This window comes from Parabacteroides faecis, from assembly GCF_014647375.1.
GTDB classification, from domain to species: Bacteria; Bacteroidota; Bacteroidia; order Bacteroidales; family Tannerellaceae; genus Parabacteroides; species Parabacteroides faecis.
The window spans coordinates 1-57,671 of record NZ_BMPB01000009.1; the positions used below are offsets into that span (position 1 = coordinate 1).

Below are 57,671 nucleotides of genomic sequence, written 5' to 3' on the forward strand. Positions count from 1 at the left end.
AGTAGTACTAATAGCCCGAGACTTTCTTTTTCCGGAGAAAGGGTTGATATATCAGCAGGTGGTAGGTAGTAATACCTGTCATATGGCTCAAAGAAAATGAGTTACGTTAGAGTAACGTTGTCCAAAGTCAAACATCTTAAAAGGTATTAAGGTGGTTATAGCGTTGGGGATCCACCTCTTCCCATTCCGAACAGAGAAGTTAAGCCCAACCACGTCGATGGTACTGCGTAAAAGTGGGAGAGTAGATAGCCGCCGTTTTAGTAAGCGCAAGCTGAAAGGTAGAAAGGAGTTCATTCGAAAGAGTGGACTCCTTTTTTCATTTATCATGGTTTCACTTTTTATCAGAATTGAATGTTACATTGAGCATGAATTTATGAGCAGTATAGATAATACACTCCCTGCCCTCTTTTGAGAAGGGGAAGGGGGAGTGTAGATATTTAGTCAAAGGAAAGTTTTATGATTTCTCCGTAGGAAGGTACATTCTTGAAGGCTTCTTTGATGTCATATTCTCCGGCATAAACCCGTGCACAGGTTAAAACGCCTCCGTGAGCGAATATGCAGACATTCTCTAATCCACTCTCTCTTATTTCATCAAGAAATGAACTGACACGTACATATTGATCTTTTAAAGACTCCCCTTCCGGTGTTTTGGTATCGATCCAATCTGCAAACCAGGCTTCGGAACGAGGATCGGAAGATAACTCTTCCCATGACTTCATCTCCCATTCCCCGAAATTAAGTTCTTTTACCCGGTCTTCCCGGATTGCATCCGGATAACCACAGTAAGAGGCGAGACGTACGCAACGTGTAAGCGGACTGCACCAGACTTTATTGAAAGTGAGTCCGGAGAGCGATTCTTTTACTTTTTCAGCCTCTTCTTCAAAGGAAGGACGTAATGCAACATCTGTCTGTCCGTATGCGTAGCCTGCAGGAACGTCGACAGAGGTGTGTCTGATCAAGTAGATATTCATATAGTGACTTTCTAAAGTGTTGTTGTATATATAACAGTTATCCCGAGATAAAAGCTCAATTCGCAAAGTAAAAATGTGGCTCCGCAACAATCACCGGTATATCCTTGTATTTTCTTTTTCATAAGTGTAGTCAGCATATACCAGGTAGCAACCGGAAGAAGACCGGCCAGAAAATAAACGGGTTTCGGTAGCCAGCATAAAGGAACTAGCAGGCAAATCAGACTGAACAGATATTCTCCTGTCGTCATGCGGCTATAGATCGTTTTACTTTTAGCTTCTTCCTCTTTTCGGGCATAAGGGAGACGGTTGATGATCATCCCTGCCACTCCTTTGCTATAAGGATCACCCGCTAATATGGCACAACCGGCCAATTCAACAGGAAGACTGCTGAGTAATAGGTAATACAGGCCAAAATAGCAGATTAAACCGATTACTCCGTAACTACCTATGTGGGAATCTTTCATAATGGCCAATACCCGTTCCCGGTTGGTTCCTCCTCCAAATCCGTCAAAAAAATCGGCCAGTCCGTCTTCATGCAAACAGCCAGTAATCAATAATCGGGTTATCATAGCCAGGGCTACGGCAACTCCGGCTGGTAGAATAAGGGAGCTTGCATACAATACGATAACCATCAATCCGGCAGTGAACCAACCGACCAGCGCCCATCGGCTGACTATATTTTTGAAATATTCGGTGGGAACCTCTGCCAGTTTCCAGAAAGGTAGACGTGTAAAGAATATGAATGCAGCCAGTATACGTAACATATATATAAATGTTAGGAATGGAAGACCATCCGGTTAGAAATATTTAGTTACTGCAGCTTGTTGGAATGTATGCATTTCATTGATCATACGTACAGCCGAGTCGATAATCGGGTAAGCACAAACTGAACCGGAACCTTCTCCTAAACGTAATCCCAGATTTAAGACCGGTTCTGCCTGAAGTACATCCAACACCTTTCTGTGTCCGGCTTCGTCTCCGCAATGTCCGAATATGCAATAAGGAAGCATTTCCGGATATAGGCGGGAAGCTGCCAACACACAATTGGTCATTATAAAGCCATCTACGAGAATCACCATTTTGAGTTCTGCAGCCCGAAGCATTCCACCAACAGCCATGACCATTTCATAACCTCCGAAATAACCGATCACATCCAATGTACTGTTATCGCCTTTGTAGTTTTCAAGGGCTGCTTTCAATACTTTATATTTATGTTGCACCCCGATGCTGTCCAAGCCACTTCCGGCACCTACACATTCGATCAGGGGAATACCTGTGAGGCAAGTCATCCACATACTTGACGCAGCTGTATTGCCTATGCCCATTTCTCCGAAACTGATGACATTGCATCCTTCTTTATGGCAGTCAGAGACAATATCGGCTCCATACTGAAGGGCCAACTCCATTTCTTCACGGGTCATAGCGGCTTCGTGCAGGAAATTCCGGGTACCTTTCCTGATTTTCCGGTCTATCAATAGTGGTATTGCAGGAAAATCGAAATCGACCCCGCCATCGACTATTTTTATTTCAAAACCATGCTGACGAGCCAGGAAACAGACACCGGCTCCGCCATTCAGAAAGTTGTGAATCACCTGGCGGGTGACTTCCTTGGGAGATTTGCTAACGCCTTCATCGGCAATGCCGTGATCAGAGGCATATATAACATTCATCGGATGCGTTAAAGCTGGTGTAAGTGTCTGCTGGATCAGTCCGACCTGGAGAGCAATTTCTTCCAATCTGCCCAACGAACCTTTGGGTTTGGTCAGATTATTTATTTTGTCTTGTAGTGCTTCCGCAATAGCAGTATCCGGTTTTTCAATATGAAAGGTAATCATTGTTCTATTATTTTGTTATTCTTTTATTTTCATGGGTATTCCGCTTATCATCAGTACAACTTCATCGGCACGGGAGGCTATGTATTGGTTTAGCCATCCCTGCAGGTCCGTGAATTTGCGCTGTACCGGATCAGGGGAGACACCTCCTAATCCTATTTCATTGGTAACGAATATGAGATAAGCATGCTGTTCGACCAGCCGGTTGAATTCTTCTTTCAGTTCTTTGAGAGACAATTCGACATTGCTGTCGTTGTCAAAAAAGAAATTAGTACCCCACAAGGTGACACAGTCTATTACGACTACCCGCCCATTCAGGTTGTGATGGCTCAGGTATTTTTCTTCTTCGATGTTTGTCCATTCCGGACCGCGGTCGGCCTGGTGGCGGAGAACACGTTGGCGGAATTCTTCATCCCATACACGGGATGTAGCCATATAGACCGGGTTAGCGCTTAATGATAAGGCTAACTTTTGTGCATATCCGCTTTTGCCGGAACGTTGTCCTCCTGTTACCAGTACGATATGTTTGTCAGGCATCGCTTTATTCTCCTTTCGGCTTATTGCGGGCAGCAGCTCGTTTCGCTTTATTTATCGGATTGTTCTTACTCGTTTTCCGCAAACTGGCAGATTTCGGGGAAGCTGCGAGACGTTGTGCAACGGCAGCTCTTCCTAAAGATTTACCGAACTTTGGGCGCATAGCCTCTTTGAGTGCCTTTTCTTCCGTTGTCAGTTTTTCTTTTGGTTTTTCTCCGCTTTTAGCCGCCTTTCTTGCGGCTGCATATTTGTTATATTTGACATATTTACCGGGTCTTAATTTACTGCCGGAACCGGAAGATTTCTTTTTTTCGGTAGCAGGAGCATTTGTGGCAGGAGTGTTGGCCTCTACGATTTTTTCTTTTTTCTCAACTTTTGCAGTCGCTTCACCAAAGATGAGATTTTGAGTTTTTCCTGCACCCGTACGGGCATGTTCCTGTGCCTGTTTGAAATTGACCTGAATATCATCGAGCATGATGATATCCGTCTTACTTACTTTCTGTCCGACTTCGGGCAGTTTACCATTGACGGTAACCCGTCCCATTTCGATGAATTTGTCTGCTTCCCTGCGGGAGCAAAGACCTGCGTCACTAAGCAGTTTGTTTAGTCTTATTTCCATATTCGTATAATTTTTTTATTGCAATAATAATGATAGAAGACAAACAAGCAATCCCATAGCTAGTTCTGTATTGCTGTTTATTTTAGTTGCTATTAACATATCTTCTGTCGTGAAAGGCCGGTCGTTAACTCCGATATGAGGTTTTTCTACAGCCTGTCCGAAATAGTCGTGCGTTCCTCCGAAACGGCAATCCAGAATGGCAGCCAGCGCCGCTTCAGGATAACCTGAGTTCGGACTGAGATGTGCACGACCGAAGCGCGTCAGAAAATCTCTTTTATGCCAGTTGCCGGAAACCAGTAACATCAAACAGGCTGTCAGCCGGGCTGGTATATAATTGGCAACATCGTCCAGCCGGGCAGCTGCTTGTCCGAAATCCTTGTATCGCTCATTTTTGTAACCGATCATTGAATCGAGCGTATTGATCATTTTATAGGCCATCATTCCGGGCAGTCCCAGAAAGCCGAACCAGAACATCGGAGCGATCACTCCGTCACTCAGGTTCTCAGCCAATGTTTCAAGGGCGGCAGCTCTGATCTCTTGCGGGGATAAGTCGGAGGTATCGCGTCCTACGATGCGTCCTACTTGTGTGCGTCCTTCTTCCACGCTGCGGTCTACTGCTTCAAAAACAGCTTTGACTTCCGTGATCAGAGTTTTTCCAGCCAGACAATAAAAAACACCGATCCCGATGAGGATGGCATATAATTGTGTATTTATGAATATAGCCGATAAAAGCAATAAACGGGTCAGAAGATAAACACCGGCGACGAGGACCAATGTCAGTAAACCTCCTTTATAAAAGCGGTTCTCCCCTTGATTGAGTCTTTTTTCTCCGAAAGAAATGAGTTTTCCGAACCAGACGATAGGATGGGGCCAGCCTTCCGGATCGCCTAACAGACGATCTGCCAGCCATCCGCCCAGAAAAGGAATAACCCTAAGTAAATATATCGATTGAGTTGACCAGTACATATTATTTGTTTGAGATACAAAGGTAGAAAATTGTACCGTTGTTTGTTTTGTAAATTCACTAATAAATATCTACCTTTGTCTTATGCTTAGGATAATAACACATATAGAACGATTATTACTGGTACACGACTGTGTGATTGTACCGGGATTTGGTGGGTTTGTACTGCAGGCTGTTTCAGCTGTATATGATGAAAAAGAACATTTGTTCAAACCCCAACGAAAAGAAATCGTTTTTAATGTCACATTGCAGCATAACGACGGGTTGCTTTCGGAATCATATATGCAGATGTATGATGTCAATTACCGGAAAGCGCAATTGATGTTGGAAGAAGATGTGGCAGATATGAAAGTGGTTTTACAGGAAGATAAGAAATTATCTTTGGGCGTGCTAGGTTCCTTTAGCCTTGGGATGGAAGGACAAGTTATTTTTCACCCGGGAGAATCTGATGCTTTCAGTGTGGGTTCGTATGGCTTGGTTTCATTCAATTTCCCGCAACTTCAGCCTGTTTTGGCAGAGCGTGAAGAGGTTGCTTTACTTACCCGAAAGAGAAAGAAAGATATATTATATATACCGGTTAACCGGAAATTACTTCGTGTCGCTGCGGCTTCGGCAGCAGCAGTCGCTTTATTCTTGCTTGTGTCGACTCCGGTAAAGGATGTCAATCAGGCGGCCTATACAGCGAGTTTTGTTCCGACAGAGATGGTTGTGAAAAGTGCTCCTGAAATAAAGCCGGCAGAGGAAATTGCTTCGGAAGAAACGATTGCACCTGAAATCAATGAAGTGAAGACTGAGCGTAAAGTTGCTGCTGTAGCTCCGTCCCGTGAAGTGAAAAGGCAAAAGATTACCCCTGAACCGGCAATAGCTAAGCCTAATCTTAAAATGTACCACATTGTAATCGCAAGTTTTCCAACGGAAGACCAGGCTGATAAATACATAGCAGGTGTAGACCGTCAAGAATGTAAACATGTAAGTAAGGTTGTTCGTGACGGGAAGTACCGTATTTATGCGGATAAATTCGATAACCGTGAACAAGCTGAAAGCTATATGGCGACCTTGCGTATGAATGAAAAGTACAAAGATGCGTGGCTGTTCATCAGTCGCTAAATAATACTTCTTGTATTTATTTTATTTGCTACTTACTCTTTTAAATACTGAAATAAAAATACCTCCGGGAGAATTTAGAATTTCTTTCGGAGGTATTTTGTTTTTCTTCCGAATGAAACTAAAATATCTTTCGGAAGTGTTCAGGAGTTATTGTTTTTTACTCCTCTTCTTGTTTTGATTGTTTTTTCTTTTTTAAACGGCCTGCTTTTCGTAGTGCCTGGTCCAGGATGTACTGGATCTGGCCATTGGTGCTGCGGAATTCATCCGCAGCCCATTTTTCGATAGCATCCATCATCTCTGCATCAATTCGCAGAACAAAGTTTTTGGTTGCATTCTCTTTTTTGGCCATCACTCTTATATTAATATTAAAAATTTAGGATCATTGATATAATGTACCTGTGTTAATAACAGGCTGGGCTGATTCATCCGCGCAAAGAACTACCAGTAAATTGCTTACCATGGTTGCTTTCTTTTCTTCGTCGAGTTCGACAATACTGTCTTTCTCCAGTTTCTCTAATGCCAGATGAACCATACTGACTGCCCCTTCTACGATACGTTCCCGGGCTGCAATGATGGCATCAGCCTGTTGGCGGCGAAGCATAACACCCGCAATTTCAGAAGCATAAGCCAGATAATTGATACGTGCTTCCACCACTTCTATTCCGGCAAGCGTGAGACGGCTGTTCAGTTCGTCTTCGAGTCGTTGGGTTACTTCCCCTTCGTTATCGGAACGCAATGTTACTTTGTCGGTTGTTTCGTTTGTATCGTATGCATACATTCCGGCGACCTGACGTAAGGCAGCGTCACTTTGGATCTGAACGAAAGATTTGACATCTCCTGAAATATCGAAGGTCGCTTTATATGTATCTTTGATTCTCCATACCACTACAGCTCCGATCATTACCGGATTACCTACTTTGTCGTTCACTTTGATTGGCTCCAGGTTCAGGTTGAAAATACGCAGGGTCACTTTTGTTTTCAATAAAAGTGGATTTACCCAGAAAAAGCCATTCTCGATAATTGTGCCGACATATTTTCCGAAGAATGTCATGACCCGTGAATTGTTCGGCTGAATAATGATTAATCCGTAACACATGAAAATTGCACATAGTGCACCAATAATGCCTAAAACAATACTCCAGGGTTGTTTCAGTGTGAACATGAAAATGGAAGCGCCCAGTATTACCAGGATAAATAATATGGCCAGGAAACCGGAGAGCCTAATGCCGTCAAATGCTTTTTCTTGTGCTTTCATAATAATTTATATTTGATATTATTTTGATATCACAAATTAAAACAATTATCTGTATATAACCAAATAAAATATCCCTTTTTTATAAGAGGATATTTAAAATATTATTTAGCTTTGTCTACTCAAAATTTACACGATTGGAATTTCAACTAGATACGGACAACAGAGAGTTTCAGGATGCCCTGCAACTGATCACTCATACCCGTCAGTCTGTTTTCCTGACAGGGAAAGCGGGGACGGGCAAATCTACTTTTCTCAAATATATCTGTTCGCATACGAAGAAAAAACATGTTGTATTGGCCCCGACAGGTATCGCTGCTATCAATGCGGAAGGGGTGACTTTGCATTCTTTCTTTAAGCTGCCGTTTCGTCCGATGCTTCCGGATGATCCCGACCTGAGTCTGAAAGATGGTCGGATTTTCGAATTCTTTAAATATAGAAAGGAACACAGAAAGATTATTTCGGAGGTCGAACTGATTATTATCGATGAGATTTCGATGGTAAGAGCGGATATTATCGATTGTGTGGACCGTATTTTGCGTGTTTTTTCCGGGAATATGCGTTTGCCGTTTGGTGGAAAACAGCTGTTATTCGTGGGAGATGTGTTCCAGTTGGAACCGGTTGTGCCATCCGACCAGAAAGAGATATTGAGCCTGTTCTATGCCAGTCCGTTTTTCTTTTCGGCAAGAGTATTTCAGTCGATCAACCTGGTACCGATCGAATTACAGAAAGTCTATCGCCAGACCGATCCTGTTTTTATCAATATATTGGACCGGATACGGAGTAATGCTGCAAGGAAGCAGGAACTGGATATTTTAAATGCCCGTTACTTCCCTGAATTTACGCCGAATAATGAGGACATGTACATTACGCTTGCCACCCGTCGCGATCAGGTCGATTTCATCAATGAAAAAAGATTGTCGGAGCTGCCCGGTGATGAATTTATCTCTACCGGACGTATAGAGGGGGATTTTCCGGAATCCTCTTTGCCTACGCAACTGAATCTGGCGATCAAGGAACAGGCACAAGTAATCTTTATCGATAATGATCACGAACGTCGTTGGGTAAACGGTACTATCGGAATGGTTTCCGGCATTGATGAAAACGGGAATATATATGTCCTGCTGGAAAATGGGATCGAACATCTGGTCGAACCTACCTCATGGCGCAATTACAAATATAAATACAACGAAAAGGAAAAGAGAATAGAGGAAGAAATTGTCGGAACTTTTGAGCAATTGCCCATCCGCCTGGCCTGGGCGATTACTGTGCATAAAAGTCAGGGACTAACCTTCAACCGGGTCGTTGTCGATCTGACGGGAGGTGTATTTGCCGGTGGGCAGACCTATGTAGCCCTGAGCCGTAGCACATCGCTCGAGGGGCTGGTTCTGAAAAGCAGGGTGACTTCTCATGATATTTTTGTCCGTAAAGAGATCGTTCAGTTCAGTCAGATTTTTAACAGCAAGGAACTGATAGAAAAGAGTCTTCGTGAAAGTGAAGCCGAACTTTTGTATGCCCGTGCCGCGCATGATTTTAACCGTGGAAATATGAAAAATGCAGTGGAATCGTTGGCACAGGCTGTCGGAAAACGCAACGAACTCGATAAGCCGTTGGTACAGCGTCTGCTCCGTTCCAAACTTCAACGTATAAATTCGCAACAGGCGGAGATCAGGAAACTGAAGGAAGATTTGTATGCACAGCGTGAAATCCTCAAAGAATATGCCCATGAATATTATCTGATGGGGAATGAGTGTGTCACGAAAGCCAATGACCCGAATGCAGCTCTCCGCTCATTCGACAAAGCCTTGAAACTATATCCCGAATATGTGGATGCCTGGGTGCGCAAAGGCGTGACCTTATTGGATCTTGGAGAAACATACGATGCCCAGGTCGCTTTGAACGAAGCGGTCAGGTTGAGTCCTCTTTCATTCAAAGCCCGTTATAATCGCGGGAAATGTTATTTGCGTATGAAGTATTATGAGGAGGCGGTCGCCGACCTTCAAAAGGCGGTATCCATCAAACCGAAACATGCTTCTGCGCATGAATATCTGGCGGAAGCTTACCGTTTTGTCGGTGAAGAAGAACTGGCACAACAACATCAGGATATAGCAGATAGTTTGCGGGAAAATCGAAATATTTAAGAAAGTCCATAAAAATCAAACGGAATCGTAATGTTTTGGTAACATAGATTATATATCTTTGCGGCGTTATATAAAAAGTGTTTCGATTGTTTTATTTTAAATACCATCTAGTATGAAGAACTTATCTGTGTTTGTTCTTTTTCTTTTTTGTCTGACATTTGCTGTGAATGCACAGGTTACAACATCCGGGATCAGTGGTAAGGTGACGGCAGAAGGAGAACTTCTGATCGGTGCTACAGTGCAGGCCGTTCACGAACTCTCCGGTACTACTTATGGCACTGTTACTAATGCCGACGGACGTTATAGTTTACAGGGAATGCGTATCGGCGGCCCTTATACGGTAGAAGTCTCGTATGTAGGATTTCAGAAAGCCGTATATAAAAACATTACCCTTCAGTTGGGTGAAACGTATTTGTTGGATGTGAAACTGACTGAGTCGTTATCGTTGGATGAAGTCGTTGTCACTGCCTCGAAAGCTGCGTTGTTCAATTCCCAGAAAACAGGAGCGGCTCAAAACTTCAACCAATCACAAATTCTTTCGACTCCTACGGTAAATCGTAGCATTTTCGATATTACTAAAATGAATCCGATGGGAATCAATACGAGTAGCGGGATGTCGTTTGTCGGTTCAAGTAATAAATACAACTCTTTTCAAATTGACGGGACGGCGAATAATGATGTGTTCGGTTTGTCTGCCAGCGGAACAAATGGTGATCAAGCGGGGGCAAACCCAATCTCTTTGGATGCCATTGAAGAAATTCAAGTGGTAATTGCGCCGTTTGATGTCCGGCAAAGTGGATTTACCGGTGGTGGAATTAATGCGATCACGAAATCAGGTACAAATGCGTTCCATGGTTCTGTTTACGGATATTATAATAATGAGAAATTTTATGGAAAGACACCAGGAAATGCAAAGGAACGTACACGCCTGGATGATCAGTCGTCTGAGACATACGGAGTAACTTTAGGTGGTCCGATCATCAAAAATAAATTATTCTTTTTTACAAACTTTGAACGGGTAAAGGAGGTTTATCCTACAACTAACAACATTGGGACTGAAAGTTCCAAATTAGATAAAAACGAAGTGGGTCTGATTATTGATAAGATATCTCAATTAACAGGCGGTTATAACGGTGGTGGTTATGGCCCGTTGGATGTGGATACTTATTCGAATAAATTCCTGGCACGTATCGACTGGAATGCAAATGATAAAAATAAATTTACCCTCCGGTATAGCTTGCTTGATGCACGCAGTATGAATTTTTCAAACAAACCAGCCGCTGCTCGTCTGAATGATAATGGTTATTATATGAAGAATTCCACTCATTCAATTGTTGCGGAATTGAATACGCAAATAAATCCTTTGTTGGCGAATGAGTTACGTATGGGATGGACCCGTGTCAGGGATAATCGTGATCCGTTAGGACAGGCTATGCCTTATGTTAAGATTGAACAATTGTCCGGTAATACATCACTGGAATTTGGGACGGAGAGATTTTCAATGGCGAATGCTTTGAATCAGGATATTTTTACGTTGACGGATAACCTGACTAAAATGGTGGGAAACCATGCGATCACAGTGGGAACATATAATGAATTTTTTAAAATGAGCAATTTATATCTGGCAAACAATTATGGTTCCTATACTTATAGCTCATTGGACGATTTCCTCTCGGTGGGGACAGCAAATGAAGTCGCTCCCAAATATTATGATTATTCGGTTGCACGTACGGAAATAACCGGGACTGACCGATGGGCTCCAGAATTTGGTGCCGCGCAATTAGGCTTTTATGTACAGGATGAATGGAATGTAACGAATTTATTGAGATTGACTTATGGAGTGCGAATGGATATCCCTTTGTTTTTCGATAAACCGCTGGCAAATGAAGCATTTAATAATTCAGACATAGCGAAGCAATACAAAGTGGCAACTAACCAGCTGCCTTCCACTAAGGTGTTGTGGTCGCCTCGCGTGGGTTTTCGCTGGAACCCGGATGAAGACCGCAGGACTTTGGTTCGTGGAGGAATCGGTATTTTTACCGGACGTATTCCTTTCGTTTGGATATCAAATAGCTTTACAAATACCGGTATTGAAGTAAGCCGTACTTCTTTTAATTTCAGAAATATGCCTCAAATCAAACCTGATGGTTTCCATTTCAATATTGATCCGTCCAAACAATACGAATCGCCGGGCACATCGGAAGTAAATGTTGTCGATAAAGATTTCAAATATCCATCTGTTTTTCGTACCAATTTAGCTGTGGAACATACATTACCTTATGATATCCGTGTTAGTTTAGAAGGTTTGTATTCAAAAACCTTAAATAATATTTTATATGAAAATATCAATTATCAACATACCGGTAGTTTGAATAATGGAGGAGATAATCGTCCCACCTACAAACAAGTCGATGCCAATTTTACACAAATTATGTATCTGACTAATACGAATAAAGGATATACGTATAATATAACAGCCAAGGTTGAAAAGCCTTTTGATTTCGGTTTAAATGCGATGGTTGCATATTCTTACGGACAGGCAAAATCTTTAACAGATGGAAATTCTTCACAGGCATATTCAGGTTGGAAATATAATCCTGTTTATGGAGGAGATGTTGCCCCCGAGTTAAGTTGGTCTATGTTTGATGTGCGTAACCGTATAGTCGCTTCGGTTTCTTATACAAAAGAATATGCCGGACATTTTGCTACTACAGTAAGTCTGTTTTATAATGGGCAAACCGGCGGTCGCTATTCTCTGCTTTATTCCAATGATATAAATGGTGACGGTTATGGGAATGACTTGTTATATATACCGACAGACGCAGAGCGTGAGAAAATGCTCTTTACGGATATTGTATCTAACGGAAAGGTCACTTTTACCGCGGCAGAGCAAAAAGATGCTTTTGTCAAATGGATTGAAGGAAATAAAGATATCAGGGATACAAAGGGAGATCATATTAAGCGTAATCAATTGGTAATGCCGTTCGAGCATCATTTTGATTTCCATATTGCACAAAATTTCTTTATGAATGTGGCTGGTAGAAGACATACATTGCAAGTTAATTTTGATATATTGAATGTTGGGAATTTGTTCAATAAGAAATGGGGATTATATCATCAGACTTCCACAGGTTATGATCTGACTCCTGTAGCTGCTTTTGCAGGTAAAGATGGTCAGTTTACTTATCAGTTCCGTGATCCGGGTGATATGTATACGAATACGGCTATAACTTCACGCTGGCAGGCTCAGATAGGTTTACGTTATATTTTCTAACGCGTATTTTATGATTTGAATTAAATAATCGGAAGAGGTTCACTATCTTTGTGAACCTCTTTCTTTTTGAGGTGATATGATTATGAAAAGATATATAAGTTTGCTTTTAGGATGCGTGATTCTGGCCGGCATTACTTTTTCCGGTTGTTCTTCGTCAAAACATAATGACCGTTACGTCGTGGTCCTTTCTATGGATGGTTTCCGTTCCGATTATCCCGACCGTGCTTATACTCCGACATTGGATTCTCTGGCGAAAGTCGGGATACGTGCCGCTTTTCGTCCCTCGTTTCCCAGCGTTACTTTCCCTAACCATTACAGTATGGCGACCGGCTTGCATCCGGACCATCATGGTCTGATCAATAATTTCTTCTATGCTCCCGACTTGGATAGTATTTATCGCATGGCAGATCCGACACCGGGCTTTTACGGAGGTGAACCGATCTGGAATACGGCAGAGAAGCAAGGTGTGCATGCGGCTTCTTTTTTCTGGGTGGGCAGCGAGTATTCGATTCAGGGACGTCAGCCTTCTATCTGGAAGCCTTTTGATAAGCATGTTCCTTATTCGGACCGTGCCGACTCTGTGGTAGCGTGGTTACGTTTGCCGGAAGATATACGTCCTCACCTGGTTATGTGGTATATAGAGGAACCCGATGGGATCGGGCATATCTGTACACCGGATTCTTCGGCAACCTTGCATAAAGTAGAAGAACTGGACCGGGTCTTGAATCATTTCTTTAATGAAGCCCGTAAACTGGATGTTTTTGATAAAATCGATTTTATAGTCCTTTCCGATCATGGGATGGCAACCTATACGCCGGAGAAATATGTCAATCTGAACGATTATTTGCCCCGCGATAGTTTCGATTATATTTTTGACGGTGTCCCGACTTTGCTCTATCCGAAGAAAAGTTATACGGAGACAGCTTATAATATTCTAAAAAAAGTCCCGAATGTTACGGTCTGGAAGAAAAACGAAATACCGGCAGAATACGTCTATGGGAGTAATCCCCGGATAGGTGACCTGGTCGTACTTCCCCATATAGGGACCTATCTGCATTTTCGTGAAAAATCTTATCCTTATCCGGGAGCAACTCACGGCTATGATAATTTCGCACCTGAGATGGAGGCTATCTTTTATGCGGCAGGTCCGTCTTTTAAAAAGAATGTGGAATTGCCGGTAATGGCTAATGTCAATTTATATTTGATCATTTCCCGGTTGCTGGATCTGGAACCCGCACCGAATGACGGTGACAGTCTGGTGGTGAATTCATTATTCCGTTAAACAATAAAAAAAGCGATCTGGAAAAGGTCGCTTTTTATTTTTATCAAAGGGCATCTTTTAATAATTGAAATTCATCCCCGGACAAAAAGCGATCTGGCTACTGGCACTTTTGATCTGAATCTTGTTTTCGCGGGCTAGCCAACCGATTGCAGACCATAAATCAGCTTCACACAAAGAAGTTGCTTTCTTCAACTCCTCAAAACTCCAACATCCACCATCCAGCAACAGATTCCAGATGGTACCTGCGTTTAATCCAATTGTTCCTTTCGTCATGACAAACTCTCTTTTATGTTTATGGTATGACATTAAAACTGAAATAAAAGCGGAAATGATATATTCCGCCTGTTATTTTAGTGTGTTTTATAAAAAGGAGCTTCCGGCAAAAGATTTTTTTTCTAAATCGAGCCTTTGTAGATACAAGGCCTTAAAAATGATCATTGTTTGTTTACAAGAGTTTTGGGAAAAAGATTTGTTAGAAAAAGATTGCCATAAAGTATCATAGTTTCAAATTAAATCTTACATTTGCAGTATATTGAGATTGATTTAAACTTGTATTTGAAGTTTTACTCGCAATTTAGATTTGTAAAGTATATTCATTCAACTATTATTCTATTCATCCTCAATAAACAATTAACTAAATAAGTTTTTATAAATGAATCTTTACATTTCAAATTTGAGTTACAACGTCACAGACGCTGACTTAAACGATTTATTCGCAGATTATGGTGAAATCCTTTCTGCTAGAGTTATCACAGACAGAGAAACAGGCCGTTCAAGAGGATTCGGTTTTGTAGAATTAAAGGATGACGAAATGGGCCGGAAGGCTATCGAAGAATTAAACCAGGCTACTTATGATGAAAAAGTAATCAACGTAACAGAAGCACGTCCGAGAGAAGACCGTGGCGGAAGCCGTGGTGGTTTCGGTGGTGGTAACCGTGGCGGTGGTTTCGGTGGTGGCAATCGTGGCGGTGGCTACGGTGGCGGTAATCGCGGAGGCTATGGTAACAACGGTGGCGGAAGAAGATATTAATCCGAATTATAGCAAAAGTAAAAGCGGCCCTTTAGAGGCCGCTTTTTTTGTTTAATATTATTTAGGAGCATAGGCTGCAAACTTGCTTTTGTTTGATTATTCCCCATCTTTTTTGGATATTTGGGGAAAAGTTCCACTGCGATGGAAATAAAAATCCTTTACAATGTAAATGTTTGCCGAATACCTTGAAAAAAAGCCTGCCGAAGTCATTCAGCAGGCTTTTAGTAGTGCGTCCGGGGATCGAACCCGAGTTTCCGCCGTGAGAGGGCGGCGTCCTAGGCCACTAGACGAATGCACCGTTTCGTGTCTTAGTTTTCATTGTTTGACGCTGCGAAATTAATGATTATTTCTTTTCGATGTTCTCTTTATGCGGAAAAAATGAAAAGAATTTTATCATGCCCTGTCAGAATGATACAATAATCGTCCTTATACCACTAAAAGGCGTTAAAAGGAAAAGCAATTTCGTTTATTTTTCATTGTTCTTCCTGTTTATTTATTCTACCTTTGCCCCCTGTTATTGAACAATATACTATTGAACAATTACTAATACCAGTATTAAAATAACTAATATTATGGCAGAACTAAAAGAAAAACTTTTCTCAGAATTCGCTCCGGTCTCTACTGAAGAATGGATGGCGAAGATTACGGCTGACCTGAAAGGTGCCCCGTTTGAGAAAAAGCTTGTTTGGAAGACAGGCGAAGGATTTAATGTAAATCCTTTCTATCGTGCAGAAGACATCGAAGGTTTGAAGACTACCGAGTCTCTTCCCGGTGAATTCCCTTATGTTCGCGGAACAAAGAAGGATAACGATTGGAAGGTACGCCAGAACATCGAAGTAACTTGTTTCAAAGAAGCCAACGAAAAAGCGCTTGACATTCTGAACAAAGGTATTACTTCACTCGGTTTCATCATCAAAGGTGATGAAGTGAATGCCGAAAATATTGCAACATTACTGGATGGTATCTGTCCGGAAGCTGTAGAACTGAACTTCAACACTTGCAACTGCAAGGCTGAAAAGTTGATCGGCATCCTGGAATACTGTCTGAAAGGAAAAGACGTAGACCTGAACAAATGTTTCGGTTCTGTCAACTACGATCCTTTCAAGAAACCTTTGGTAAAAGGTAAAGAAAATGGAAATTGGGTGGAAGCTGCATCTGCTGTGCTCAAAGCAGGACAGGCTTTACCTGGTTATAAAGTATTAGCTGTAAACGGTTTCTACTTCAACAATGCCGGTGCTTATATCACTCAGGAACTGGGTTATTCATTGGCTTGGGGTAACGAACTGATGGCTAAACTGACTGAAGCCGGTTTCAGTGCAGACGAAGTTGCCAAGAAGATCAAATTCAATCTGGGTATCAGCTCTAACTATTTCATGGAAATAGCAAAGTTCCGTGCTGCCCGTTGGTTGTGGGCCGAGATCGTTGCTGCTTACAATCCTGCATGTAACTGTGCTTGCAAGATGAATGCACATGCTCAGACTTCCGAATGGAACATGACTGTTTACGATGCTCACGTAAACCTGTTGCGTTCTCAGACTGAAGCGATGTCTGCTGCTTTGGCCGGTGTCGATTCTATCACTGTTCGTCCGTTCGATAAGACTTATCAGACTCCGGATGATTTCTCAGAACGTATTGCACGCAACCAGCAATTGTTACTGAAAGAAGAATGTCACCTGGATAAGGTGGTCGATCCTTCTGCCGGTTCTTATTATGTAGAAGTACTGACTAACTCGTTGGCTGACGTTGCCTGGAAACTGTTCCTGGAAGTAGAAGACAAAGGCGGTTTCGGTGCTGAAGTGGCTAACGGTAACATACAGAATGCAGTAAATGCTTCTAACGTAGCCCGTAAGAAAGCGGTTGCTACCCGTCGCGAAATCCTGCTGGGTTCTAACCAGTTCCCGAACTTCACAGAAGTAGCTGCCGGTAAGATCAAAGAAACAGCATCCTGCTGTTGTGGCGGTGGTCACTCTTGTGGTGAATCAACGGTTACTCCTCTTGATTTCTCTCGTGGTGCATCTGAATTTGAAGCATTGCGTCTGGCTACGGAAAATAGCGGTAAAACTCCGAAAGTGTTTATGTTGACTATCGGTAACCTGTCTATGCGTATTGCCCGTTCACAGTTCTCAAGTAACTTCTTTGCTTGTGCAGGATACAAGGTAATTGATAACTTAGGTTTCGAAACAGTGGAAGCCGGTGTTGATGCTGCCATGAAAGCTGGTGCTCAGATCGTTGTTCTTTGTTCTAGTGATGACGAATATGCAGAATTCGCTCCTGCTGCTTACAAAGCATTGGCCGGACGTGCTGAGTTCGTTGTAGCCGGTGCTCCTGAATGTATGGAAGACCTGAAAGCTCAGGGTATCGATCAATTTATCAATGTAAAGAGCAACGTACTTGAAACATTGAAGGCTTTCAACGCAAAATTAGGAATCGCTTAAGTAGAAACAATTATGAGACCAAATTTTAAAAACATAGATATCAAGAATGCCGGTTTTGCAGCTACCAATGCTGCCGAATGGGCAAAAGCCAATGGCATTGAAGCCGATTGGAAAACACCTGAGCATATCGAGGTGAAACCTGTTTATACGAAAGATGACCTGGAAGGTATGGAGCATCTGCACTATGCTTCCGGTTTGCCTCCTTATCTGCGTGGCCCGTATAGCGGTATGTATGCTATGCGTCCCTGGACGATCCGTCAGTATGCCGGTTTCTCTACAGCAGAAGAATCAAATGCATTCTATCGTCGTAACCTGGCTTCCGGTCAGAAAGGTCTGTCTGTTGCATTCGACCTTCCGACACACCGCGGATACGATGCCGACAACGAACGTGTAGTCGGTGACGTAGGTAAAGCTGGTGTTTCCATCTGTTCACTGGAAAACATGAAAGTTCTGTTCGCTGGTATTCCTTTGAACAAGATGTCTGTTTCCATGACCATGAACGGTGGTGTTCTTCCAGTATTGGCATTCTACATCAACGCAGGTCTGGAACAGGGCGCTAAGTTGGAAGAAATGGCCGGTACGATTCAGAACGATATCCTGAAAGAGTTCATGGTGCGTAATACCTATATTTATCCGCCTGAATTCTCTATGAAGATCATTGCAGATATCTTCGAATATACATCACAGAAGATGCCGAAATTCAATTCTATCTCTATCTCCGGTTACCATATGCAGGAAGCCGGTGCTACAGCAGATATTGAAATGGCTTATACACTGTGTGACGGTATGGAATATCTTCGTGCCGGTGTGAACGCAGGTATCGATGTGGATGCATTCGCTCCGCGTCTGTCATTCTTCTGGGCTATCGGTGTGAACCACTTTATGGAAATCGCCAAGATGCGTGCTGCACGTATGTTGTGGGCGAAGATTGTGAAGAGCTTTGGCGCCAAGAACCCGAAATCACTGGCATTGCGTACTCACTGCCAGACTTCAGGATGGTCGTTGACGGAACAAGATCCGTTCAACAACGTAGGTCGTACTTGTATCGAGGCTATGGCTGCTGCACTGGGACATACACAGTCTCTGCACACCAACGCGCTGGACGAAGCTATCGCATTGCCGACAGACTTCTCTGCACGTATCGCTCGTAACACCCAGATTTATATCCAGGAAGAAACGAAGATCTGTAAGGAAATCGACCCATGGGCAGGTTCCTATTATGTAGAGTCTTTGACAAATGAACTGGTACACAAAGGTTGGGCTTTGATCCAGGAAATCGAAAGTATGGGCGGTATGGCAAAAGCTATCGAAACTGGTCTTCCGAAGATGCGTATCGAAGAAGCTGCAGCTCGTACTCAGGCTCGTATCGACTCTGGCGTTCAGACAATCGTCGGTGTTAACAAATACCGTCTGCCGAAAGAAGATCCGATCGATATCCTTGAAATCGACAATACAGCCGTTCGTAACGAACAGGTAGCAGCACTTAAGGTATTGCGTGAAAACCGCGATGAGGCAGCTGTTCAGCAGGCATTGGCCGATATCACTGAATGTGTAAAAACTAAGAAAGGCAACTTGCTGGAACTGGCTGTTAAGGCTGCCGGCCTGCGTGCATCCTTGGGAGAGATCTCGGATGCCTGCGAAGTTGTTGTAGGGCGTTATAAAGCAATCATCAGAACTATTTCAGGCGTGTATTCATCAGAAACAAAGAAAGACGCAGACTTTATCAGGGCTTGCGAGCTGACAGAAAAGTTTGCAAAAAAAGAAGGTCGTCAGCCTCGTATCATGATCGCTAAGATGGGTCAGGACGGACACGACCGTGGTGCTAAAGTTGTTGCAACTGGTTATGCAGACTGTGGTTTCGACGTGGATATGGGACCATTGTTCCAGACTCCGGCAGAAGCTGCCCGTCAGGCTGTTGAAAACGATGTTCACGTTATGGGTGTTTCTTCTCTGGCTGCCGGACACAAGACATTGATCCCGCAGGTAATTGAAGAACTGAAGAATTTAGGCCGCGAGGACATCATCGTTATTGCCGGTGGTGTAATTCCTGCACAGGATTATGACTTCCTGTATAAAGCAGGTGTTGCTGCTATCTTCGGTCCGGGTACTTCAGTGGCTAAGGCTGCTGTTCAGATCCTGGAAATCCTGATAGGAGAAGAATAATACGGTATAGTTTATTCAATAGATGCTGCGCAGTTTCCGGAAGGGGGCTGCGCAGTTTTTTGTATATAAAATGGATTTATCAATACTTTTCTTATCTTTGTCTTAGAGATATGAGATAAGAATATTATTCTGTGTTTATAGTTCGTATTAATAGATTTGTTATATATGGTCCGAAACTCACAAGACCTCAAAAATGAAACTACACTTTGGGAGCTTTTCCGGAATGGGGAAGAGAGTGCTTTTTCTGCGCTCTTTGAGTTGACATCAGATAAATTGTACAGATACGGAACAAAGTTCGTCAGTGATGAGGAACTGGTGAAAGATTGTATCCAGGAACTATTCATTAAATTGTATGAGAACCGGCAACAACTGCCGGCTTTAACCAACCCGCTGTTTTACCTGTTCAGTTCATTGAAAAATTTATTGATCGATATGATCCGCCATAACCAGCGGATGGTCTATATTTCGCCGGAAGAATTGCCATTTCATGTACAATTTGCATTTAACCAGGAGGACGAAGAAGAACCGGATGAAAATATAAAAGCCAGGTTTGAAGAAGTTCTCTGCCTGTTGTCCGACCGTCAGAAAGAAGCGATCTATTTACGTTTTCAGGCTGATATGTCGTATGAAGAAATATCCCAGTTGCTGGGTATAAATAATCAGTCAGCCCGTAACATCGTTCACAGGGCTATGGAAAAAATTCGGAATTGTCTGAATATAGATGCACTTATAGTGTTGTTTTTAAGCTCATTGAACTGATAGCTTAAATTATTTCTTATTTTTTCTCTTTTGAGTGAGTACAAAACGCGACCCATTTTCGTTTCCCTAATGAATACATAACAGACATATTGCAGGATGAATAACTCAGAAGAAAATAAAAAATGTTCGGAAGAAGATCTCCGATTATTGAAACGGAAGATCAGGGTAGTTGATGAGGGGCTTTCTTCAGAGGCTCGAACGGAATTATGGGCAAAAATAGAATCTGCCATTCACCGTCCGCGACGTGTGTCTGTTTCCTTTTCCATGTTCCTGCGTTATGCTGCTGTTGTTGCCATATTGTTTACTGCTACATATTATATATATACAAATTCATCTTCTCAGGAAGAAGTCGATTATGGCAGTATTCTTTCCAATACTCGATTGCCGGATGAAGCTTCGGAAAATGTAATGGTGATCTTGGGAGATAAGGATAAAATAGAGTTTGAAGACAAAGATGTACAGGTATCCCATGACGAACAAGGGAATATGCGTGTGAATCAGAAACAGATAGATCTGCCGGAATCGTCAGCCCGGGAATACAACCAACTGATCGTCCCACATGGGAAGACGACCCGTGTAACATTGAGCGATGGTTCCAGTATCTGGGCTAATTCAGGGACAAAACTGGTTTATCCGGCAGTTTTTGCCTCTGAAAAACGGGAGATATATGTAGAAGGCGAAATATATCTGGAGGTGGCGCGTAATGAAAAACATCCGTTTGTGGTAAAAACCGATATGATGGAAGTGAATGTGCTGGGGACATCTTTTAATGTATCTGCCTATAAAAATGACAAACAACAGTTTGTTGCATTGGCTACAGGTTCTGTAGCGGTTAAAGTCACAAATAAAAAGAATGTGACAACCATGAAGCCTAATCAGCTGTATACTTTAGAGAAGAATACGTTTGCAACTAAGGTTGAGGATGCGGATATATATGAATATATCTGTTGGAAAGACGGTTTCCTGATCTTTCGTAATGAATCGCTGACAGATGTCCTGAAGAAAATAGAACGATATTATAATGTAGTCCTGACTTTTGATCCTGCCGAGGTTAGTAAAGTGACGGTAAGCGGAAAACTGGATCTCAAGTCGGATATCAGGGAGACTTTCCGGATCATATCTATCACGGCGCCGATAGTATATGAAAAAGAGGGTGATGTCATAAAGATTAGTGTTAAACAATAAAAAACGGAATACCATGGGATAGAAGAGACATAAAAAGAAAACCGGAAAGTACTGGTCCTACTTTCCGGCTAGGTTCTAATTAAAAAAGCTTTACTAAAAACATTTTTTAATCTAAAAACATATACAAAGGTATGAAATTAATCACAAATCCCCGGAATTCTTATAAAGAATTTCGGAAAGTACTTCATATTATGAGAATTACTTTGTTACTCTTGCTGTTTGTAACATATGGGTGGGCGAATGAAGCAACGTATGCCCAGGTTACAGAAATCTATCTATCTTCAGGAAATAAAACCCTGCAAGAAGTATTCAGCGAAATCGAAGGAAAAACCGAATTTATATTCTTTTATAATGACAATGCAATCGACTTGTCTAAAAAAGTCCATGTGGAAAAGTCTCACGGCTCTATCGATGAGATCCTGGATAACTTACTGAAAGGATCCGGCGCTGATTATAAAATTGTAGACCGTCAGATCATTTTTTATAAAAGGAAACAGGATCCAGAAGTCCTGGTCGCTCAAGCAGTTGTGGAAAAAAAACATATAACGGGACTTGTATTGGATGAGCATAAGCTACCGGTTATCGGAGCCAATGTGGTGGAAAAGGGTACTACCAATGGCACCGTCACCGATCTGGATGGAAAATTTGCATTGGCGGTTCAGGATAATGCTGTTTTACTGGTTTCTTATATCGGTTATATTACGCAGGAAATCCCTATAAAAGGTAACAACCAGTTAAACATTATGCTGCAGGAAGATTCCAAAAGTCTGGATGAAGTAGTAGTTGTCGGCTATGGTACACAGAAAAAGGTGAATTTAACCGGCTCTGTCGATGTGATTACCGAAGAAGTGTTGGCAAACCGTTCGGCTCCTACCATGTCCCAGTTGATACAGGGAGCTTCGCCTAACCTGAATATCAGTATGAATAGCCTGGGAGGTGAACCCGGTGCTGCACGAACCTGGAATATACGTGGTACCGGTTCTCTGGCGGGGAATCAGTCTCCGTTGGTTCTGGTCGACGGTGTGGAAACGAATATCGATATGGTCGATCCAGAGTCAATTGAAAGTATATCGGTTCTGAAGGATGCTTCAGCTTCAGCGATATATGGTTCAAGAGCTCCTTTCGGGGTTATATTGGTAACGACTAAGAAAGGAAAAAAGAATCAGGAAATGCATATACAGTATAATAACAATCTGTCTTTTGCTTCTCCGTTGAATATTCCTCATTTCGTGGATGCATTGACCTGGGTGACAGCTTATAACCAGATACAGGCAAACTCAGGATTGGCTCCTATCTACCCGGATGCACAGGTACAGCGTGTAAAAGATTATATGGCCGGAACGTACAAGCCGGAGTATAACCTGGACAGTCCGCCTGCCAGCATCTGGAGAGGAAGATGGGAAGGTAATGCGAATTACGACTGGCCCTCGATGTATTATAAGAAATCGGCTTTCTCGCAAAAGCATAATATCAATATAGAAGGTGGAGGAGAGAAAACGCAATACTATGTTTCTGCCGGATATCTGGATCAGGGTGGTTTATATAAATGGGGCGATGATAAATATCAGCGTTATAACGTGATGGCCAATGTCACTTCGGAAATCAAGAAATGGCTGAGATTTGACTTCAGTTCCAAATATTCCCGTTCTGAGATAGACCGTCCGTTAGGTATTGTAGGACAATCTCAGGGATATATTTTACGCTCTTTCTTGTCTTTCGGGCCGTTGATGCCTATGTATAATGAAGATGGTACGATCAGTAACCCATTGGTCCGTGCTTTGCAGAGTAACGGACGTGAACGCAAGGAAAATCACGATCTGGGACTAACACTGCGTGGTGAGATCGAACCGGTAACGGGATGGAAGACCAGCATTTCATATAATTATAATTATGGAGGCAGTTCCAATATACAGAATCCCAAACCTGTACAAGTTCAGAATCCGAACGGTTCGATCGGTAATATCGGTGCTCCGGAAAGCGGTTCTGTAGAACAACTGGCTTATTCATATTATACACTTGTTAACGGAATCACTTCGTATGAGAAAACATGGAAAGATCATAATTTCAAAGTGTTGCTCGGATATGAAAGAGAGACAAGTTATTTCCGTGGTCTGTACGGTTCAAAGATGCAGTTGATCACGGAAGAGGTTCCTTCGATCAATACGGCATTGGGTAATGTGACTTTATCGGATGAGATCACTCATTGGGCGACAGAAGGTTATTTCGGACGTGTTAATTATAACTACAAGGAAAAATATCTGTTTGAATTCAGTGCACGTTATAATGGTTCTTCCCGTTTTGCGAAGAATTCGAGATGGGGCTTTTTTCCATCTGTTTCAGTCGGATATAATATATCGAAAGAAGATTTCTGGAAACCGGTGGAACCTTATGTGAATTCTCTGAAACTGCGTGGCTCATACGGCTCTTTAGGAAACCAGAATGTAGCCAACTATCTGTATCTTTCCACTGTGCCTGTAAATAGGGATTTGCCTCATATTATCGGTAATTCGTTGCCTATATATGCGACGGTTCCCGGCATTGTTCCGAGCGACTTGACCTGGGAAACTGTGACCACGTTGAATCTCGGTGCAGATGTGAACTTTCTGAATAACCGTCTCGGAGTAGTCTTTGACTGGTACAACAGGGTTACCAGCGATATGTTCGGGCCGGCGGAAAGTGTTCCTGCCGTATTGGGAACGAGTATTCCCTACAGTAATAATGCCAAGTTGTCTACCAAAGGTTTTGAATTGACTGTAAGCTGGCGCGATCATATCACTTCGGACCTGTCTTACAATGTCGCTTTCAGTTTAGGTGATAGCCGTTCAACAATCCTTAAATACAAAAATGACAGCGGACGTATCGATGACTGGTATGAAGGTAAAAAGGTGGGAGAGATCTGGGGATTTGTCACAGACGGCATTATACAATCGGAAGGCGAAGCTATGCCCGACCAGTCTAAATATTATAATACCTGGGGACCTGGTGATATGAAATATAAAGACCTGGACGGTAATAATATTCTGGATGACGGTGCAAGAACACTGGATGATCATGGGGACCTGAAGGTGATCGGTAACCATACGCCCCGTTTTAATTACGGTATTACAGCCGGTTTGACATGGAAGAATTTTGATTTCAATATGTTCTGGCAGGGAATTGGAAAACGGGATTATCTGGCTAATGCCAGTTTGAACCGATTTTTCGGAGTTGTAATAGGTGGAACACCCGGATCGGAATCTGCCTTGTTCAGCAATAGTCCGGCCTTGGACTATTGGCGTCCGGCTGACGAACAGAGTGCATTGGGGCCTAATACCAATGCTTATTTTCCGAAGCCTTATTTCACTTATGAGCTGGAGAAGAATCGCCTGCCTCAGTCGAGATACGTGCTTAATGCCAGTTATTTGCGCCTGAAAAATCTTCAATTGGGTTATACGGTCCCGAAACATATTTCAAGAAAGCTGTTTTTACAGCGAATACGTATCTATGTATCCGGAGAAAATTTGCTGACAATAACAAAATTGCCTGATTCTTTGGAACCGGAGACAACAGTCGCTTCCGATCCGACTTTAGGAGGAGGAAATAAAGAAAATGCAGGGGCTATTTATCCGATATCGAGAAACTATTCATTCGGGATTAATCTAACCTTTTAAATCTACAGAGTTATGAAACAGAATAAATTGACAATTATATTTTTCTCATTGCTGGTAGCGTTGGCTTTTATGGCATGTAATGATGATCTGTTGGAAAAACATCCGCTGGATGAGGTCTCTTCCGCCGATTTTTTCAAACAGCCGTCGGATATGCAGATTTATGTGAACCAGTTTTATACGAATGCATTATTACCTGTTTATTATGGACCGGTATTAGGTACCAAGTACCGGGGAGGAGGTGATGATTTCAATAGTGACAATATGATCATCGGTAGCCTGATAGATCCCCGTTTGATGGGTAGCCGTACGGTCGGTTATGAAGGACGTGTCCGTTGGGATTTCTCGGAAGTAAGATCTGTGAATTATTTTTTCGATAATTACCATAAATGTGAAAGCGATTTCAATAGCTATAAACAGTATGTGGGAGAGGCTTATTTTTTCCGGGCATTGATTTATTATCAGTTATTGCAGACATTCGGAGATGTTCCGGTCGTAACAAAGACACTGAATACGGATTCCCCTGAATTATATGAACCTCGTACACCCCGCAATCAGGTTGCCGATCGTATTATCCAGGATCTCGATTCAGCAGCTATCCTGATGTCCGATCTGAAAACCGACGGTGTGTCGCGTATTAATAAATGGATGGCGTTGGCTGTTCAATCCAGGGTGGCCCTGTATGAAGGAACCTGGGAGAAATATCATGCAAACGACGATTTCAAGGCACAGGAATCCGATCCGGAGAAGTACCTGAGAAAAGCGGTAGAAGCAGCAAGCCAGGTTATGAACTCCGGATTATTCGATATCTATTCGACGGGGAATCCGGATAAGGATTATAATGATTTGTTCGCTCAACGGGATTATTCGTCCAATCCGGAAGTCTTATTGTGGAAAAAGTTCTCGACGGCTTTAAATATCAATAATAATAAGAATTACCAGTTGGAATATCCTAACGATAAATCAGTAACGAAAGATCTGGCGGACGCGTATCTTTGTAAAGACGGAAAACCGATCAAAGTAAGTCCTTTTTATAAAGGAGATAATACTTTGATGGATGAAATGCAGGATCGTGATCCTCGGTTTAAACAAACTATATTTACTCCGGATGCTCCCTGGATGATCAATGAAACGAATACGGCTTTTTGGAAAGACGTATATGACCAGGTCAATACAAATACTAAGTTTAATGCTCCTTCCGGGTATGTATTGCGCAAAGGATATGATCCGAGGGTGGAATATCATAGTCTGAACTATGAAGAGACTCCCTCTGTCGTTTACCGTTATGCCGAGGTCTTATTGAACTATGCCGAGGCGAAGGCGGAACTTGGTGAACTTACGCAGAATGATATTGACATATCTATAAAAAAACTCCGCGACCGGGTAGGGATGCCGAATCTGATCATTTCCGATATCTCCTCTGATCCGGAATGGGATTTTCCCTCTCTTTCTCCCGTGATCAATGAGATCAGAAGAGAACGACGTGTGGAACTGGCTTCCGAAGGTTTCCGGTGGGATGATATTGCCCGTTGGGCTGCTGCTGAAGAGCTGATTGTAGGGAAAAGACCGAAGGGAGCTAAAGCGAATCAGTTTACGGATTTTTATCCGGTAGATGAAAAGGGATATCTCGATCCGTTCAAGGGATCGCTTCCTAACGGATATGGATTTGATCTGAAACGGGACTATCTGAATCCGATACCAGAATCTCAAATCGTATTAAATCCGAATCTGAAACAGAATCCAGGTTGGCAAACTAACTGAAATTTATAGTTGATCCATTAGGGTGATGCGCTGATATATTGAGGCGAGCTATGTGTCCGGTCTCGTAGGAAAGAGACCGGAACATAGTTCATCCGGGATTGTTATGGACTGCCAATAATAATGATTATTTAATTTTGAAAACAGAATGAAACCATGAAAACTAATCGAAGAGATTTTTTGAAAGGTATGGCTGCAGTTCCCTTTTTAGGCTATTTTGCAGTCGGTGCGAAAGGAAATATAACAACAGAACTGGAAAGGATACAGAACGATTATCTCTCTACTTTGAAAATAGACCATTTGTCTGCTCCGGAAGATAAATTAAGGCCTCCTACGGGAAATAATAATAATGTTGTCCGGTTCGGTGTGATCGGTAATGGCTGGCGTGGTGATCAGTTGTTGAACTCTTTGGGGTTTGTTTCTTCGAAATATGTAGAAGATAATACAGTAAACGGAAAATATACCAAAAGACTTCAGGATTTACTGGATGAGGAGGACCTATATGTCGATTTCGCCGGTGTATGTGATACGTTTGATGCCCATGCGAAAAGAGGATATGAAATTTCGTTGAATAAAGTACGCAGGGGAGGTGATAAAAGGGAACATAAACCGGCCAGGATATTTCCTACTTACCGGGAAATGATAGCCAGTGACGAAATAGATGCAGTAATCATTGCAACTCCTGATCATACACATGCCCGGATCGCTATAGATGCAGCAAAAGCAGGAAAGCATGTATATCTGGAAAAACCGATGACCCATACTGTCGAGGAAGCGTTGGAGTTAAGGGAAGCTATAAAATCGACTGGTGTAATTTTCCAGTTGGGGCATGAGAACCGTCAGCAGATGAGCTTTAAGATAGCTAACGAGTTATATAAGAAAGGGGCTTTGGGCGTTGTTTCAATGGTACAGACCTATACAAATAAAAACGATCGGAATGGTGCCTGGATACGAACAAGAGAGTTTGACCATTTGGGTAGCCCGGATACAATTAACTGGAAGGAGTTTCTGGGAAAAGCTCCCTGGGTTGAGTTTGATCCGAAGCGATATTTTAACTGGCAACGGTACAGTGAATATGGTACCGGAGTGACAGGGAATGACTTTACCCATAAATATGATTGCGTCAACCAAGTGTTGGAACTGGGTATACCGGATACGGTCGTAGCATTAGGCGGGCAGTATTATTATAAAGGACATGGCGATATGCCGGATCTGTTCAGCGCTATTTTTACCTATCCGGAAAGGGGGCTTACCATGACATATGACAGTACACTGAAGAGTGGTATTTATCGTCAATCTCATATTTTAGGTTCGGAAGTGACAATGGATATAGATAATGCGATTATGATGTATAAAGATACTTACTCGGAACGATACAAAGAGCATGCTATCAGTTCAGACGATCCTATGTATTATTACGAACCTTGTGCCGATGTGGATGCAATATCTTCGGCAACGGCTAAGACTTACCTGAAAAGCGGTTATGGTCCGACTTATATCGATGGGAAAGTTATCGATGCCACTTTCCTGCATCTGAAAGAATGGATCGATGCTATTCGCGGATTCGGAACTACCAGTTGTGGTATTGATGTCGGGTTCGAAGAGGCGGTCACTTTCAATCTGGCAAACCTGGCTTATGAACACCGGCGACCAGTTCATTGGGATAAGGTGAATGAGAAAGTTATAATCGAATAAACTAATTATCAATCGGTATATCATGGGAAAAGAAATAAAATATTCAACAGGCCAACTATGGGCTCTTACGTTGTTACGTGTATTGATCGGCTGGCATTTTTTATATGAAGGATTGATCAAATTTTATACTCCGGGTTGGACAGCTAAAGCTTATTTACAAAACACGACAGGTCCGTTCGCTCCTTTGTTCAGAAGCATGACCGGGTCAGAAATCGTACAGCGCTGTGTGGATTTAATGAATGAATGGGGGCTAATTCTCTTGGGACTGGGATTGTTCCTGGGAATATGTTCCAGATATTGTAAGATTTTCGGGATCGTACTACTATTATTCTATTATTTGGCTTATCCCCCGTTTGCAAGTCTGGGCGTAAATGCTCATGTAGAGGGAAGTTATTGGATCGTAAATAAGAATCTGATCGAAATGGCAGCTTTGTTCCTGCTTTGCTGGTTCCCTTCCAGCCATATTACAGGACTTGATTATTTTATCCGGCAGTTCAGATTCAAACTAAAGGCTAGCCGGGGACAGTAATTCTAAATTCAGATAAGAGATGAAGAATAAAATGCATCAATATATAAGAACCGGAATAAAGGGGGTGATAGGATTACTTTCCGTTTTCCCTTTTACGGATACGTATGGGCAATGGGGGTATACGATCGGGCAGAAAGAGATACCGTCGGTAATTATCCATTCGGATACTTCCCTCGTGAAAGTTTATCCGGGACATCCCAGGCTATATTTTCGCGATACGGATTTACCGGTTATCCGTGAACGTGTTCGTAGTGACTTCAGGCAGGAATGGAATGAATTGTTGTCTTATCTGAAAGAACAAACCTTACAATTCTCTCCGGAGGTGCTGGGGCGGGGAAGATACCTCAAGCATTGGGATATCGGACGTAATATGGCATTTGTAGCTGTGGTCACGGAAGATGAAAACTACATCCGGTGGGTAAAAGAATGGGTACGGGTGATGGTGAACGACGGTCCTGTCGGAAATGACGATGAATACCGCGGGCGATTGATGTCGCTGGCAGTAGCCTATGACTGGTTGTATCATTTTCTGACTGTCCGGGAGAAACGGACTATTGAAAAAGCAATACTGGAACATCTGGATACGAACTGGCATTTTTCGGCTTATGCGGATTATGTTGGCGGACATTCACGTTGGGGTAATTTCTCTTTGCTGACCGGATTGCTGGCCTTGGTTACGGATAAACCGGAATTAAGAGGGAAATTACTGGAGATACGTGAACACTGGGTTCGGGGATATTTTCCTGTGCAAGGATGGATCACAGAGAAAGGTGGCTATCATATGGGATGGAATTACAGTGCTCCCTATTTGTCGGGAAGAACGCACAGCGTCATGTCTAGTGCAACAAATGAATGTGTGTATTTTCCCTGGCAGGCAGAAATACCTCTTTTTTGGATATACGGACGGCAGGGGGATGGTTTGTTTGCGAATACGGGTGACGCCTACTCGGTTGATACCGACTTGCAGGATGAACAGGAATTACTGTATATTTCTGCCGGAATTTATAAAAATCCGTATGCAGCGTGGCTGGCTAAACCGACTAAAGACCCGTTCGCTCGAATCTTGTATGCTGATAAGGGTGTCAGGCCGGTTGCACCGGATGATAAAGCAACGCCATTGCCTTTGAGCCGGGATTTTGGAAATGCTGGAATTGTTATGGCACGGGACCGCTGGGATGAAGAGACAACTTTGCTTCAGTTCCGTTCTGTCCCTTTTTATTCGGCGAATCATCATCACCGGGATGAAAATACTTTCACGATCCACTATAAGTCACCCCTGGCGATTGATTCGGGAATGTATGACGAAGGGTGTGAGAACGGCGGATACGGAAGTACGCATTGGTGTAATTATTTTACCCGTACAATTGCCCATAACGGCATCATTGTATTTGATCCTGAGCAGGAATATAAGGTATACGGTCGTTCGGTATCCAATGACGGCGGTCAGCCTTACCGGGAAGAAGAACCGACTAAGCTGACGGATATCCTGCCCGGCGGACATGCCCATTTGGATGGTATCACATTGTGCCGGGAGACTGATAAATATACTTATGCCGTAGGGAATGCAACCAAAGCTTATGATACCAATAGGGTCAGTCTTGCACAGCGTGAGATCATTTACCTGCGGGAAAATACGACATCTCGTCCCTTAATTATAATTTTCGACCGTGTGGAAAGTACCAGAGAGGAGTTTGAAAAACGTTTCTTGCTCCATACGGTCCATAAACCGGAAATAACCGGAAATCGTCTGGTTGCAGAAAACGGAGGGGGGAGATTGACAAGTTTTACCCTTTATCCTGAAAATGCCAGGTTGGAACTGATAGGAGGAGAGAGTAGAGAAGCCTGGGTGAATGGTGTCAATTATCCTTTGAATAAAAATTGCTGGCCAAAGCCCCAGATACAAACGGGTGCCTGGCGATTAGAAGTATCACCTGCAACTAAGCAGATGAAAGATTATTTCTTGCATGTGTTGTTTGTCGACGATGCCGGTTCTCCGGAAATAACATCCGATAAGGCAATATTGATTAAAGAAAATGGTAGACTGGGGGCGTCCGTTGCCGGTTGGAAAATTCTGTTTTCCTTAGATGGTACGCCTGCGGTGATTGATGAACATAAATAACCAGATGAAATGAGACATCCTTTTTATTTGATTTTTATAGCTGCTTTTGCGATAGCTTTGGTGGCACAGGCAAAGAATCCTGTAAAAATAGTCACTATCGGAGGTGGAGGGGCAGCGGTTTCCGTAAATAACCGGATGAGTTATCAGCAAATGGTTGATCAGATGATAGATCATTGGCGCGGACAGTTATCGAAAGTGTTGCTACATAGTCCTGACCTTATATTATTGACAGAGGCCTGTGATCGTCCTTCCGGATTGACTACAGCTGAGCAGTTTGAATATTATAAAGTAAGAAAAGACCAGGTAAAAGATTTCCTGGCTTCGGTTGCAAAAGATAATCACTGTTATATTGCTTTTGGAACCAAAAGGGAAGAAAACGGGAATTGGTGGAATTCATGTATACTGCTCGACCGACATGGAAAAGTGGCGGGCACATATAATAAAAATTTTCCTACCATCCAGGAAATGAATGAGATCATGCCTTCTGATAAAGCAGAACTCCTGCTATGTGATTTTGGGACTGTGGCCTGCGCTGTCTGTTTCGACCTTAATTTTGATGAATTAAGGGAACGGTATGCCTGTCAAAAACCGGATATTATTTTGTTCCCATCGATGTACCACGGAGGTTTGGAACAAAGCAAGTGGGCTTATTCTTGTCAGGCTTATTTTGTTTGCGCCTATGGTTTTCTGAATGCTCCGTCGGAGATACGTAACCCCTTGGGAGAGGTGGTTGCTTCGAGTACAAACTATTATAATTATGCTGTGGCTACAGTCAACCTCGACCGTAAACTGGTACATCTCGATAATAACTGGGAGAAACTGACCTCCTTGAAAAAAAAGTACGGCGATCAGGTTTCTATCTCAGATCCCGGATGTATAGGGGCTGTGATGATCACCAGTGAGCATGATTCGATTTCGGTGGGTCAAATGATAGACGAATTTGGTATTCAGTTACTGGATGATTATTTCAATCAATCCCGTGCAGTTCGTGAACAATATATTCTTTAGACTATTGTAAATTCTCTGTTTTTATTTAAGTTTACAGACTGAATCTTAAAAGAATGATATCATGCAAACTGTAAACTGCTTTTTGCCTTATTTTGTTCCGACACAAGTCATGCCGGTTATTAACGAACTGAAAAGCACCGGTTGGGTGAATAAAATATACCTGATGACCTCAAATCCTGAGGCTGAAAAACTGACGGGCTGTGAAATCCTACTTATCGATACATTGACAAGTTCACAAACATTACATGCAATTTATAAGCATGCCGACGGACGTAATGTATTATTTTATACCAAATACAGCTTATTGAAGTTAGGACAATACGGACTTGAACGAATGATAGCGGCTTCGGAAGGAAAGAAGTGTAACATAATATATGCCGATCATTATACTATCGGTAACGGCATCCGTACGGAACATCCTCTCATCGATTATCAGCCGGGAAGTCTACGTGATGATTTTGATTTCGGTCCGTTGTTGCTGATCACTTATACTGCTCTGAAAGTATATTTTGAACGTTCCAACTCGCTGCCTGACTACAAATATGCAGGACTTTATCATTTCCGTCTGCACTCTTCCCCATCTTATGGGATTGTCCATATCAGGGAATATTTATACTCCTGTACAGAAGAGGATAATCGCAAAAGCGGCGAAAAGCAGTTTGATTATGTCGATCCTAAAAACAGGGAGGTTCAATTGGAAATGGAAAGTGCCTGTAACACCATATTGGATTTTTATGGAGCTTTGTTGCAGGGAGAACCCACGATCGTTCATTTTAAACCGGAAGGTTTTGCTTATGAAGTTTCTGTCATTATTCCGGTACGCAACCGTGTCCGTACGATTGAAGACGCGATACGTTCTGTGTTCATGCAACAAACATCCTTTAAGTTTAATCTGATTATTGTGGATAACCATTCGACGGACGGTACTACGGAGTTAATAGGTCGTTACATCGCGGACGAACGTTTGATTCACCTGATACCGGAACGGGATGACCTGGAAATCGGAGGCTGTTGGAATGAAGCTGTAGCTCATCCGGATTGTGGAAAATTCTGTGTACAACTGGATAGTGACGATGTATATAGCGGTTCTGATACTTTGCAGAAAATTGTTGATACTTTCTATAAGGAACAATGTGCAATGGTGATCGGGACTTATATGATGACGGATTTCAATATGAATGAAATTGCTCCGGGTATTATTGACCATAAAGAGTGGACTCCGGAGAACGGACGGAACAATGCTTTACGTATTAATGGATTGGGAGCTCCCCGTGCCTTTTATACTCCTCTTCTCCGGGAATTGAAAATGCCAAATGTCAGTTATGGGGAGGATTATGCGATCGGTCTGGCTATTTCGCGTACTTACCGGATAGGAAGAATCTACGATGTTCTTTATCTCTGCCGCCGGTGGGAAGATAATACGGATGCAGCTCTGGATATCCGTAAAATGAATGAGCATAATGCTTATAAGGATAGCTTGCGTACAAATGAGTTGAGGATGCGTGGCAATATATTGTAAATTCAAACGTCTAAGGATCAGAAATGGATACGATCAACCAACAAGTCAGAAAGTTATTGTCAGACCATCTTATCTTTTGGGATTTGGCACGTATAAATTATGCCGCATTGGAGAAGGTGCAGACCCGGAATTTGAAAGTGAATGGGTATGAGGTGGCTCTCCAGTTCAACCCGGAACGTATCCGGTCGTCCGGAGCTAAGATAGATAAGCAGTCATTAGCGGCACGTCCCTGTTTCTTATGTGAGAAAAATCGTCCGGGAAACCAGCAATGGGTGGATTTCGGAGAAGAATATCAGATCATAATCAATCCATATCCGATTTTTAAAGAGCACTTGACCATTCCGATACAATCCCATCAAAAGCAGCAGATCAAGGGACGATATGGAGATATGTTGTTGTTGGCTGAGGCATTGAGTGACTTTATTGTCTTTTATAATGGTCCTAAATGCGGGGCTTCTGCTCCTGATCATATGCATTTCCAGGCTGGGAATAAAGGGCTTTTACCTGTAGAACAAAATTGGCTACAGGCGAAAAAAGAAGAAGTACGGACTTATCGATCAGCTACTTTATATGCATTGAAGCATTTTTTGCAGCCGATGTTTGTTCTTGTTGCAGAAGAAAAAGATGATGCAGTATTCCTTTTCGAACATTTGTATGACCTGTTGGAAATCCTTCCCGGGGAATATGAACCTATGATGAACCTGCTTACATGGCATGAGGCGTGTAAATGGATCACTTGCCTGTATCCCCGGAAGAGATTACATCCTGCTTGTTATCATGCCGAAGGGGATGCGAAAATATTAATAAGTCCGGCAACGGTGGAGATGGCCGGTATCTTTATTGCTCCTTTGGAAAAAGACTATCTGAAGGTGACTGTAGAAGATCTGCAGGGGATTTTGTCTGAAGTCTGTATTTCGGAGGAAGAGATGAACGGGTTAATCCAAAAATCAAAAATATACTCATTATGAATACAAAACGAACCTCACCCTGGAGTTGGATACCTACCTTGTATTTTGCGGAAGCACTCCCTTATGTGGCGGTGATGACGATCTCAGTCATTATGTACAAACGCATGGGAATCAGTAATACGGATATCGCCCTGTATACCAGTTGGCTTTACCTGCCGTGGGTTATTAAGCCTTTTTGGAGTCCTTTCGTCGACTTATTGAAAACGAAACGCTGGTGGGTGATTACAATGCAGTTTCTGATCGGGGCAGGGCTTGCCGGGATTGCGTTTACGTTGCCGATGGACTATGCCTTTCAATTGTCGCTGGCTATCTTCTGGCTGGTAGCCTTTAGTTCGGCTACACATGATATTGCAGCGGACGGTTTTTATATGCTGGCTCTTGATCCGCATGAACAAGCTTTTTATGTGGGGATACGCAGTACCTTTTACCGGATTGCGACGATAGCAGGTCAAGGGTTGCTGGTCATGCTGGCCGGGGCTCTTGAAGTGGCTACCGGTAAGATCCCGTTGGCATGGTCGATCACTTTCCTGATCATGGCTGGTTTATTTATCGGTTTTTGTCTGTATCATAAGTATATATTGCCTGTACCAGCTTCTGATAAGGCAGCTGTCACAGTGACGGCTACCACTATTTTCAAAGAGTTCCTGGCTACATTTGTTTCTTTTTTCAAGAAGAAGCAAGCTGTAGTAGCGATCCTTTTTATGTTACTGTACCGTTTTCCCGAAGCACAACTGGTAAAATTGGTGACACCGTTCCTGATCGATCCTAGGGAAGTGGGAGGATTAGGATTGACCACCTCGGAATTAGGATTGGTCTATGGGACGATCGGTATTATCGGTCTGACCCTGGGAGGAATTATCGGAGGCATTGTTGCTTCACAGGGAGGTTTGAAGAAATGGCTGTGGCCGATGGCTTTGGCGATCACATTGCCTGACCTGGTTTTTATCTACCTGAGTACTGCATTGCCGGAAAGTCTGATCACGATCAATGTCTGTGTTTTTATCGAACAGTTCGGATATGGGTTCGGGTTTACTGCTTATATGCTTTATCTGATCTATTATTCCGAAGGGGAACATAAGACAGCACATTATGCGATATGTACGGCTTTTATGGCGTTAGGCATGATGCTTCCCGGGATGATTGCCGGATGGTTACAGGAAACACTGGGATATGTGACTTTTTTCTGGTGGGTGATGGGATGTTGTCTGATCACACTGGCGGTGACAGCTTGTCTGAAGATAGATCCGGCATTTGCCAGGAAAGAGAAAAAGAAAGAATAATTTGTAACAGAGTAAAATATGATACTGATAGCCGATAGTGGTTCAACCAAGACGGATTGGTGTATGGTAGAGAAGGGAGAATCTGTTCTCCGTTTTCAGACTCGGGGTATGAATCCGTTTTTTCAGACCGAAGAGGAAATGGGAAAGGAGATAGAAACCGGATTATTGCCAGCATTAAAAGACCTTATGCCTTCCGCCGTATATTTTTACGGGGCGGGTTGTGCTTTCCCGGAAAAGAATGAAATGATCCGGCGTTCTGTCAACCGGTATTTGTCTGCACCCGTTGAGGTCGGCAGCGATTTACTGGCGGCGGCACGTGTATTATGCGGTAGCGGACCGGGGATAGCTTGTATTCTGGGGACTGGTTCGAACTCTTGCCAGTATGATGGGAAAGAGGTTGTAAAGAATGTCTCTCCCCTGGGTTTTATCCTGGGAGATGAAGGAAGTGGTGCCGTATTGGGCAAGCTCTTGATTGGGAATGTATTAAAAGATCAGTTACCTCCAGACCTTAAAGACCTGTTTCTTACACAATATGAACTGACTCCAGCATTGATTATGGATAGTGTGTACCGGCGGCCGTTTCCCAACCGTTTTCTGGCAGGATTTTCTCCTTTTATATTGGAACATTTGGATGAACCGGCTATCTGGGAGCTGGTAACCCGTAGTTTTCTGGCATTTTTTACCCGAAATGTGAAACAATACGATTGTTTTAATCTGCCGGTTCATCTGGTAGGTTCGGTAGCCTGGTATTATCAGGATATATTAAAAGATATCGCTTTCGATCTGGGGATCCGTATTGGGACTGTTGCCCGGAGTCCGATGGAAGGATTGATTTCTTATCATGGCTGATGTATCCTTTGATATTTGGTTGATTGTCTTTATATTTGTTGCGTTTGTAATCTTATATTTAATAAATTGTCTGCATGAAAAAAGTGTTATTCTCATTCTGCTTCCTCATCGCATTGTTATGGGGTAGTTCGTTAAGGGTAGAGGCTCAGCCTGCCCGTAAATTGATTGATGTCGTGGTTTCGCCTGACCGGACTGACTGGAAATATAAGGCAAAAGAGGAGGTGACTTTTACTGTCCAGGTTTTCAGAAATGAAAATTTATTGGAAGATGTAGTTGTCGATTATGAATTGGGACCGGAATATTTCCCAGTTAAGACAGAAAAAGATGTTCTGTTGAAGAACGGAAAGACAACATTGAAGGCTTCTCTGAAAGAACCCGGATTTCTGCGTTGTAAAGTGATCGCTAAAGTGGAAGGCCGTAATTATGAAGGAATGGCAACTGTGGCTGTAGATGAAGAACGTATACAGCCGACAACTGAAGATCCGAAAGATTTCGACAGCTTCTGGAACCAGGCGATCGCCGATGCCCGTAAAATACCGTTGGATCCTAAAATGGTATTAATGCCGGAAAGATGTACTTCTACTCAAAATGTGTATCATATCAGTTTTCAGAATGAGCGGTATGGTTCCAGAATGTATGGAATACTGGTCGTTCCGAAGAAAGACGGGAAATATCCCGCTATACTTCAGGTTCCTGGGGCCGGTATACGTCCGTATGGCGGAATTAATCTGGGAGATGATGTGATTACCCTGGAGATAGGTATTCATGGTATTCCTGTGAATCTGCCGCAGGAGGTGTATAATAATCTGGCATCAGGAGCTTTGAACGGATATCCCGGGATCAATAAGAATGACCGCGATGCTCATTATTATAAGCGGGTTTATTTAGGTTGTGTAAAAGCTGTGGACTTTATTTATTCCCTGCCTGAATTTGACGGATCGACGGTAGGTGTGACAGGTGGAAGCCAGGGTGGTGCCCTCTCTATTGTAACTGCAGGATTAGAACCCCGCATTAAATTCCTGGCAGCTTTATATCCGGCCTTATGTGATTATGCGGGGTATTTGCATAACCGTGCAGGTGGCTGGCCTCACTATTACCGGAATGCACAACCCGGACCGAATGAAGTTGAGACATTGGCTTATTTCGACGTAGTTAATTTTGCCCGTCGTGTCAATGCTCCGGGATGGTATAGCTGGGGATATAATGATGTCACTTGTCCTCCTACGTCTATGTATTCTGCATATAATGTTATTCCCGGCGCAAAGGAGTTACATCTTTATCTGGAAACCGGGCACTGGACTTATCCAGAGCAGGATGCTGCCCGTTTACAATGGCTGAAAGAGATATGTAAATAAAATGTAGGTTTATGACCGGAAAACGATTCATCCGATGTTTGTGGATGCTGATGAGGTTTCCGGTCATAAATTTTGTTAGTTTTGCATCTGTTTAATATCGTGCGTAATACATATCCAATATGGCATTTACTAAAATAACAGAGCAAGATTCATACTATGACAACCTGGAATGTAAATCAGTCCGGGAGTTGTTGGAAGATATAAATACGGAAGACCAAAAGGTTGCATCGGCTGTTCAGAAAACAATACCCCAGATAGAAAAACTGGTATTGCAGATCGTACCCCGGATGAAACAGGGAGGGCGTATCTTTTATTTGGGTGCAGGAACCAGCGGACGTTTGGGAGTACTTGACGCCTCCGAAATACCTCCGACTTTCGGAATGCCTCCCACATTGGTGATCGGTCTGATAGCTGGGGGGGAGAAAGCGCTTCGCAATCCGGTAGAGAATGCTGAGGACGATGTAAACCGGGGATGGGAGGAATTGCAGGAACACCAGATTACTTCTAAAGATATAGTGATCGGGATCGCAGCTTCCGGTACAACTCCTTATGTGATTGGTGCTTTGCGAAAAGCACGTGAACATGGGATCCTGACGGCTTCTATTTCCAGTAATCCCGATTCTCCGATGGCAGCAGAAGCAGATATAGCCATTGAAATGATCGTCGGACCGGAGTTTGTGACGGGAAGTTCCCGTATGAAATCGGGGACAGGACAAAAGATGATCCTGAATATGATATCAACTTCCGTAATGATCCAATTGGGACGTGTAAAAGGAAACCGGATGATCAATATGCAACTGAGCAATCAGAAACTGGTTGACCGGGGCGTTCGTATGCTAGCTGAAGAATTAGGAATCGGCTACAATGAATCTCATAATCTGTTGCTTACATACGGTTCCGTTAAGAAAGCACTCGAAGCTTACCGTCATTAATAACAGAATATGGATTGGCATTGAAGATTCAGGATTCTTTAGTTTTATTTTGTTCGATGTATTCCATAGGGGTCATGTCAAATTCTTTTTTGAAACATCTGCTGAAATATTTGGCATCGTTGAAACCTACACGGTAAGCAACTTCAGAGATATTGCCTTTTTGCTCGAGTAATAATTTGCATGATGCTTTTAACCGGATATTCCGGATGAATTCATTCGGTGATAAATTGGTCAGAGATTTCAATTTTCTGTACAGCATCGAGTTTGAGATATTCATTTCTTCTGTAAATGCCTGTAGGTCGAACTCCGGATTTTCGATATTCTTTTCAACAGCATCAATGGCCCGGTTCAATATCTTCTCATCCATGGATGTCAATGAAACCTGGATACTTTGGGTAAGAGGCGTGCTTTTGAACTTCTGTGCCGTGAGTTCCCTGTTTTCTATAATACTGAGTAGTTGAGCTTTCAACAACTGGAAGTTAAATGGTTTAGTGATATAAGCATCCGCACTGACCTGGAATCCTTCCAGTTTATCTTCATCTGATATTTTTGCAGAAAGAAGTACGACAGGAATGTGGGAAGTGCTGATTTCCTGTTTGATCGTTCGACAGACTTCGAATCCGTTCATACCCGGCATCATAATATCACTTAATATGAGTCCTGGATTTTTACTTTGCGCGATATCGATACCCTCGGAACCGTTTGTTGTCGTATAAACAATAAATTGTGTCGCAAGTAGATTCCGGATAGACTGTAAAAGTTCTTCATTATCTTCGATGACCAGGATTGAATGTTTTTTATCAGTCTGACTTTCTTCCGATTTCTCGGGCTGGGTTGTCTCTGCACATTCTGTTGTTGCAATGTCCAGAAGGATCTCCGGAGAATGGATGCCGCTGTTATCTTCTATCTGCTCTTCCCGGTAAGCTGTTTTTTCCAGAGGAATGGAAAATGAGAATTCGGTCCATTCATTTGGAATGCTTGTTACCTGGATGGTACCGTTATGCAATTCCACCAGGCTTTTGGTGAGTGATAAGCCGATGCCATTGCCTCGTTTTTCAGAATCTTTGTAATTGATCTCATAAAAACGTTGGAATATCGAATGAATATGTTTCTCACTTATGCCAATACCGGTATTGCCAACCGTAACGGTCAGTCGTTTGTATTCGAAGTCAGAAACAGCCCCTTCCGGTGAAAGTGTGATTTTTACTTTACCGTTTATTTTGTTATACTTGAATGCATTCGATAAAAGATTGTAGATGATCTTGTCTACTTTATCTTTATCGAACCATCCGGGAATGTGTGGTTTCGGATTCTCAATGATAAGTTCTATATTTTTACTTTTTCCTAAAATCAGGAAATTATCATTGCATATCTTGGTAATAAAGGATCCTATATCTCCAAATGATACGGTTAGTTTAAGACCTCCGTTTTCGGCTTTTCTGAATTCCAGAATTTGTTCTAGCAGACGGTTCAGCCGTTGTATATTGGTTTTCATTACATTGAAGACACTGTCTTTGTTATTATATTTTAACCTTAATTCTTCAACGGAACAAGTTATCAGAGAAAGTGGCGTTAAAAGCTCGTGGCTGATATTCGTGAAAAACTTCAGTTTTTCCTGTGCAAGTTCTTCTGATTTGGCATGCTCTATTTGTTCCAGTTTGAGGGCTTCCTTTATTTCCAGTTTATATCGGAATATTCGGAAAGTAATCCATAAAATAAGACAGATTATCAAGAAATATAAGCAATAAGCCCACCAGGTAGCATAAAGTGGGGGAAGCACTTTTATATGGAGTATTTCCGGTTGTTCTTCCATAAAACTGTTTTCGTTCGTTCCCTTTACCAAAAAACGATAGGTGCCACTTCTTAAATTGGTGTAATAAGCGTAACGGTGATTAGCATCAACATAATGCCACTCTTTATCAAAACCTTCCAACATATATGCATACCGATTCTTTTCCGGATTTTTGAATGTGAGGGAAGCGAACTCAATCCCGAAATTGTAATCGTTGTTGGATAAAGTAATGGACTTCGAGTATGAGGGATGTAACTGGGGGGACAGGTTTCTCTGTTTGCTCATTGGAAGATTATCGAATGAGTTATGGAAGATTTTAAGATCCGAGATAACCGTTTTCACTTTACTCGGTGTCTCTTTTATATCCTTCGGACAGAAGGAACAAAAGCCATTGGCCATACCGAAATGAAGCTGATTATCCAGATCAGACAAAACTGTTCCCTGATTGAATGCATTATCCAGTAAACCGTCTTCTGTGGTAAATATTTTTATTTGTGCACCTTTTTCTCCTTCCGGATTGTATTGTACAAGCCCTTGGTTTGTTCCGATATATAATAGGCCATTGGATTCTGCAATGCTGAAAATTGCATCACCCGGAATTTCCTGCATACAATCGATCAGTTCAAATTTATCTGTTTCGCGATTAAGCATGCTTAATCCACCGCCTTTGGTGCCAGCCCAAAGGCGGTGTTTACTATCCTGATATATACATTTTATTTCATTACTGTTGATAGTTCCGTTTTCCTGATTGTAATTTCTGAATGTCAATCCTTTTACGCCCTGGGAAGCATCGGCTAGAAATATACCGTTATTCTTGGTCCCCAGCCACATTTGATTTTTGTAATCGTGGCAAATGGATTGAACTTCTATCATTTCACCTTGATTAAGGTTAACATACGACAATGTATCTTGTTCAGGTGTCAGTATATTAATTCCAAAATTGCTTCCAATCCATATATTCTGTGCTTCATCACAACAAATATCTTTTATTATATCTCCGGCGATCCATCCTCCCCAAAAAGGGAAATGCTGTTTTACCGAGATTATTTTATTATTCTGTAATGTGCAGGATAATAAACCGCCGTATTCGGAGCCCATCAATAATTCATCACGTAAAGGATGTTTGAATATAATTTGTATATTTCCGATTCTGTCAGGGAATTTTTTTAAGTCAGGATCATTTACACGGGAAGTTAAACGGTTGGTACGGATATTGTATTTGACTAATCCGACCTTTTCTACTCCGAGTAAAAATTCATCTTTGTTCCATTTGTAAATAGCTGTGACAGATAATGGTTGTTTGAAGTCATCGATGGAATAGAATGGGTGATTGCTGAATGGCTGTTCTTTTTCATACATTAGATAAATACCTGAATTTTGTGTAGCCATCCAGATCATACCGTTTTTCCCTTTATACAGATCGTTTATTTCGTAGTTAGTTACTGTCCGTGTTGAATCTTGAAAAGAGGATCGATAATTATCAGGAATCAACGGACAAGTAATTATGTCGAGTCCCAGGCTTGTTCCAACCAAAAGGTTTCCGTTTTTATCCTGAGTGATCGAGTGTATTAATCGTTCGTATTTGATATCTTTGTCATACCTTGTATAAAGTATTTTCAATGGATTTGTGTGGTTTTCAATCTTGAATAGATGATTTACTGTGCCAAGCCACAAATTTTTATCTTTGTCTTCATAAATGGCCCCGATTCTTCCTTCATCCCCTAAATAGGGACAGTTTATGAATTCTTCTGTGCGTGGGTCTAGGCGACACAGGCCATTTCCCCATGTTCCTATCCATATAAAACCGTCGGAATCTTCATAAAGTACGCGAATGTCATCTCCGTAAATGCTGTTCGTTTTAAGGATCTTATTCTGATAAACATAGAATGAATCTGCTTTTTCGTCATATCGATATAATCCGTTAGAGGTTCCGATCCATAAAATATTATCTCTGGTATAAAGGAAGGTCCAAACATGTTTGCCTGCTAATTTATTTCGATCTACGGTTTCCATTTTTCCAGTCTTTTTATCCAGTATATTGATACCGTTTACCGTTCCGATCCATAGTTTGTTGTTTTTGTCTTCAATTAGTGTATTGACCCAGTTGTTGTTGAGAAGTGTGGGGGATGTGTAGGTCGATTTGTACACTTTATTTGTATAACCATCATAACGGCATAGTCCGTTCGTTGTGCAAAACCACATATATCCCTCACTGTCCTGATAAATATGCGTGATCTGCTTACTCGGTAACAGCTCCTGTTTATTAATAGGCTGAATATGATATGAAGCAAGTGGGGTTGCTGATATTATAAGCGGAATAAATAGCGATAAGAATATCGAGTAAAAATTTCTTGTGGACATAATAACTCCTTTAGATGTAAAGCTTGTAAAATTGCACTATGCGAATATATACTTTTTAAGGGAATCGGGAAAATGTAATACGTTGTAAATTTATGAAAAACTGAATAAGATTGTTAGGAAAGACCGTGTTTTAAGATTTAATTGGAGTTTTGGATGATTTGTCCTCCTTTATTGAATGATTTATCCTCTTTATACAGATTAGTCTTCCTGGAATACGTATATGTGCAATGTGTTAGCTGAATAATCTTGTTTTGTCGAATAGATATGTTTTTACAATTTTTTTCTTGTTTGAATGATCTGTCTTCCTCTTTGAATAGATATTTTCTTCTTATTTTTCCAAAAATAGTGTCTTTTGCATATGTTCAACCTAAAAAAATGCTTATGACGAAAGAGTAGTACGATTGTGAAAAAAAGGTTTTGTTGTTAACCTTCTTTTATGTTATCTCAAATTTTGTTTGATAATCAAAAATTATTTCAGCCTAAATGAAAAGAAAAATTAGAATTTTTATTCTACCGCTTATAGCCCTTTGGGGGGCTTGGGGTAGTTCCTGGGCAGAGAATATGGCTATAACTGAACGGGAAAAAGATGCAGATACCAGAATTTCGATCAACCAGCAGCGTGATATTTTGGTAACAGGGGTAGTGAATGATACTTATGGAGAACCTATGGTAGGTGTGAATGTCATTGTAAAAGGAACGACTATAGGTACAATGACGAGTGCAGATGGTAGTTTCAGTGTTAAAATACCTTCTGAAAAAACAGTATTGGTTTTTTCTTTTATCGGTTACAAGACCATGGAGATTCCTTATGCCGGAAAAGATAAAATAACTGTAGTATTAGAAGATAATGCGGAAATGCTGGACGAAGTACAGATTATTGCCTATGGTACGCAAAAGAAAGTAACGGTAACGGGAGCTATTTCTTCTATTAATACAGATGAACTGCTAAAATCTCCGACATCCAGTATCGGTAATATGTTGGCGGGAGCCGTATCCGGTATTTCGACTGTACAGTATAGCGGACAACCCGGTGCTGAAGATCCGGAAATATTTGTCAGAGGAAGTGCTTCATTGGATGCTGCCCGTTCGCAGCCATTAGTTTTGGTGGACGGTGTCGAACGTTCGTTTTTTCGGATGGATCCGAATGAAATAGAAAATATTACGGTTCTGAAGGATGCTTCTGCAACGGCCGTGTTCGGTGTTCGAGGTGCGAATGGTGTTATTTTGGTCACAACACGTAGAGGAAAAGAAGGGCGTACGGAAATATCCTGGTCTTCATCTGTGGGTATCAGTGAAGCAATGCGGGTTCCGGAAGTAGTGGGGAGTTATGAACACGCTAAATACTTCAATGAAATGCAGTTGAGCGATAATCCGTCGTTAGGTCCTAACGACCTGCGGTTTTCTCCTTATGTGCTGGAAATGTTCAGGACAAATGCGGATCCTATTATGTTTCCGAATACCGACTGGCAAAAATTATTATTTAAAAATTCCTCTTTGCAAACTCAGCATAACCTGAATATTTCAGGAGGAACGAAAGATATCAAGTATTTTGTTTCCTTGGGTTATTTATTTCAGGATGGTTTGCTTAAAAAGTTTTATGAAAGTTATGATCCGAATTATAAGAATAACCGATATAATTACCGGGCGAATCTGGATATAAACGTAACTAAAACGACTACATTGAAATTAGGACTGGGAGGGCGCTTGGAAACGAGAAGAGAGCCGCCGTTTGCTGATGTTAATAATTTGTGGATACAGATTCTTCGTGTGCAACCATTTTCCAGTCCCGGTTTTGTAGACGGAAAAGCGATCCATTTGAACAATCGCTATATTCCGATGGAGATGCGTAATCTGCTGGATCAGTATTATGGAAAAGGATATACCGATTATTCACAGAATACGATGAATCTGGATATGGATCTGACACAAAAGTTAGATTTTATAACCAAAGGACTTTCTTTCAATATAAAGGGCGCTTATAATACATCTTATACCGGCAGTAAATCATGGAGAGGGTCTATGGAATTCTACATACCGGTTTACAAATCGACTTTAACGAATCCGGGACTGGCTATCGATGATCCAAGTTTCGACCATTCGATTGTCTATCAGCTGGATGGAGCAGATAATGTTTTATCTCCATCCGAAAGTTGGGGAGAAAAAACGCGTGACTGGTATGCGGAAGCCAGTTTACGTTACGATCGTACGTTCGGTGATCATAAAGTAGGAGGTCTGTTACTTTATAATATGACCAAGCAGTATTACCCCAAAGCAAATACGGATATTCCGCAAGGATATTTAGGGTTGGTGGGGCGTGCTACTTATGCCTATAAAGATCGTTATCTCGTTGACTTTAATGTCGGATATAACGGATCTGAAAATTTTGCACCAGGAAGACGATATGGCTTTTTTCCGGCAGCTTCACTTGGTTGGGTTATTACGGAAGAAAAATTTATGAAGTCTGTCGACTTTATAAGTTTTCTGAAACTAAGAGCTTCTTATGGTCTCGTTGGTAATGATATTTTGAGTGAATATAAACGATTCTTGTATTTACCGGATTCCTGGTCGGCCAGTTCGGGTGGCTATTATTTTGGTGTGAATACACCACAATCTTTTCCCGGGGCTTCCGAGTTATTATTGGGAAATCCGAATGTGACTTGGGAAAAGGCGGCCAAACAAAATTATGGTTTGGATTTAAATCTGTTTGATCAGCGTTTGAGCTTTTCATTGGATGTCTTTTTCGAAAAACGAAAAGATATTCTTATTCAGCAGAATACGGTTCCCGGATTTGTTGCGGCAGATCTGCCAGCTGTTAATTTAGGTAAAGTAAACAATCATGGATATGAAATCTCTTTGGGATGGAATGATAAAATAGGTCGTGATTTCCGCTATTGGTTGAAAGGGAACATTTCTTATTCAAAGAATGAGATTGTTTATAAAGACGAGATTCCACAAAATGAACCTTATATGTATGAGACAGGACGTTCTACCGGATTGAATTTCGGTTATGTCTTCGATCGCTTTTTCGAAGCAACGGATTTTAAAGAAGACGGTTCGACGCTGGAAGGAATTCCTGTACAATCAGGAACATTTAAACCGGGAGATATTCTATACAAAGACCTGAATGGCGATGGAGTGATAGACGGTGATGATAAAACCTATTTCGGTTATAGCGATAATCCCGAATATATTTTTGGTTTGAATATGGGATTTGAATATAAAGGTTTTGATTTTTCTATGAGTTGGACAGGAGCTACTCATGTTTCCAGATTATTTGAAGAAGACTTTACCCGTCCGTTTAATACCGGAGATGCTCCGTTAATGAAGTGGATCGCTGATGAGCGTTGGACTGAGGAGAAAGGACAAGCTTCCAAATTTCCGCGTTTGACTCAAACCAACAGAGTCCATAACTCTCAGGTGAGTGATTTCTGGGTTAGAGATGCCTCTTATCTGCGTTTGAAGAATATGGAGATCGGATACACATTAAATGCGAATCTGTTGAAAAAAATAGGTATTCAGAAACTGAGATTATTTATGAACGGATACAACTTATTTACCCTGGATCATCTTGGCTTCATAGATCCGGAATCGAAGGTCACTAATAAGAATAAGTATCCAAATACTCGTATTTACAATTTTGGGGTGAATGTTAACTTTTAACGATTGAATAGTATGAAAAGATTATTAATGCCGATAATTATAATTGCAGGATCTTTATATTTCGGGGCATGTAATGACCTAAAGATAGGAGATGATTTTTTGGAAAAAGGCCCGGGGGCAGATGTTACTCTGGATACAATTTTTTCCTCTAAACAGTTTGCTGAACGTGCTTTGGTGGCGGCGTACAAACACTTACCTTATGGGGTGATGTATAGCTGGGATGCGGCAGAAGATAAATTAGGGGTCGATCTGCTTGAATCGACGACAGATCTTTGCCAATCTTATTTAGGATGGGGGTGTGGTGCCGAACGCCATTATTATAACGGACAATACAATGCATCACTTTCCGATACTTATGATGTGATGTATGCCTATACGAAGGAGCGTAGTTGGGAAGCTATTCGTAAAGCTTATATTTTTCTGGAAAATGTGGATCGGGTTCCCGATATGACAGAATCGGAAAAAGAAGTTCGTAAAGGAGAAGCTAAAATGATTATTGCTGTGCAATATACACAAATGATGCGTCATTTTGGGGGATTACCTTTGCTGGATAGAGCCATTTATCCCGGGGATGATTATAACTACCCTCGTGAAACGATTGAAAAAACCGTCAATTTTATTGTGAATCTTTGTAATGAAGCGGCTTCGGTTCTTCCTTGGCAGACATCGGCAGAAGAAGACGGACGGTTTACGAAAGCGGCTGCACTGGGATTGAAGGTTCGTGTATTATTGTTTGCTGCCAGTCCGTTGTTTAATGACAATCAACCTTATTTGGATGGCGAAGCCAGTTCTAATTTGATGGTTTGGTATGGTAATAAATCAGAACAACGTTGGCAGGATGTAGTCGATGCCTGTAAAGAATTTGAACAGGCGAACAGTGCAGACTCCTATAAATATGAATTGGTAGAGACTGGGAATTATCGACAGGACTTCCAGGATGCATGGTATAAAAGAAGAAATGGAGAGGTACTGATCTCTACCCGTGTAGCTAATACTTGTCCGGGTATTTGGGATGGTGATTTTTATTTCATGCAATCATCCGGTTGGTATGGTTGCAGCTGTCCGACATTGAATTATATGGATATGTTTGGTAATGCTGATGGTACTCCTTTTTCTTTAGACTGGAATAATATTCCTCAGGGAGTTAATCCTTTTGAAAACAGAGATCCTCGTTTGTATGAAACATTGGTTATCAACGGAGACAAATGGCAGGGAAGAACCGCTCAGACTTATATCGGCGGATTGGAGCAGCCAACTGAAAATGATACACGTTGTCGTACGGGTTCCGTGATGCGTAAGTTCCTTCTCGAACATGACAATGCCACTTTGGCCGGATCAGTTATTCATTGGCCTTATTTACGTTTGGCTGAAATCTACTTGAGTTACGCTGAGGCATTGAATGAAGTAGGGCGTACAGGAGAGGCATATGCCTGGGTCGATAAAGTCCGCGGACGGGTAGGATTGCCGAAATTGCAACGTAATTTATCGCAGGAAGAGTTTCGTGAAATGGTTTTGAATGAACGTGCTGTTGAATTTGGCTATGAAGAAATCCGATGGTTTGACCTGGTTCGCTGGAAACGTGCCGGCGATTTTACCAAACCATTGTATGGAGTAAAGATCAGACTTCAGCCGGACGGTTCATTTAAATACGAAAAGTGGCAGTTGGCAGAACGGTATTGGAAAAACAGCTGGTCGCCGAAATGGTATTTATGTGCATTTCCACCGAATGAAATAAACAAGGGGTATGGATTGGTGCAAAATCCGGGATGGTAATTTATTTGATAAATCATAGAAGTAGATTATGAAAATAATAAGAGAAATATATGTGGCTACATTTTTGTCTGTATCCGTACTTTCTTATGCACAGGATGCTTCTACAACAATAAAAGTTGTAGATAAACAAAATAACCCGCTGATAGGTGTAAAGGTAGCTTTAAAAGATAATATGTCGAATGGTTCGTTGACGGATGAACGTGGACAAGTCTCGCTTGACGATACGCAAAAGGGTGATATTCTCATTGTCCAGGCATCGGATGGCAGCCGGAAAGATATTCAGGTGAAAGAAGGGATGAACGTAGTTGTTTTGGACGGACGTTCGAAACCGGTGAACCGCGGATTCAATTTGTCCGGTCGTAATGAAGAGAGTACGGCGGCTGTTTCTACAATTTATATGCAGTCGGCTAAAACCTCTGATATAAATCCGGCTAACTCATTGTATGGAAAACTTACCGGATTAACAAGCTTACAGGCTACAACTGTTGCCTGGAGCAGTGATCCGGAAATGTTTGTCAGAGGAACCGGAACAACCGGAACAAAGACTCCTTTGATTTTGATCGACGGGTTCGAACGCCCGTTAAGTTCTCTTTCTCAGGATGAAATAGAAAGTGTTACGGTCTTGAAAGATGCCGCATCCCAGGCATTGTACGGAGTACGGGGGGCCAACGGGGTAATATTGGTTACGACTAAGCGTGGTGAGTTTTCCGGCATGAAGGTGAAAGCCAGTTATCAGTTTGGACTGAATACGCCTTTTCGTATTCCGACTATGGCAAACGGATACCAGTATGCGCAGGCGATGAATGAAGCTTTGCAGATGGACGGACTGGCAGCCCTGTATAGTCAGTCTGATTTGGCAGCTTTTCAATCAGGAACTCAGCCGGAACTGTTCCCCAGTGTAAATTGGGCAGATGAGGTTCTGAAAAATAAAGGAACGACTCATCAGTTCAATGCCTCTTTTACAGGAGGAGGTAAGAATATACGTTATTTTGCCGCCATCAATTATATAGGTGATAACGGTTTCATGAATACCGATCACTTCAGTCCGGATTATTCCAGTCAGATGGAATGGGATAAACTGAGTGCAAGGGCTAATCTGGATATTAATGCGACGAAACTCACATTGATCAAATTGAATCTGTTGGGTATTTTATCACAACATAATCGTCCGGCAACGAACTATCCGACATTGTTCCCCATGATTTATAATGTACCGTCGGCAGCTTTTCCTATCCAAACGAGTACCGGGGTATGGGGAGGTGATAATATCCGTAAGAACCCGGTTGCAGAATCGGTAGCAACAGGTTTTTCCATAGGGAATGATCGCTCTTTATATGCCGATTTACGGATCCTGCAGGATTTATCCGTACTTACTCCCGGCCTGAGTGCAGAACTGGCGATTGCTTATGATAACCAAGCCAGTTACTGGGATAGTAAAACAAAAAATTACGTGTATGAAAGTCTGCAGCCGGTCAGGGATAATGGAGGTAACATCACAGATATAACTCGTGTACGTTATGGACAGGAGACAGATTTGTCTTTTAGTTCCAGTTTAGGGTCTCAGAGCCGTGTCACTACTTTTGAAGCAAAAGTGAATTATGAAAAGAACTGGCTGGATACGCATCAGTTGAATACTTCAGTTATTTATCATCAGGAGGAAAACTCTCCGAATGGGTTGAATCAGACATACCGTCGCCAAAGTTATATTGGAAATGCAAGTTATGCTTATAAAAATAAATATCTTGCTGATCTGGTACTGACTTATTCAGGCTCCAGTGTACTGGGTAATTCGGATAAGTATGCATTCTTCCCGGCTATTTCAGCCGGATGGGTGATTTCTTCGGAAGATTTTATGCAAAATGCAACAGCTATCAATTATTTGAAAGCCAGAGCTTCGTGGGGTATTACCGGAAGTGACAGGTTTGCGTATGATTACGATAAATATTACTTCAAAACAGGTACCAGTGCATATTATTTTGGTGATAACAATAATTCTGCATCCGGTCATGGGGAAATTCGTTTACCTAATTTAAAATTAAAGCCGGAGACAGCTTCTAAATTTAATTTCGGTATCGATATGGAGGTATTCAACCGGCTTTCTTTATCGGCTGATGTCTTTTATGAAAAACGGACGAATATCCTGGTTAATTCGGCTCCTATTTATTCTACGGTATTGGGTGTTACGACCCCGATGTTGAATGACGGCGAAGTAAAAAATTATGGATTTGAAGCGGGCTTGTCGTGGAACGACCGTATAGGTGATTTTACCTATATGCTTGCCGGTAACTTTACTTTTGCGCGTAATGAGATTGTGAATATGGACGAAGGCTATCAACCATATGATTATTTGAAAAACACAGGCAATCGTATCGGTCAGTATTATGGTCTGGAAGCCATCGGTTTCTTTAAAGATGAGACGGATGTTGCTAACAGTACCCCGCAATCATTCTCGAAAGTGGTTCCGGGCGATGTAAAATACAAAGATCAAAATAATGATGGAGTGATTGATGATTATGATAAAGTAGCTATTGGCTATAGTACGATATTGCCGGAAATAACATATGGCTTTACCATTGCTTTAGGATATAAAAATTTGAGTTTGAGGGCTGATTTCCAGGGTGTAGCTAACTATACGCTGGTAAAGGATATGGAAAGTATGTACTGGCCGCTGGTGGGCAACAGGAATGTCTCTCAGCACTATCTGGAGAATCGTTGGACACCGTCTACACCTGATGCCATGTATCCGCGTCTGACTACAAAACAGAACGATAATAACTTCAGAAACAGTTCTATCTGGACTGAAAATGGAAATTTTCTGAAGTTGAGAAATCTGGAAATAGCATACACATTGCCTAAATCATGGGCGAACAAGATCAGGCTCGAAAATATCAACTTGTTTGCCAGAGGTATGAATCTCTTTTCCGTAGATCATGTGAAAGATATGGACCCGGAGCAGATGTATGCCACTTATCCTTCTTTCAGATCATATAACATAGGATTAACTCTCGATTTTTAAAATTAGACGTATATGAATAAGTATTTATTATCAACCATATTGGCTTTTACAGTATCTCTGCCTTCTTGTGATTATCTGGATTACAGTGAGTCTTCCGGATACGGGAAGGAGGATATGTTTGTCTACTTTGACCGGGCGAAAGGTATGCTTACAACAGCGTATTCTTATCTACCGGTAGATTTTGGAAGTTTTGACGGAGCGACTCGTGCGGCTGCAACCGATGAGGCGGAGTATGCATGGAGCACTTCCAATATTATCCGGTATAATAATGGTTCCTGGAGTCCGATTCTGACGATAGACGATGTATGGGGAAACTATTATGCAGCGATCCGGACTACTAACATGTTTCTGGAGAATCATCAAAAAGATTTTGAGAATATAGAATGGAATGATGATTATGCGCTTTTAATGAAACAATATCAGTATTATCCTTATGAAGCACGTTTTTTACGTGCATTCTACTATTTTGAGTTGGCAAAGCGTTATAAAAATGTTCCTCTGATAACGGACTGTCTGGAATTGGAAGACGCGAATAAGGTGGCACCCGCAGATTTTGAAAAAGTAATCGGGTTTATTGTCAGCGAATGTAATGAGATTGCCGATAAATTACCGGTATCATACAAAGATATGCCGGGAGCTGAAACCGGCCGTATCACGCAGGGAGCCGTCATGGCTCTGAAATCGAGAGTATTGCTGTATGCAGCCAGCCCGTTATATGCGGGAGCTGTCAGTCAGGAGAAATGGGTGGAAGCGGCAAAAGCAGCTAAGCAATTGATTGACAAATCTGAATCTGAAGGGTGGTATCAATTGGTTGATGAAAGCAGCTGGAATAATTTGTCTTCAAAAGAATTGATCCTGGAAACCCGGCAGGGTAATTCCAACAATTTTGAGAAGCTGAATTTCCCGATAGGATACGAAGGGGGAAACTCGGGAACCTGCCCTTCACAAAATCTGGTGGATGCCTTTGAAATGAGTGACGGCAGCCGGTTCGACTGGAAGAATCCGGAACATGTCAGTAACATATATAATCCGGAAAAAAGAGACTCTCGTTTGTTCAAGACCGTGTTATATAATGGATCGACTTTCAAGAATGCAACGGTTGAAACATTCATCGGTGGTAAAAACGGGACTCCTATCGACGGGGCGACTCCTACTGGCTATTATTTGAAAAAGTATGTGTTGGAGTCTATTAGCCTGGATCCGAACAATACAACGACTGGCCGCCATGTCTGGGTCCTTTTCAGATATGCAGAGGTATTGCTCAATTATGCGGAAGCGTTGTATGAGGCGTATGGTAATCCGGATTATACGGATAATACATTTACTTTATCGCCTCGTGCAGCCATCGATCAGGTCAGGACGCGTGCCGGTATGCTGGGTGTTACTACGGATAACTTCCGGGAAAGGATACGGAACGAACGTCAGGTAGAACTGGCTTTCGAAGATCATCGCTTCTGGGATGTCAGAAGATGGAAGATCGCTGATCAGACGATGGATATTTATGGGGTAAAAATAGAAAAGAAAGGGAATGATTTGATTTACACTCGTCAACTCGTCGATCAGCGGACCTGGAATGACAGAATGTATTTATATCCTATTTCGAATGCTGAATTATTAAAAAATACACTATTGAATCAAAATCCGGATTGGTAAAATGATAAGTTTAGGGATGTATTAAAGTCCTGTTATCAGGGTTCCTTAACATGGACTTTTTACATCCCCTTTTGAATATTGGTTAACAAATAAATTAATTAGAGATGAAAATATGCACTTTGCTTTTGGCTTTATTGTTATGTGCCTGTAGTCCTGTTTCGCGGACATTTTATATGGATAGTCTGACGGGTGATGATAGCAACACAGGAAATTCTCCTTCAACCGCCTGGAAGAGTTTGAAAAAACTGAATGAACAGATGTTCGAACCGGGTGACCGTATCTTGTTCAAATCGGGTACGGAATACATAGGACAGTTTGAACCGAAAGGTAGTGGTAGTAAAGAAATGCCTGTCATTGTCAGTAGTTATGAAGAAGGCAAAAAGCCCGTTTTACATGGTAACGGGCTCAAGCAACACACAGTGTTGCTTGAAGGTCTCGAATATTGGGAGGTTAATAATCTGGAGATAACAAATAAAGGGGAAAAACCGGATCCGGGCAGGAACGGAGTGATTATTTATGCTTGGGATAAAGGAGATGTTCACCATATCCATTTAAAGAACCTGACTGTTCATGATGTGAATGGTAGTTGTATTAAGAATGAAGGAGCAGGAAACGGTATTTACTGGCATAACGGTGGAGAAGAAGTACCGACCCGTTTTGTCGATTTACTGATTGAGAACTGCCATATCTATCGTTGTCATCGAAATGGCATTACCGGAAATGGAAATTCAGGCCGTGATAAATGGTTCCCGAGTTTGAATGTCGTTATCCGGGGGAATCTGATCGAACAGGTTCCGGGGGATGGGATTGTCCCGATCGCTTGTGACGGTGCATTGGTCGAACATAATGTGGTGAGGGACAGTCCTGATCTGTTAAGGATTGAAGATGCCGCAGCCGGGATATGGCCGTGGAGTTGTGATAATACAATTATCCAGTTCAATGAAGTAAGCGGTCAGTTCGCCAAGTGGGATGCACAAGGATTCGATTCGGATTACAACTGTCGTAATACGCTTATCCAGTACAATTTCAGCCATGATAATGCCGGAGGTTTTGTGATGGTTTGTAATGAAGGTAACTCTTTGGGAGAGCCGTATAATATAGGTACAGAAAATACGATTATCCGCCACAATGTAAGTATTAATGACGGTTTGCGTCCGTATCCGACTCGTCCGGGTTGGTTCTCTCCGGTAATCCATATTTCCGGACCGGCTAAACAGACGGCTATTGAGGATAACGTAATCGTTATCATGAAAAAGCCTTCTCCCGATATAGATCGTTCAGTGCTCGTGATGGATAACTGGGGTGGTCCCTGGGCGGAGAATACGGTTTTCAAGCGGAATATCTTCTATGTCATGAACGATGAACTGCAATATAAGTTTGTGACAGGTAATAGCATTAATACCAAATTTGAAGGTAACACTTATTATGGCAATTTTATCGACAGGCCTGAAGATTCTTCCGCTGTTGAAAAAGAATTAGATTTACTATCCAGCTTTCCATTCCATAAGGAGTTTCCCGAATATTTGCGGGAGAAAGTGTTGGATCGATTGAAACAAAGCACCGATCAGGCTAAAATAGAATAGTCTCTAACGAAAATAGGCATTCGTTGTGATAATCCGAAAAAACTCTCTATATTTGCGGCATGCATTGTTCCTGGCCTGTATTCGCAGGAAAGGATTAAAAGGGAATCGGGTGAAAATCCCGGACAGTCCCGCTGCTGTAAGCTTCATAACGGATAAGGCAACACTCATGCCACTGACAAAAGTTGGGAAGGCGCCCGATCCGGAAGTAAGTCAGAAGACCTGCAAGGCATACTATTTCGACGGCTTCGAGGAAAGGCCGGAAGAGAACAAAAGGCAATTCTGCCTCTATATTCTTACTCCCGTTCATCCTGTCGTTGTCCTGGTGTATTTGTTTTTAATTATTTTGCCATAATAATTAGGAAAAGAGGCATGGATCGGTTTGCGGGATGAGCTCCGTGTCCGGTGCATGCTTTTCTTTTTAATGAATGAACAGTAAGGCTGGAATACTTGTTTATTATTGGAAAAGTATGTTTATTTGCAAACAGTAATTAATTAACAACAGGCAATATGAAAAAGGTTACAGGTTTAGTTTTGATTATTTTGATGGCATTCATAGCCGTACCGGCCAAGTCCCAGCTGAAGTTTGGGGTGAAAGGCGGTTTAAACATATCGTCCGTTCATCTGAATTCCGATATACTGAAAGCGGATAACGTGACAGGTTTCCAGATCGGTCCGATGATCGAAACAACGATTCCTCTGGTCGGAATAGGATTGGATGCAGCGATCCTTTATTCACAGAAAGGAGTAGATATGAAAGCGGAAGGATCGGCATCTTCAACAAGTATGAAAACAGATTATCTCGATATACCGGTAAATCTGAAATGGAAATTCGGTATTCCTCTTGTCAAAGCCTATCTTTCTGCCGGTCCGTATGTCGGTTTCCGTGTAGGAGGGGATAAAATATGGGATGTTTTAGGAGATCAGATAAAAGCGAAAAACTTTAGTGCAGGCCTTAACTTCGGTGTAGGTGCGGAACTGATCAGTCATTTACAGATCGGTGTAAATTACGGTTTGGGACTAACCGATAACTATAGTTCTGACAAATTCGACCTGAATGCCAAGAACCGCGGATGGTCTATTACTGCTGCCATTTTGTTTTGATAACAGACATAAGATATGAAGGGCCGGGCTTTAACAGTCCGGCCTTTTTTGTTACTTTTGGCATCGTAAATGAAATATGCAGATGTCATACTACCCCTGCCGCTGGAAAATAGCTATACTTATAGCATTCCTGCGGACCTGGAGGCTGCCGTAACTCCCGGTTGCCGGGTCATTGTTCATTTCGGTAAGAAACGTTATTACACAGCGATTGTCATGGATGTGCATGAGCGTAGGCCGAATACGGATTTTGAAACAAAAGAGATCTATGCCTTGCTGGATGCAAGTCCCGTGTTGCGCAGGCCGCAACTTCGTTTCTGGAAATGGATAGCCTCTTATTATTTGTGTAAACTGGGAGATGTTTATAAAGCAGCCTTACCTTCCGGGTTAAAACTGGAAAGTGAAACGGCTGTGACTTATAATGCTGATTTTGAGGCAGACGGTCCTTTGCGCCCCAATGAGCAAGCAGTACTGGATGCCTTCAAAGGTGTACTCAAATTAACTGTATCGGAACTGGAGAAAAGAACCGGATTGCGTAATGTTGTACCGGTTGTGGCTTCTTTGATGGCTCGTGGAGCTGTTGAAGTCAGCGAAGAAATGAAACGAGGGTTTGTTCCGAAAATGCAGACATTTATCCGGTTATCGCAGGAATATGCTACTGAGGAACGTTTACAGGAGGTTTTTGCCGATTTTAAGCGGGCAAAAAAACAGGAACTTTTGCTGGTTTGTTTTCTCGATTTAAGTCATGCTTTAAACCCTGCTCTGAGTAAGGAGGTTTCAAGAAAAGAATTACTGGAGCACAGTGGCTGTTCATCTGCTATATTGGAAGGTTTGCTGAAACGAGGAGTCCTGGAGAGTTATGAGAAAGAAGTCGGACGTTTGCAGGTCCCGGTATGCCGGTTGCAATCGCTTAGTTTGCTAAGTCCGGCACAGGAAAAAGCCTATAACGAGATACATGATACTTTTACTTCCAAAGAGGTTTGTTTGCTTCATGGAGTTACTTCGAGCGGAAAGACTGAAATCTATGTCCGTCTGATCGATGAGGTGTTGAAGATGGGCCGGCAGGTTTTGTATATGCTTCCGGAGATCGCTATAACGACCCAGATCACGGAGCGGTTGGCTAAGTTGTTCGGAGACAAGTTGCTGGTATATCATTCCAAATTTTCCGACAATGAACGTGTGGAGGTTTGGAATAAGCTGCTTCATGGGGGAGAACCGATGGTCGTAATGGGAGTGCGTTCCTCTCTTTTTCTTCCGTTCAAGGACCTGGGGTTGATCATTGTGGATGAGGAACATGAGAATACCTATAAACAACAAGACCCGGCACCACGTTACCATGCCCGTAATGCTGCTATCGTGTTGGCGGGGATGCACGGGGCAAAGACATTGCTGGGATCTGCCACCCCTTCGATCGACTCTTATTTCAATGCAACGACCGGTAAATATGGATTGGTAGAACTGACTTCCCGTTTTGGCGATTGCCTGATGCCGGAGATCATAACTGCCGATATAAAAGAACTGAAGCGTA

38 protein-coding genes, 1 tRNA gene, 1 rRNA gene and 1 riboswitch (1 of these 41 running past the window's edge) are annotated in these 57,671 nt (G+C 42.1%); of the genes, 29 read left to right on the forward strand and 11 right to left on the reverse strand.

Translation table 11 applies throughout. The features are described from left to right. Positions 1-147 precede the first annotated feature (147 nt). Positions 148-258, forward strand: a 5S ribosomal RNA gene (gene rrf / locus IEY67_RS14070). Positions 259-437: 179 nt separating this feature from the next. Here rrf and cobC read toward each other — a convergent pair. From cobC to cbiB, 6 genes are read right to left on the reverse strand one after another with little or no spacing between them, the layout of a single operon-like run. Continuing rightward, positions 438-971 carry an alpha-ribazole phosphatase gene (gene cobC, locus IEY67_RS14075; protein ID WP_122374956.1) on the reverse strand — a complete coding sequence of 178 codons (534 nt, stop codon included), beginning with the start codon at positions 969-971 and terminating at the stop codon, positions 438-440. An 11-nt stretch (positions 972-982) separates the two neighbouring features. Continuing rightward, on the reverse strand, positions 983-1,735 hold the full coding sequence (locus IEY67_RS14080; protein WP_183672057.1) for an adenosylcobinamide-GDP ribazoletransferase: 753 nt from the start codon (positions 1,733-1,735) through the stop codon (positions 983-985). Positions 1,736-1,768: 33 nt separating this feature from the next. Continuing rightward, the gene (cobT, locus tag IEY67_RS14085) at positions 1,769-2,806 is read right to left on the reverse strand and encodes a nicotinate-nucleotide--dimethylbenzimidazole phosphoribosyltransferase (RefSeq protein WP_183672058.1); all 1,038 of its coding nucleotides are present in this window, start codon (positions 2,804-2,806) and stop codon (positions 1,769-1,771) included. Between the two features lie 15 nt (positions 2,807-2,821). Continuing rightward, positions 2,822-3,340, reverse strand: coding sequence for a bifunctional adenosylcobinamide kinase/adenosylcobinamide-phosphate guanylyltransferase (locus IEY67_RS14090; RefSeq protein WP_183672059.1), 519 nt, complete (start codon positions 3,338-3,340; stop codon positions 2,822-2,824). A 4-nt stretch (positions 3,341-3,344) separates the two neighbouring features. Then, a complete protein-coding gene (locus IEY67_RS14095; RefSeq protein WP_122356384.1) occupies positions 3,345-3,956 on the reverse strand; it encodes a S4 domain-containing protein in 612 nt (203 codons plus the stop codon). A 15-nt stretch (positions 3,957-3,971) separates the two neighbouring features. Further along, a complete protein-coding gene (cbiB, locus tag IEY67_RS14100; protein WP_122374961.1) occupies positions 3,972-4,922 on the reverse strand; it encodes an adenosylcobinamide-phosphate synthase CbiB in 951 nt (316 codons plus the stop codon). A gap of 82 nt (positions 4,923-5,004) precedes the next feature. On the opposite strand from cbiB, the gene IEY67_RS14105 reads away from it, so the two are divergent. Then, on the forward strand, positions 5,005-6,027 hold the full coding sequence (locus tag IEY67_RS14105; RefSeq protein ID WP_183672060.1) for an HU domain-containing protein: 1,023 nt from the start codon (positions 5,005-5,007) through the stop codon (positions 6,025-6,027). Between the two features lie 157 nt (positions 6,028-6,184). Here the strand turns inward: IEY67_RS14105 and IEY67_RS14110 are convergent, their stop codons facing one another. Further along, positions 6,185-6,376 (reverse strand): type II toxin-antitoxin system antitoxin, encoded by a 192-nt coding sequence (locus tag IEY67_RS14110; protein ID WP_122356378.1) that lies wholly within the window; start codon positions 6,374-6,376, stop codon positions 6,185-6,187. Between the two features lie 30 nt (positions 6,377-6,406). Beyond that, entirely contained in the window at positions 6,407-7,282 is an 876-nt protein-coding gene (locus IEY67_RS14115) for an SPFH domain-containing protein (protein WP_122356376.1), read from the reverse strand. 134 nt (positions 7,283-7,416) lie between these two features. Between IEY67_RS14115 and IEY67_RS14120 the strand changes: the two genes are divergently transcribed. The 3 genes from IEY67_RS14120 to IEY67_RS14130 all read left to right on the forward strand — a co-directional run bounded on the left by IEY67_RS14120 (position 7,417) and on the right by IEY67_RS14130 (position 13,976). Beyond that, positions 7,417-9,420: a tetratricopeptide repeat protein gene (locus tag IEY67_RS14120; protein ID WP_122374963.1), complete on the forward strand. Its 2,004-nt coding sequence runs from the start codon at positions 7,417-7,419 to the stop codon at positions 9,418-9,420. 112 nt (positions 9,421-9,532) lie between these two features. After that, positions 9,533-12,694 carry a TonB-dependent receptor gene (locus tag IEY67_RS14125; RefSeq protein ID WP_183672061.1) on the forward strand — a complete coding sequence of 1,054 codons (3,162 nt, stop codon included), beginning with the start codon at positions 9,533-9,535 and terminating at the stop codon, positions 12,692-12,694. Positions 12,695-12,776: 82 nt separating this feature from the next. After that, positions 12,777-13,976, forward strand: a complete 1,200-nt coding sequence (locus IEY67_RS14130; RefSeq protein ID WP_183672062.1) for an alkaline phosphatase family protein — start codon at positions 12,777-12,779, stop codon at positions 13,974-13,976. A gap of 57 nt (positions 13,977-14,033) precedes the next feature. Here the strand turns inward: IEY67_RS14130 and IEY67_RS14135 are convergent, their stop codons facing one another. Then, on the reverse strand, positions 14,034-14,249 hold the full coding sequence (locus IEY67_RS14135) for a winged helix-turn-helix domain-containing protein (RefSeq protein WP_122356368.1): 216 nt from the start codon (positions 14,247-14,249) through the stop codon (positions 14,034-14,036). A gap of 379 nt (positions 14,250-14,628) precedes the next feature. On the opposite strand from IEY67_RS14135, the gene rbp reads away from it, so the two are divergent. Beyond that, the gene (gene rbp, locus IEY67_RS14140) at positions 14,629-15,006 is read left to right on the forward strand and encodes an RNA-binding regulator (RefSeq protein WP_122356366.1); all 378 of its coding nucleotides are present in this window, start codon (positions 14,629-14,631) and stop codon (positions 15,004-15,006) included. Positions 15,007-15,231: 225 nt separating this feature from the next. Here the strand turns inward: rbp and IEY67_RS14145 are convergent. Beyond that, positions 15,232-15,304, reverse strand: a tRNA-Glu gene (locus IEY67_RS14145). A 274-nt stretch (positions 15,305-15,578) separates the two neighbouring features. On the opposite strand from IEY67_RS14145, the gene mutA reads away from it, so the two are divergent. The 16 genes from mutA to murQ all read left to right on the forward strand — a co-directional run bounded on the left by mutA (position 15,579) and on the right by murQ (position 39,207). Continuing rightward, positions 15,579-17,441, forward strand: a complete 1,863-nt coding sequence (gene mutA, locus IEY67_RS14150) for a methylmalonyl-CoA mutase small subunit (protein WP_122374965.1) — start codon at positions 15,579-15,581, stop codon at positions 17,439-17,441. 12 nt (positions 17,442-17,453) lie between these two features. Beyond that, complete coding sequence (gene scpA / locus IEY67_RS14155) at positions 17,454-19,604, forward strand: methylmalonyl-CoA mutase (protein WP_183672063.1); 2,151 nt, start codon at positions 17,454-17,456, stop codon at positions 19,602-19,604. 165 nt (positions 19,605-19,769) lie between these two features. Further along, entirely contained in the window at positions 19,770-20,363 is a 594-nt protein-coding gene (locus tag IEY67_RS14160) for an RNA polymerase sigma factor (RefSeq protein WP_122374967.1), read from the forward strand. Positions 20,364-20,459: 96 nt separating this feature from the next. Next, the gene (locus IEY67_RS14165; protein WP_183672064.1) at positions 20,460-21,548 is read left to right on the forward strand and encodes a FecR family protein; all 1,089 of its coding nucleotides are present in this window, start codon (positions 20,460-20,462) and stop codon (positions 21,546-21,548) included. 191 nt (positions 21,549-21,739) lie between these two features. Continuing rightward, on the forward strand, positions 21,740-25,198 hold the full coding sequence (locus IEY67_RS14170) for a TonB-dependent receptor (protein ID WP_229801074.1): 3,459 nt from the start codon (positions 21,740-21,742) through the stop codon (positions 25,196-25,198). A gap of 12 nt (positions 25,199-25,210) precedes the next feature. Continuing rightward, positions 25,211-26,956: a RagB/SusD family nutrient uptake outer membrane protein gene (locus IEY67_RS14175; protein WP_183672066.1), complete on the forward strand. Its 1,746-nt coding sequence runs from the start codon at positions 25,211-25,213 to the stop codon at positions 26,954-26,956. Between the two features lie 153 nt (positions 26,957-27,109). Further along, entirely contained in the window at positions 27,110-28,648 is a 1,539-nt protein-coding gene (locus IEY67_RS14180; protein ID WP_122374971.1) for a Gfo/Idh/MocA family protein, read from the forward strand. A gap of 22 nt (positions 28,649-28,670) precedes the next feature. Next, positions 28,671-29,177: a DoxX family membrane protein gene (locus IEY67_RS14185; protein ID WP_183672067.1), complete on the forward strand. Its 507-nt coding sequence runs from the start codon at positions 28,671-28,673 to the stop codon at positions 29,175-29,177. Between the two features lie 19 nt (positions 29,178-29,196). Next, positions 29,197-31,296 (forward strand): heparinase II/III domain-containing protein, encoded by a 2,100-nt coding sequence (locus tag IEY67_RS14190; RefSeq protein ID WP_183672068.1) that lies wholly within the window; start codon positions 29,197-29,199, stop codon positions 31,294-31,296. Between the two features lie 9 nt (positions 31,297-31,305). After that, entirely contained in the window at positions 31,306-32,304 is a 999-nt protein-coding gene (locus tag IEY67_RS14195; RefSeq protein ID WP_122374974.1) for a carbon-nitrogen hydrolase family protein, read from the forward strand. Positions 32,305-32,365: 61 nt separating this feature from the next. Next, a complete protein-coding gene (locus IEY67_RS14200) occupies positions 32,366-33,823 on the forward strand; it encodes a glycosyltransferase family 2 protein (RefSeq protein WP_183672069.1) in 1,458 nt (485 codons plus the stop codon). Positions 33,824-33,846: 23 nt separating this feature from the next. Further along, positions 33,847-34,791, forward strand: a complete 945-nt coding sequence (locus IEY67_RS14205; RefSeq protein ID WP_183672070.1) for a DUF4922 domain-containing protein — start codon at positions 33,847-33,849, stop codon at positions 34,789-34,791. Beyond that, positions 34,788-36,071: an MFS transporter gene (locus IEY67_RS14210; RefSeq protein WP_183672071.1), complete on the forward strand. Its 1,284-nt coding sequence runs from the start codon at positions 34,788-34,790 to the stop codon at positions 36,069-36,071. The genes IEY67_RS14205 and IEY67_RS14210 overlap by 4 nt, the downstream gene beginning before the upstream one ends. Before the next feature lie 18 nt (positions 36,072-36,089). Next, positions 36,090-36,920, forward strand: coding sequence for an ATPase (locus tag IEY67_RS14215; protein WP_183672072.1), 831 nt, complete (start codon positions 36,090-36,092; stop codon positions 36,918-36,920). A gap of 74 nt (positions 36,921-36,994) precedes the next feature. Continuing rightward, complete coding sequence (locus tag IEY67_RS14220; protein WP_122356352.1) at positions 36,995-38,275, forward strand: acetylxylan esterase; 1,281 nt, start codon at positions 36,995-36,997, stop codon at positions 38,273-38,275. Positions 38,276-38,394: 119 nt separating this feature from the next. Further along, positions 38,395-39,207 (forward strand): N-acetylmuramic acid 6-phosphate etherase, encoded by an 813-nt coding sequence (gene murQ / locus IEY67_RS14225; RefSeq protein WP_122374979.1) that lies wholly within the window; start codon positions 38,395-38,397, stop codon positions 39,205-39,207. A gap of 28 nt (positions 39,208-39,235) precedes the next feature. Here the strand turns inward: murQ and IEY67_RS14230 are convergent, their stop codons facing one another. Beyond that, the gene (locus tag IEY67_RS14230) at positions 39,236-43,360 is read right to left on the reverse strand and encodes a hybrid sensor histidine kinase/response regulator transcription factor (RefSeq protein WP_183672073.1); all 4,125 of its coding nucleotides are present in this window, start codon (positions 43,358-43,360) and stop codon (positions 39,236-39,238) included. Between the two features lie 483 nt (positions 43,361-43,843). On the opposite strand from IEY67_RS14230, the gene IEY67_RS14235 reads away from it, so the two are divergent. The 7 genes from IEY67_RS14235 to priA all read left to right on the forward strand — a co-directional run. After that, complete coding sequence (locus IEY67_RS14235; RefSeq protein WP_122374981.1) at positions 43,844-47,020, forward strand: SusC/RagA family TonB-linked outer membrane protein; 3,177 nt, start codon at positions 43,844-43,846, stop codon at positions 47,018-47,020. A 12-nt stretch (positions 47,021-47,032) separates the two neighbouring features. Then, positions 47,033-48,793 (forward strand): RagB/SusD family nutrient uptake outer membrane protein, encoded by a 1,761-nt coding sequence (locus IEY67_RS14240; protein ID WP_183672074.1) that lies wholly within the window; start codon positions 47,033-47,035, stop codon positions 48,791-48,793. A 28-nt stretch (positions 48,794-48,821) separates the two neighbouring features. Continuing rightward, entirely contained in the window at positions 48,822-51,809 is a 2,988-nt protein-coding gene (locus IEY67_RS14245; protein WP_183672075.1) for a SusC/RagA family TonB-linked outer membrane protein, read from the forward strand. A 12-nt stretch (positions 51,810-51,821) separates the two neighbouring features. Continuing rightward, positions 51,822-53,462: a RagB/SusD family nutrient uptake outer membrane protein gene (locus IEY67_RS14250; RefSeq protein WP_183672076.1), complete on the forward strand. Its 1,641-nt coding sequence runs from the start codon at positions 51,822-51,824 to the stop codon at positions 53,460-53,462. Positions 53,463-53,566: 104 nt separating this feature from the next. After that, positions 53,567-55,045, forward strand: coding sequence for a right-handed parallel beta-helix repeat-containing protein (locus IEY67_RS14255; RefSeq protein ID WP_183672077.1), 1,479 nt, complete (start codon positions 53,567-53,569; stop codon positions 55,043-55,045). A gap of 47 nt (positions 55,046-55,092) precedes the next feature. Continuing rightward, positions 55,093-55,286, forward strand: a riboswitch (cobalamin riboswitch). 266 nt (positions 55,287-55,552) lie between these two features. Further along, complete coding sequence (locus IEY67_RS14260; RefSeq protein WP_183672078.1) at positions 55,553-56,146, forward strand: porin family protein; 594 nt, start codon at positions 55,553-55,555, stop codon at positions 56,144-56,146. 69 nt (positions 56,147-56,215) lie between these two features. Continuing rightward, a protein-coding gene (priA, locus tag IEY67_RS14265) for a replication restart helicase PriA (protein ID WP_183672079.1) crosses the window boundary here: on the forward strand, positions 56,216-57,671 show its 5' portion. It continues 1,007 nt past the right edge of the window; the window shows 1,456 of its 2,463 coding nt (coding positions 1-1,456); it begins with the start codon at positions 56,216-56,218; its stop codon lies beyond the right edge, outside the window.

Excerpts from the sequence above, each read along its gene's own strand:
- cobC (WP_122374956.1), bottom strand. The coding sequence starts at position 971 with ATGAATATCTACTTGATCAGACACACCTCTGTCGACGTTCCTGCAGGC.
- IEY67_RS14080 (WP_183672057.1), bottom strand. The coding sequence starts at position 1,735 with ATGTTACGTATACTGGCTGCATTCATATTCTTTACACGTCTACCTTTC.
- cobT (WP_183672058.1), bottom strand. The coding sequence starts at position 2,806 with ATGATTACCTTTCATATTGAAAAACCGGATACTGCTATTGCGGAAGCA.
- IEY67_RS14090 (WP_183672059.1), bottom strand. The coding sequence starts at position 3,340 with ATGCCTGACAAACATATCGTACTGGTAACAGGAGGACAACGTTCCGGC.
- IEY67_RS14095 (WP_122356384.1), bottom strand. The coding sequence starts at position 3,956 with ATGGAAATAAGACTAAACAAACTGCTTAGTGACGCAGGTCTTTGCTCC.
- cbiB (WP_122374961.1), bottom strand. The coding sequence starts at position 4,922 with ATGTACTGGTCAACTCAATCGATATATTTACTTAGGGTTATTCCTTTT.
- IEY67_RS14105 (WP_183672060.1), top strand. The coding sequence starts at position 5,005 with ATGCTTAGGATAATAACACATATAGAACGATTATTACTGGTACACGAC.
- IEY67_RS14110 (WP_122356378.1), bottom strand. The coding sequence starts at position 6,376 with ATGGCCAAAAAAGAGAATGCAACCAAAAACTTTGTTCTGCGAATTGAT.
- IEY67_RS14115 (WP_122356376.1), bottom strand. The coding sequence starts at position 7,282 with ATGAAAGCACAAGAAAAAGCATTTGACGGCATTAGGCTCTCCGGTTTC.
- IEY67_RS14125 (WP_183672061.1), top strand. The coding sequence starts at position 9,533 with ATGAAGAACTTATCTGTGTTTGTTCTTTTTCTTTTTTGTCTGACATTT.
- IEY67_RS14130 (WP_183672062.1), top strand. The coding sequence starts at position 12,777 with ATGAAAAGATATATAAGTTTGCTTTTAGGATGCGTGATTCTGGCCGGC.
- IEY67_RS14135 (WP_122356368.1), bottom strand. The coding sequence starts at position 14,249 with ATGACGAAAGGAACAATTGGATTAAACGCAGGTACCATCTGGAATCTG.
- rbp (WP_122356366.1), top strand. The coding sequence starts at position 14,629 with ATGAATCTTTACATTTCAAATTTGAGTTACAACGTCACAGACGCTGAC.
- mutA (WP_122374965.1), top strand. The coding sequence starts at position 15,579 with ATGGCAGAACTAAAAGAAAAACTTTTCTCAGAATTCGCTCCGGTCTCT.
- scpA (WP_183672063.1), top strand. The coding sequence starts at position 17,454 with ATGAGACCAAATTTTAAAAACATAGATATCAAGAATGCCGGTTTTGCA.
- IEY67_RS14160 (WP_122374967.1), top strand. The coding sequence starts at position 19,770 with ATGGTCCGAAACTCACAAGACCTCAAAAATGAAACTACACTTTGGGAG.
- IEY67_RS14165 (WP_183672064.1), top strand. The coding sequence starts at position 20,460 with ATGAATAACTCAGAAGAAAATAAAAAATGTTCGGAAGAAGATCTCCGA.
- IEY67_RS14170 (WP_229801074.1), top strand. The coding sequence starts at position 21,740 with ATGAGAATTACTTTGTTACTCTTGCTGTTTGTAACATATGGGTGGGCG.
- IEY67_RS14175 (WP_183672066.1), top strand. The coding sequence starts at position 25,211 with ATGAAACAGAATAAATTGACAATTATATTTTTCTCATTGCTGGTAGCG.
- IEY67_RS14180 (WP_122374971.1), top strand. The coding sequence starts at position 27,110 with ATGAAAACTAATCGAAGAGATTTTTTGAAAGGTATGGCTGCAGTTCCC.
- IEY67_RS14185 (WP_183672067.1), top strand. The coding sequence starts at position 28,671 with ATGGGAAAAGAAATAAAATATTCAACAGGCCAACTATGGGCTCTTACG.
- IEY67_RS14190 (WP_183672068.1), top strand. The coding sequence starts at position 29,197 with ATGAAGAATAAAATGCATCAATATATAAGAACCGGAATAAAGGGGGTG.
- IEY67_RS14195 (WP_122374974.1), top strand. The coding sequence starts at position 31,306 with ATGAGACATCCTTTTTATTTGATTTTTATAGCTGCTTTTGCGATAGCT.
- IEY67_RS14200 (WP_183672069.1), top strand. The coding sequence starts at position 32,366 with ATGCAAACTGTAAACTGCTTTTTGCCTTATTTTGTTCCGACACAAGTC.
- IEY67_RS14205 (WP_183672070.1), top strand. The coding sequence starts at position 33,847 with ATGGATACGATCAACCAACAAGTCAGAAAGTTATTGTCAGACCATCTT.
- IEY67_RS14210 (WP_183672071.1), top strand. The coding sequence starts at position 34,788 with ATGAATACAAAACGAACCTCACCCTGGAGTTGGATACCTACCTTGTAT.
- IEY67_RS14215 (WP_183672072.1), top strand. The coding sequence starts at position 36,090 with ATGATACTGATAGCCGATAGTGGTTCAACCAAGACGGATTGGTGTATG.
- IEY67_RS14220 (WP_122356352.1), top strand. The coding sequence starts at position 36,995 with ATGAAAAAAGTGTTATTCTCATTCTGCTTCCTCATCGCATTGTTATGG.
- murQ (WP_122374979.1), top strand. The coding sequence starts at position 38,395 with ATGGCATTTACTAAAATAACAGAGCAAGATTCATACTATGACAACCTG.
- IEY67_RS14230 (WP_183672073.1), bottom strand. The coding sequence starts at position 43,360 with ATGTCCACAAGAAATTTTTACTCGATATTCTTATCGCTATTTATTCCG.
- IEY67_RS14235 (WP_122374981.1), top strand. The coding sequence starts at position 43,844 with ATGAAAAGAAAAATTAGAATTTTTATTCTACCGCTTATAGCCCTTTGG.
- IEY67_RS14240 (WP_183672074.1), top strand. The coding sequence starts at position 47,033 with ATGAAAAGATTATTAATGCCGATAATTATAATTGCAGGATCTTTATAT.
- IEY67_RS14245 (WP_183672075.1), top strand. The coding sequence starts at position 48,822 with ATGAAAATAATAAGAGAAATATATGTGGCTACATTTTTGTCTGTATCC.
- IEY67_RS14250 (WP_183672076.1), top strand. The coding sequence starts at position 51,822 with ATGAATAAGTATTTATTATCAACCATATTGGCTTTTACAGTATCTCTG.
- IEY67_RS14255 (WP_183672077.1), top strand. The coding sequence starts at position 53,567 with ATGAAAATATGCACTTTGCTTTTGGCTTTATTGTTATGTGCCTGTAGT.
- IEY67_RS14260 (WP_183672078.1), top strand. The coding sequence starts at position 55,553 with ATGAAAAAGGTTACAGGTTTAGTTTTGATTATTTTGATGGCATTCATA.